At 59.3% G+C, this 57133-nt stretch carries 55 protein-coding genes and 2 pseudogenes (2 of these 57 cut by a window edge); 36 read left to right on the top strand and 21 right to left on the bottom strand.

Going from position 1 to position 57133, the window contains the following annotated elements; translation table 11 throughout:
• Both trbH and trbI read left to right on the top strand, forming a co-directional pair.
• A protein-coding gene (trbH, locus tag Amn_RS31280; protein WP_286299340.1) for a conjugal transfer protein TrbH crosses the window boundary here: on the top strand, positions 1–431 show its 3' portion. Its footprint begins 4 nt before the window's first position; only the last 431 of its 435 coding nucleotides appear in the window; its start codon lies beyond the left edge, outside the window; its stop codon occupies positions 429–431.
• Between the two features lie 12 nt (positions 432–443).
• Entirely contained in the window at positions 444–1739 is a 1296-nt protein-coding gene (trbI, locus tag Amn_RS31275; RefSeq protein WP_286299338.1) for an IncP-type conjugal transfer protein TrbI, read from the top strand.
• Positions 1740–1918: 179 nt separating this feature from the next.
• On the opposite strand, the gene Amn_RS31270 is transcribed toward trbI, so the two are convergent.
• Complete coding sequence (locus tag Amn_RS31270) at positions 1919–3265, bottom strand: MmgE/PrpD family protein (RefSeq protein WP_286299336.1); 1347 nt, start codon at positions 3263–3265, stop codon at positions 1919–1921.
• Positions 3266–3404: 139 nt separating this feature from the next.
• Between Amn_RS31270 and Amn_RS31265 the strand changes: the two genes are divergently transcribed.
• From Amn_RS31265 to Amn_RS31240, 6 genes are all read left to right on the top strand, one after another.
• Positions 3405–4316: an NAD(P)-dependent oxidoreductase gene (locus Amn_RS31265; protein WP_286299334.1), complete on the top strand. Its 912-nt coding sequence runs from the start codon at positions 3405–3407 to the stop codon at positions 4314–4316.
• A 301-nt stretch (positions 4317–4617) separates the two neighbouring features.
• The gene (locus tag Amn_RS31260; RefSeq protein ID WP_286299333.1) at positions 4618–6276 is read left to right on the top strand and encodes an ABC transporter substrate-binding protein; all 1659 of its coding nucleotides are present in this window, start codon (positions 4618–4620) and stop codon (positions 6274–6276) included.
• Between the two features lie 59 nt (positions 6277–6335).
• Entirely contained in the window at positions 6336–7289 is a 954-nt protein-coding gene (locus tag Amn_RS31255) for an ABC transporter permease (protein ID WP_067969548.1), read from the top strand.
• Positions 7290–7296: 7 nt separating this feature from the next.
• Positions 7297–8196 (top strand): ABC transporter permease, encoded by a 900-nt coding sequence (locus tag Amn_RS31250; protein WP_067969545.1) that lies wholly within the window; start codon positions 7297–7299, stop codon positions 8194–8196.
• 9 nt (positions 8197–8205) lie between these two features.
• Positions 8206–9255: an ABC transporter ATP-binding protein gene (locus Amn_RS31245; RefSeq protein WP_286299329.1), complete on the top strand. Its 1050-nt coding sequence runs from the start codon at positions 8206–8208 to the stop codon at positions 9253–9255.
• A gap of 10 nt (positions 9256–9265) precedes the next feature.
• Complete coding sequence (locus Amn_RS31240; protein WP_246790290.1) at positions 9266–10297, top strand: ABC transporter ATP-binding protein; 1032 nt, start codon at positions 9266–9268, stop codon at positions 10295–10297.
• 118 nt (positions 10298–10415) lie between these two features.
• Here Amn_RS31240 and Amn_RS31235 read toward each other — a convergent pair whose 3' ends face one another.
• From Amn_RS31235 to Amn_RS31175, 13 genes and pseudogenes are all read right to left on the bottom strand, one after another.
• Positions 10416–11162, bottom strand: a complete 747-nt coding sequence (locus Amn_RS31235) for an isochorismatase family protein (protein ID WP_067969538.1) — start codon at positions 11160–11162, stop codon at positions 10416–10418.
• Between the two features lie 26 nt (positions 11163–11188).
• On the bottom strand, positions 11189–12388 hold the full coding sequence (locus Amn_RS31230) for an acetyl-CoA C-acetyltransferase (protein ID WP_286299325.1): 1200 nt from the start codon (positions 12386–12388) through the stop codon (positions 11189–11191).
• Complete coding sequence (locus Amn_RS31225; protein ID WP_286299322.1) at positions 12385–13881, bottom strand: 3-hydroxyacyl-CoA dehydrogenase NAD-binding domain-containing protein; 1497 nt, start codon at positions 13879–13881, stop codon at positions 12385–12387. Before Amn_RS31225 ends, Amn_RS31230 begins: the two co-directional genes overlap by 4 nt.
• The gene (locus tag Amn_RS31220; RefSeq protein WP_286299320.1) at positions 13868–14875 is read right to left on the bottom strand and encodes an NADPH:quinone oxidoreductase family protein; all 1008 of its coding nucleotides are present in this window, start codon (positions 14873–14875) and stop codon (positions 13868–13870) included. Before Amn_RS31220 ends, Amn_RS31225 begins: the two co-directional genes overlap by 14 nt.
• Positions 14853–15989 (bottom strand): CaiB/BaiF CoA transferase family protein, encoded by a 1137-nt coding sequence (locus Amn_RS31215; protein ID WP_286299317.1) that lies wholly within the window; start codon positions 15987–15989, stop codon positions 14853–14855. Before Amn_RS31215 ends, Amn_RS31220 begins: the two co-directional genes overlap by 23 nt.
• A complete protein-coding gene (locus Amn_RS31210; protein ID WP_067969529.1) occupies positions 15986–16627 on the bottom strand; it encodes a 3-hydroxyacyl-CoA dehydrogenase family protein in 642 nt (213 codons plus the stop codon). The genes Amn_RS31215 and Amn_RS31210 overlap by 4 nt, the downstream gene beginning before the upstream one ends.
• A gap of 2 nt (positions 16628–16629) precedes the next feature.
• A complete protein-coding gene (locus Amn_RS31205; protein WP_286299312.1) occupies positions 16630–17511 on the bottom strand; it encodes a 3-hydroxyacyl-CoA dehydrogenase family protein in 882 nt (293 codons plus the stop codon).
• Positions 17508–18674, bottom strand: coding sequence for an acyl-CoA dehydrogenase family protein (locus Amn_RS31200; protein WP_067969525.1), 1167 nt, complete (start codon positions 18672–18674; stop codon positions 17508–17510). The genes Amn_RS31205 and Amn_RS31200 overlap by 4 nt, the downstream gene beginning before the upstream one ends.
• Positions 18671–19381, bottom strand: coding sequence for an SDR family NAD(P)-dependent oxidoreductase (locus Amn_RS31195; protein WP_286299308.1), 711 nt, complete (start codon positions 19379–19381; stop codon positions 18671–18673). Before Amn_RS31195 ends, Amn_RS31200 begins: the two co-directional genes overlap by 4 nt.
• Entirely contained in the window at positions 19374–20141 is a 768-nt protein-coding gene (locus tag Amn_RS31190; protein ID WP_286299303.1) for an enoyl-CoA hydratase/isomerase family protein, read from the bottom strand. The genes Amn_RS31195 and Amn_RS31190 overlap by 8 nt, the downstream gene beginning before the upstream one ends.
• Positions 20138–21763: a class I adenylate-forming enzyme family protein gene (locus Amn_RS31185; RefSeq protein WP_286299301.1), complete on the bottom strand. Its 1626-nt coding sequence runs from the start codon at positions 21761–21763 to the stop codon at positions 20138–20140. Before Amn_RS31185 ends, Amn_RS31190 begins: the two co-directional genes overlap by 4 nt.
• Position 21764: 1 nt before the next feature.
• On the bottom strand, positions 21765–22544 hold the full coding sequence (locus Amn_RS31180) for an enoyl-CoA hydratase-related protein (protein WP_067969514.1): 780 nt from the start codon (positions 22542–22544) through the stop codon (positions 21765–21767).
• Between the two features lie 12 nt (positions 22545–22556).
• A pseudogene (locus Amn_RS31175) lies at positions 22557–23671 on the bottom strand (CaiB/BaiF CoA transferase family protein).
• A gap of 354 nt (positions 23672–24025) precedes the next feature.
• On the opposite strand from Amn_RS31175, the gene Amn_RS31170 reads away from it, so the two are divergent.
• The 3 genes from Amn_RS31170 (at position 24026) to Amn_RS31160 (ending at position 27663) form a co-directional block, all read left to right on the top strand.
• On the top strand, positions 24026–25651 hold the full coding sequence (locus Amn_RS31170; RefSeq protein WP_286299296.1) for a sigma-54 interaction domain-containing protein: 1626 nt from the start codon (positions 24026–24028) through the stop codon (positions 25649–25651).
• A gap of 88 nt (positions 25652–25739) precedes the next feature.
• Positions 25740–26528 carry an SDR family oxidoreductase gene (locus Amn_RS31165; RefSeq protein ID WP_286299294.1) on the top strand — a complete coding sequence of 263 codons (789 nt, stop codon included), beginning with the start codon at positions 25740–25742 and terminating at the stop codon, positions 26526–26528.
• 179 nt (positions 26529–26707) lie between these two features.
• Positions 26708–27663, top strand: a protein-coding gene (locus Amn_RS31160) for an IS630 family transposase (RefSeq protein WP_502874780.1) whose coding sequence is annotated in 2 segments (ribosomal slippage) — positions 26708–27044 and positions 27044–27663 — 957 coding nt in all. Because the reading frame shifts where the segments join, the coding sequence is not laid out codon by codon here.
• Positions 27664–28184: 521 nt separating this feature from the next.
• Here the strand turns inward: Amn_RS31160 and Amn_RS31155 are convergent.
• The gene (locus Amn_RS31155; protein ID WP_286299643.1) at positions 28185–29132 is read right to left on the bottom strand and encodes a LysR family transcriptional regulator; all 948 of its coding nucleotides are present in this window, start codon (positions 29130–29132) and stop codon (positions 28185–28187) included.
• Positions 29133–29286: 154 nt separating this feature from the next.
• Here Amn_RS31155 and Amn_RS31150 point away from each other — a divergent pair, with 154 nt between their 5' ends.
• The 15 genes and pseudogenes from Amn_RS31150 (at position 29287) to Amn_RS31080 (ending at position 44093) form a co-directional block, all read left to right on the top strand.
• Positions 29287–30153, top strand: coding sequence for a polysaccharide deacetylase family protein (locus Amn_RS31150; protein WP_067969503.1), 867 nt, complete (start codon positions 29287–29289; stop codon positions 30151–30153).
• Between the two features lie 249 nt (positions 30154–30402).
• Positions 30403–32028 carry an amidase gene (locus Amn_RS31145; RefSeq protein ID WP_286299290.1) on the top strand — a complete coding sequence of 542 codons (1626 nt, stop codon included), beginning with the start codon at positions 30403–30405 and terminating at the stop codon, positions 32026–32028.
• Positions 32025–32219: a hypothetical protein gene (locus Amn_RS31140; protein WP_067969497.1), complete on the top strand. Its 195-nt coding sequence runs from the start codon at positions 32025–32027 to the stop codon at positions 32217–32219. Before Amn_RS31145 ends, Amn_RS31140 begins: the two co-directional genes overlap by 4 nt.
• Positions 32220–32360: 141 nt before the next feature.
• Positions 32361–32837 (top strand): annotated as a pseudogene (locus tag Amn_RS31135) (integrase core domain-containing protein); the annotation flags it as partial.
• Between the two features lie 299 nt (positions 32838–33136).
• Positions 33137–33538: an IS66-like element accessory protein TnpA gene (tnpA, locus tag Amn_RS31130; RefSeq protein ID WP_286288512.1), complete on the top strand. Its 402-nt coding sequence runs from the start codon at positions 33137–33139 to the stop codon at positions 33536–33538.
• Entirely contained in the window at positions 33535–33882 is a 348-nt protein-coding gene (tnpB, locus tag Amn_RS31125; RefSeq protein ID WP_286288509.1) for an IS66 family insertion sequence element accessory protein TnpB, read from the top strand. The genes tnpA and tnpB overlap by 4 nt, the downstream gene beginning before the upstream one ends.
• Positions 33883–33975: 93 nt before the next feature.
• On the top strand, positions 33976–35559 hold the full coding sequence (gene tnpC, locus Amn_RS31120; RefSeq protein ID WP_286297879.1) for an IS66 family transposase: 1584 nt from the start codon (positions 33976–33978) through the stop codon (positions 35557–35559).
• On the top strand, positions 35556–36173 hold the full coding sequence (locus tag Amn_RS31115) for a plasmid pRiA4b ORF-3 family protein (protein WP_286288506.1): 618 nt from the start codon (positions 35556–35558) through the stop codon (positions 36171–36173). Before tnpC ends, Amn_RS31115 begins: the two co-directional genes overlap by 4 nt.
• Positions 36174–36380: 207 nt before the next feature.
• Positions 36381–37082 carry an autoinducer binding domain-containing protein gene (locus tag Amn_RS31110; RefSeq protein ID WP_286299287.1) on the top strand — a complete coding sequence of 234 codons (702 nt, stop codon included), beginning with the start codon at positions 36381–36383 and terminating at the stop codon, positions 37080–37082.
• A gap of 223 nt (positions 37083–37305) precedes the next feature.
• Positions 37306–37785, top strand: coding sequence for a transposase (locus tag Amn_RS31105; protein ID WP_286299285.1), 480 nt, complete (start codon positions 37306–37308; stop codon positions 37783–37785).
• Positions 37786–37945: 160 nt separating this feature from the next.
• Positions 37946–38575, top strand: a complete 630-nt coding sequence (locus Amn_RS31100) for a hypothetical protein (RefSeq protein ID WP_286299284.1) — start codon at positions 37946–37948, stop codon at positions 38573–38575.
• 577 nt (positions 38576–39152) lie between these two features.
• A complete protein-coding gene (locus Amn_RS31095; protein ID WP_286299282.1) occupies positions 39153–40169 on the top strand; it encodes a YihY/virulence factor BrkB family protein in 1017 nt (338 codons plus the stop codon).
• Between the two features lie 179 nt (positions 40170–40348).
• The gene (locus Amn_RS31090; protein ID WP_286299280.1) at positions 40349–41170 is read left to right on the top strand and encodes an N-formylglutamate amidohydrolase; all 822 of its coding nucleotides are present in this window, start codon (positions 40349–40351) and stop codon (positions 41168–41170) included.
• Positions 41167–43035, top strand: coding sequence for a flavohemoglobin expression-modulating QEGLA motif protein (locus tag Amn_RS31085; protein WP_286299278.1), 1869 nt, complete (start codon positions 41167–41169; stop codon positions 43033–43035). Before Amn_RS31090 ends, Amn_RS31085 begins: the two co-directional genes overlap by 4 nt.
• An 11-nt stretch (positions 43036–43046) precedes the next feature.
• Positions 43047–44093 (top strand): glutathione synthetase, encoded by a 1047-nt coding sequence (locus Amn_RS31080; protein WP_286299274.1) that lies wholly within the window; start codon positions 43047–43049, stop codon positions 44091–44093.
• 120 nt (positions 44094–44213) lie between these two features.
• Here Amn_RS31080 and Amn_RS31075 read toward each other — a convergent pair whose 3' ends face one another.
• Positions 44214–44447, bottom strand: coding sequence for a hypothetical protein (locus Amn_RS31075; RefSeq protein WP_083948925.1), 234 nt, complete (start codon positions 44445–44447; stop codon positions 44214–44216).
• 253 nt (positions 44448–44700) lie between these two features.
• Between Amn_RS31075 and Amn_RS31070 the strand changes: the two genes are divergently transcribed.
• The 4 genes from Amn_RS31070 to Amn_RS31055 all read left to right on the top strand — a co-directional run bounded on the left by Amn_RS31070 (position 44701) and on the right by Amn_RS31055 (position 47983).
• Positions 44701–44955 (top strand): hypothetical protein, encoded by a 255-nt coding sequence (locus Amn_RS31070; protein ID WP_067969479.1) that lies wholly within the window; start codon positions 44701–44703, stop codon positions 44953–44955.
• Between the two features lie 276 nt (positions 44956–45231).
• Complete coding sequence (locus Amn_RS31065) at positions 45232–45864, top strand: BA14K family protein (RefSeq protein WP_286299266.1); 633 nt, start codon at positions 45232–45234, stop codon at positions 45862–45864.
• Positions 45865–46215: 351 nt separating this feature from the next.
• Entirely contained in the window at positions 46216–46956 is a 741-nt protein-coding gene (locus Amn_RS31060; protein WP_286299265.1) for a GHMP family kinase ATP-binding protein, read from the top strand.
• Positions 46946–47983: a PLP-dependent cysteine synthase family protein gene (locus Amn_RS31055; protein ID WP_286299263.1), complete on the top strand. Its 1038-nt coding sequence runs from the start codon at positions 46946–46948 to the stop codon at positions 47981–47983. Before Amn_RS31060 ends, Amn_RS31055 begins: the two co-directional genes overlap by 11 nt.
• A 38-nt stretch (positions 47984–48021) precedes the next feature.
• On the opposite strand, the gene Amn_RS31050 is transcribed toward Amn_RS31055, so the two are convergent.
• On the bottom strand, positions 48022–49269 hold the full coding sequence (locus Amn_RS31050) for a threonine synthase (RefSeq protein WP_286299261.1): 1248 nt from the start codon (positions 49267–49269) through the stop codon (positions 48022–48024).
• A 334-nt stretch (positions 49270–49603) separates the two neighbouring features.
• On the opposite strand from Amn_RS31050, the gene Amn_RS31045 reads away from it, so the two are divergent.
• The 4 genes from Amn_RS31045 to Amn_RS31030 all read left to right on the top strand — a co-directional run bounded on the left by Amn_RS31045 (position 49604) and on the right by Amn_RS31030 (position 51978).
• On the top strand, positions 49604–49819 hold the full coding sequence (locus Amn_RS31045) for a helix-turn-helix domain-containing protein (protein ID WP_286299259.1): 216 nt from the start codon (positions 49604–49606) through the stop codon (positions 49817–49819).
• A gap of 238 nt (positions 49820–50057) precedes the next feature.
• Complete coding sequence (locus Amn_RS31040) at positions 50058–50780, top strand: helix-turn-helix transcriptional regulator (RefSeq protein WP_286299257.1); 723 nt, start codon at positions 50058–50060, stop codon at positions 50778–50780.
• Positions 50781–50804: 24 nt separating this feature from the next.
• Positions 50805–51458, top strand: coding sequence for an acyl-homoserine-lactone synthase (locus tag Amn_RS31035; RefSeq protein WP_286299256.1), 654 nt, complete (start codon positions 50805–50807; stop codon positions 51456–51458).
• Between the two features lie 43 nt (positions 51459–51501).
• Positions 51502–51978: a GNAT family N-acetyltransferase gene (locus Amn_RS31030; RefSeq protein WP_286299254.1), complete on the top strand. Its 477-nt coding sequence runs from the start codon at positions 51502–51504 to the stop codon at positions 51976–51978.
• A 242-nt stretch (positions 51979–52220) separates the two neighbouring features.
• Here the strand turns inward: Amn_RS31030 and Amn_RS31025 are convergent, their stop codons facing one another.
• The 4 genes from Amn_RS31025 to Amn_RS31010 form a co-directional block, all read right to left on the bottom strand.
• Positions 52221–52502: a hypothetical protein gene (locus tag Amn_RS31025; RefSeq protein ID WP_192321389.1), complete on the bottom strand. Its 282-nt coding sequence runs from the start codon at positions 52500–52502 to the stop codon at positions 52221–52223.
• A gap of 84 nt (positions 52503–52586) precedes the next feature.
• A complete protein-coding gene (locus Amn_RS31020; RefSeq protein WP_286299250.1) occupies positions 52587–53291 on the bottom strand; it encodes a DUF2270 domain-containing protein in 705 nt (234 codons plus the stop codon).
• A gap of 239 nt (positions 53292–53530) precedes the next feature.
• Positions 53531–54880, bottom strand: a complete 1350-nt coding sequence (locus Amn_RS31015; RefSeq protein ID WP_286299247.1) for a PQQ-dependent sugar dehydrogenase — start codon at positions 54878–54880, stop codon at positions 53531–53533.
• Positions 54881–54955: 75 nt separating this feature from the next.
• Positions 54956–55531, bottom strand: a complete 576-nt coding sequence (locus tag Amn_RS31010) for a cytochrome b (protein WP_286299244.1) — start codon at positions 55529–55531, stop codon at positions 54956–54958.
• 17 nt (positions 55532–55548) lie between these two features.
• Between Amn_RS31010 and coxB the strand changes: the two genes are divergently transcribed.
• Entirely contained in the window at positions 55549–56586 is a 1038-nt protein-coding gene (coxB, locus tag Amn_RS31005; protein WP_286299242.1) for a cytochrome c oxidase subunit II, read from the top strand.
• A protein-coding gene (gene ctaD / locus Amn_RS31000; RefSeq protein ID WP_286299239.1) for a cytochrome c oxidase subunit I crosses the window boundary here: on the top strand, positions 56583–57133 show its beginning. The gene runs 1957 nt beyond the window's last position; 551 of the gene's 2508 nt are visible here — the first part of the coding sequence; it begins with the start codon at positions 56583–56585; its stop codon lies off the right edge, out of view. Before coxB ends, ctaD begins: the two co-directional genes overlap by 4 nt.

The raw sequence follows: 57133 nt of genomic DNA, 5'->3' as shown, positions 1-57133 counted from the left end.
GCCGCACCTTTACCGTTCTGCTTCTCACGTGCGCAGTTGCCGGTTGTCAGACGTCCACCGGCAACGGCTTGGTGGCCAGTTCAGCGCCGCCTGAGATTTCAGGATCCGCTGCCAGCGCCATTGCGGGCGACATGGTGACCAAGCTTGCCGAGCAGATCGGCCCGGCCAACGGCACCATCATCATGAAACCTGACAGCTCGCCCTTCGGCCAGGCGCTTCAAGCATCACTGAAAAGTTGGGGGTATGCTGTCGCCACGGACCAGAAAACGGGCGGCCAGAAAGAGATCGCGCTTGCCTATGTCGTCGACAGCCACGAGGGGCAGGTACTGGTGCGCATGTCGACCAGCACGGTTGAACTCGGACGTGCATACCGAACGACAATGTCGGGTGCATCTCCTGCAAGTCCGCTCTCGGTCATGCGCCGCGGATAGGGGAGGGGAAGCATGGTTCAATCCTTGAAGCTTGGCGGTGCGCCAAACGAGGAGAGCAGTATCCGCCGCATCAACCGCTTGCCGGTCGTCATCGCAGCCGTGCTCGTGATGCTGGTCCTCGCCCTGATCATCTTTGGCCTGACATCGCGCGGGCTGTTCTTTCGTGGCAACGAGGGCATTGACCCAGCCTCGAGCAATTCGGCGTCGACATATGCCGACCAGCTGAAACGCGGAGTGTCGAACGGCATCATCGGTGAGCCGGCCGAGACGGCTCCGGTTCAACCCGCGCAGGGCGCTTCGGCACAAGCGCAGCCAGCGGCCGGCAATCCCTTTGCTCCCCAGCCCCAGAACGAAAAGCAATCTGTCGAGCAGGGTGAGCCCGATGAGGTCTGGAAGGCTCGCCTCGAGCGCGAACAGCGCGAGCAATACATTCGCGAGCGCCATCGCCAGAAAATGGCGCGACTGCAGGCAAGCGATGCTGCCTACGACTCGCCCCTCACGATCAATCTTAACAGTCTGGAAGCGCCCGCCCCAGGCGAGCTACCCAGCAGCGGGAGTGCCCTGGCTGCCGGATCAGCCTCAGCTGGCGATCTCTATACCGCTGCCCTCCGCTCAGGCATCGGCAGCCAGAGCCTCGACCCGAATGGCCAGCGCACCAAGAGTGACTTCTTCAACACTGACATGAGGGAACTCGGCTATCTGCCGAACAAGATCGTGCCCCAGCAGTCGCCCTATGAGCTGAAACGCGGCGCGGTGATTCCGGCCACGCTGATCACCGGAGTGAATTCTGACCTGCCCGGCCGCATCAGCGCCCAAGTCAGCCAGAACGTTTATGACAGTGCAACCGGTCACCATCTGCTCGTTCCACAGGGCACCAAGCTCTTCGGCCGCTATGACAGCGCGGTATCGTTCGGACAATCGCGTGTGCTCGTCATCTGGACCGATATCATCTTTCCCAACGGGTCGACTTTGCAGATCGGCGGCATGGCCGGCACTGACGCGCAGGGCAATGGCGGCTTCAAGGACAAGGTCGACAACTACTATTTCAAGACATTCGGCTCGGCAGTTCTGCTCGCGATCGTCGGTGCCGGCATTGACATGGCCATTCCGAAATCGTCGACACGTGCCAACCAGGACAGTTCATCCGATGCGGCGCGGCGGAATTTCGCTGAGACCTTTGGGCGGCTTGCTGAGCGTACCATCAGCAAGAACCTCGACGTCCAACCGACCCTCGAAATCCGACCCGGCTACAAGTTTAACGTTCTCGTCGACCAGGACATTGTCTTTCCAAGTGATTATCGCGGCTGAGACGACGGGATGCGCGGCGGTTTGGTGCCTCACCCTCTGTTCTCACATCGAGCATCCGGATCAGACATCTCCGGCGCACACTCCCAAGGGCCGGCAGCCCGCTGGCGCCATGCGCATGCTGAACGCCATTGCCCCTTTCGATGTCTTGAGACAAGGGAGCCGAAGCGGTGTCTGCGCGGCTAGGTTGGTGTCGCTAACGCCAACAAACCAGCGATGTCGTCGAGCTCCTCCATCTCCCAGATGTGTTTGACCATCGTTCTCTTTGCCTCTTTCGAAAGTCTGCCTTGGGTCAGGTGTTGAAACTTCTCCTCCAGTTCGCCGTCGGAAAGAGGATTGGCCGTCCCCCCACGCGCGGCCGTCGTAACCTGCTCGTATTCCGTGCCCGACACGGTTTTGATGACGACCCGCGCCGCCTCCACATCCAAGTTCGGATCCGCGTGAAGACGCACCTTCCGGCGTAACGCCGCGATGTCTTCATCTCTCAGACCGGCTTCGGAAAACAGCCATAGCGGCATTTCCCCGAATGACAGGCCTATTGCGGCAGCGTGCTGGGCACTCAACTGAGCATCACTGGCAGAACTGGGCTCAGGCCGATCGGCGCGCAAGAGAAGAAGCGGGTTTCCATGTACCGTGACCAGGCCGATGTCTCGTGGTTTTGTTCCATGACGCCGATAGAGCTCCAGGCACGCGTCGATGACAGGGTTGACCACCACCCCGGTCGGATAGGGTTTGTAGGCGTTTTGCGCCAGCTGCCAGCTGTTGCCCCAGCCACTGACGATAGACTGGCCTTGGGCGCCGTTCCCAAGGACGGCGAGGTAGCCATTGTCGCCTTCAAGGGCACGATATGGCCCATCCAGCCCGGCTTGCGCCAGCATTGCGCTCCACAGGCCGCCGCGGCTGGCATTTCCGATGCACACGCTCTTCGCCCCTGTGCCGAGGCACTCCACAAGGCCGGACGCCTGGGTAGCGGCGATTGCAAGAGCGTGGCGTGTCTGGATATGGTCCAGTCTCATTGCCACGCTTGCTGCAGCGGCCGCCCCAATCACCCCGCATGTTGCGGTAATATGCCAGCCCTTCCGATAATGATGTGGTGAAATGGCGTTGCCGATGCGGCAGGCGACCTCCACGCCCAATACAAAGGCGAGAATAAATTCCGCTCCGCTCATCTGCCTTTGTTCTGCCAGCGCAAAGAGCGGCGGGGCGATTGGGGCGGTCGGATGGATGACGGTCGGAACGTGGGTGTCGTCGAAGTCGGCAACATTGGCGCTGGCGGCATTCAAGAAGCTCGCGGCAAGGACATCGCTGCGCAAACTCCGGCCGATGATGGTGGCCGGGCCTACCGTCGGCGAGTGTGGCAATGTCGACAGGAACACTGCGAGCGCCGGTGCGTCTGAACCACTTATTGCCGTCCCGAAAAAGTTCAGGATGGAGCGTTTCACGTCATGGCGAATTTCCGGCGGCAAGTCATCGAATGTTGAAGCCGCCACCTGTCGTGCCAGGATGTCGGTGATTGCGGTATCGTCCATCTTGCGTTCCGTTCCATGCTGGCTCTTGATCAGGGCAACTCGCTACTGGGCAAGGCCAGCAAGTTTCAGGCCAACACCCTTTCAAGTCGAGTGGCCTGGAACTTGCTGGGGATGTTCCGGGACCATTATGAGAGGCGACATGACAAAAGCATCCATTGCATTCATCGGAACGGGCGCCATGGGCGCGCCCATGGCCGCACGACTATTAGCATCCGGGTTCGACGTGACGGTTAACTCAAGGAGCAGGGCACGCGCCGAAGGGCTCATTGCTGCCGGAGCAAACTGGGCCGACACTGCCGCCGAAGCTGCTGCGCGATCAAAAATCGTCCTGACCTGTCTGACCGACAATCAGGCGACCGAGGCAGTCTATCTTGGCGAAAAAGGCATACTCTCGGGCGGGCGGCCAGACTGCGTGGTTGACCTGGCAACGTCGGGGCCTGATCTATCGCGCAAATTGGCGCAGGCGCTGGGCCACGCTGGCGTAGGATTTGTCGATGCGCCCGTAACCGGGGGAGTGCCCAAGGCGCGCGATGGGACATTGACCATCATAGCTTCAGGAAAGGTCTCATCCATAGAGCTCGCCCGGCCGGCGCTTTCGGCCGTCGGATCGCGCATCTACGTTGTAGGAGAAAGCCCCGGTCAGGCCCAGCAGGCGAAATTGATCAACAACATGTTGAACTACACGGCTCTTGCCGCAACTTGCGAGGCCATGGTTGTGGGGGCAAAGGCCGGGCTCGACGTGGAAACGCTTGTGCAGGTGGTCAATGCTGGATCTGGCAAGAACTCGGCGACAGAGCTCAAGTTCCCAATGGCGATCCTGCCACGCACATTCAACTATGGCTCTACGCACCATACGACGCATAAGGACCTGTCGCTGTTCCTCGAAATGGCAGACGAACTGGATGTTCCTTCCCCGATCGCCAGCCATATTTTCCAGCTTTGGCGGACCTGGCAGCGGGATCATGCCGATGAAGATTTCACGACGATCGCCAGAATGTTCGAAGGCTGGTCGGGCGTCCAGATGAGCCCTGGTGACAGGAAGCCGAGGTGACCGCAACACGGACAATCTGTCCTTCGCAGCGACACCGGCCCCAGGCGGGTGGCGGCTTGACGGACGCCACCCGCATAGTTGCTCCATGCGACCGCCATCGCTCGACCCGGATAAATCCGGCAATGATGCCCTTGTGGCCGCCCGTCCTGCGATTTTTCGGAGCGTAAGCTCCGAATCCAATCGGTTTCTGCGCCATCTTGAACATGAAGCGTGCTTGGGGAGGGCGCGTTGCAACGGCGTTCTCCAATTTGGCACGCCGCTTGCTACGACTGTCTCATAGACGAAAAGGAGGAGGAACCAAATGTCGTCTCAAGAACCAAAAGCGCAAAACTCTGCGCTCTCGCCAAGCCGCCGCGACATCCTTGCAGGAGCTCTCGCAGCAGTTGCCGGGTTGACGATGACGTGGAAGGGGCACGCCCTGGCGGGCGAAGGCGAGAAGGTGCTTCGTGTCGCCATGACCGTAAGCGACATTCCCCTGACAACTGGCCAGCCCAGCCAAGGCACCGAAGGTATTCGCTTCATCGGGACCACCATCTACGATTCCCTGATCGCCTGGGATCTTTCGAGCGGTGAGAAAGCTGCGACCCTGCGAGCCGGATTGGCTGAAAGCTGGTCGGTTGACGCAAATGACAAGACACTATGGACGCTCAAGCTGCGCAAGGGCGTGACGTTCCATGATGGTTCGGAATTTAATGCCGATGCCGTTGTCTGGAACTTCGACAAGCTGATGAAGAAGGATGCCCCGCAGTTCGACCAGGCACAGTCGGTGCAGGCATCGCAGTATTACGGCAGCATCAGCTCCTGGAGCAAGGTTGACGACAACACCGTACAGATCAGGTCGAAGAAACCCGACGCTGCCTTTCCCTACAGTCTTGTGAACCTCTTTTTTTCGAGCCCGAAACGTTGGGAGGAGGTGGGCGGGGATTGGAACAAGTTTGCATCGCAACCATCTGGCACCGGGCCGTGGGTGGTCGACAAGCTGGTGCCCCGGGAGCGCATCGAGCTAAAGGGCAATCAGAACTATTGGGATGAGGCGCGCCGTCCGAAGTCTGACCGGCTTGTTCTTTTGCCCATGCCTGACGCGAATACGCGTGTTGCCGCACTCTTGGCCGGTCAGGTCGACTTCGTGGAGGCGCCGCCACCTGATGCCATTCCGCGTCTGCAGGGGGCGGGAATGCAGATCGTGACAAACGCCTATCCGCATGTCTGGTGTTATGAAATCAGCACCATGGAGGACTCGGCTTTCCACGATGTCAGGGTCAGGCAGGCTGCGAACCTTGCAATTGACCGCGATGGCATGGTTGCGCTCCTTGGCGGCCTGGCCATTCCGGCAAAAGGCATGGTCAATGAGGGCCATCCATGGTTCGGCAACCCAACGTTCAAGCTCCGATACGATCCGGACGAGGCCAAAAAGCTTCTGGCAGAGGCCGGATATGGCCCCGACAAACCTGCAAAGCTGAAAATCATCATCGCGCCTTCAGGGTCCGGTCAAATGCAGCCGATTGCGATGAATGAACTGATCAAGGAGAACTATCGGGCGGTAGGCATCGACCTGGAGTTTGAAGTTCTTGACTGGGAGACGCTGCGCGGCCGGCGGCGCGCCGGTGCCTTTGCTCCCGAAAACAAGGGGCGCGACGGCGTCAACAACAGCTGGGCATTCTGGGATCCGGACATTGCCCTGCTCAAGACCGCCGCTTCTTCCGAAACGCCGCCAACCGGCTACAATTGGGGTAAGTTCACCGACGCCAAGGCGGACGAGTTGGTCAGTGCGGCGAGAAACGCCTTTGACGCAGCAGAACAGGACAAGATCCTCGCCGAACTGCACGCACATGTCGTGGACCAGGCCATGTGGGTATGGGCCGTTCATGATCTCAATCCGCGTGCGCTTGCGCCGAACGTCAAAGGCTTCGTTCAGGCGCAGAGCTGGCTTCAGGATCTGACGCCTGTCGTTGTCGAATAATTCGAAAGAAGAGGGCCGGTCCCAGACTGGGGCCGGTCTCAATTTCGAGGAGAACACCGGTGCTTACTTACATCTTGCGACGCATTCTCTACGCAATTCCAATTGCCGTCGGAGTGTCGATCGTCTGCTTTTCTCTGATCCATCTTGCTCCTGGCGACCCGCTGAGTGCCGTAATTCCAGAGGGCGCGAGCGAAGAGGTGGTGCGCGACCTGAAGGCAGCCTACGGCTTCGATCAGCCTTTGCCTGTGCAGTATTTCACCTGGCTCGGCAGGGTGGCCACAGGCGATTTTGGACATTCGATCATGACGCGGCGGCCGGTGCTCGCCGAAATCATGCCAGCGGTCGCCAACACGCTCATACTGTCGGTCGCAGCCGTCCTGATCGGTGTTGTGGTCGGCCTGCTGCTCGGCATCGTTGCCGGCTATGCCGACGGCATTTTCGTTGATCGCAGCGTTACGGCCCTGGCCGTGGCCGGCATCAGCATTCCCAATTATTGGTTGGGCATGGTGCTGGTCGTGATTTTTGCCGTCAATTTCGGCGCACTGCCCGCCATGGGAATGGGACCGCGCGGCTCGGAAGGTTTTGCCCTCAACTGGGAAAGCATCAAATATCTGATCCTGCCGGCGATTTCCTTGTCGGTCATTCCTGCCGGCATCATCTCACGTTCGGTGCGCGCAACTGTTGCCGACGTTCGAAAACAGGATTTTGTGCAGACCCTTTATGCCAAGGGGCTGCCGCCAAGCCGCGTCTTCATGCACATCGCCAAGAACTCGGCCCCTGCAGTGCTTGCCGTCGTCGGGTTGCAGATCGCATATCTGATGGGTGGATCCATCTTGGTTGAAACGGTGTTTTCGTGGCCAGGAACCGGCTTTTTGCTCAACTCTGCAATCTTCACGCGTGACCTGCCCGTACTCCAGGGCACCATCTTGGTGCTCGCCATGTTCTTCGTCTTCGTCAATCTCGTCGTCGATCTGATGCAGACCCTTCTTGATCCTCGAATTAGACGCAAGTGAGCGCCCCATGTCACCCAGCATAATTAGCGAGGCAGCCTCGCCATCGACCGCGGTGTCACAACAGGTGTCGCGCAGCTTCTGGTATGCAGTCCGCCGCCGTCTCATGCGCGATCCGACGACGATCGGGTGCAGCGCGATCCTCCTGATGATCGCCGTCGCTGCGATCCTTGCGCCCCTCATCACCTCCCATGATCCATTCGCAACCAGCATCGCAAAGAGGCTCTTGCCACCCGGCAGCCAAGGCCACCTGCTCGGCACGGACGAACTGGGTCGCGACCTGCTGACGCGCATTGTCTATGGCGGGCGGATGTCGCTGTTCATGGGCTTCACGCCGGTCGTCCTGGCAACTGGCATCGGCGGGTTTCTCGGCATAGTCGCCGGTTACGCTGGCGGCGGGCTGAACATGACCATCATGCGCCTTATCGACGTCTTCTACGCTTTCCCTTCAGTGCTTCTGGCCGTAGCGATTTCCGGTGTGCTGGGGGCCGGTCTCGCCAACAGTCTGGTTGCGTTGACACTTGTCTTCATTCCCCCGATCGCGCGCGTGGCCGAAAGTGTGACAACCCAGGTCAGGGCCCAGGATTTCGTTGAGGCAGCCCGCGCAACAGGAGCATCGACCTTTCGGATCGTCGTAACTCACGTGTTGAGCAACGTGGTCGGCCCCATCCTCATCTTTGCGTCCAGTCTGATTAGTGTTTCGATCGTGCTGGGCTCGGGTTTGAGCTTTCTGGGCCTGGGCGTGGTCCCGCCCGAGGCTGAGTGGGGGCTTATGCTCAACACGTTGCGGCAATCGATCTACGTCGCGCCGGTGAACGCCGTGCTTCCCGGGGTGATGATTTTCGTCACCTCGATGTGTGCCAACCTGATCAGTGACGGTCTGCGTTCGGCTATGGACGTCAAGGTTTGAGGTAAAGTGATGCGAACCGGTCTGATTTCAGATGACGTCGATGGCGCCAATCCCACCGCAGCCAATCCTTTGCTTCGCGTTCAGGGTTTACGGAAGTACTTTCCCATCCAGTTCGGCCTGCTTGGGCGGCCATCGGCCTATGTCAGGAGTGTGGATGGAGTGTCCTTTGATGTCGCCGCGGGAGAAACGCTCGGCATCGTAGGTGAGTCCGGCTGCGGGAAGTCCACAACCGCACGTGTACTCATTCGCCTGTTGAAGCCCGACGAAGGCGCAATGGCGCTCGATGGCCAGCCCGTTGGCGCCGGCGGGCTGAGCGAGCGCGAAATGCGTCAGCAGATCCAGATGGTGTTTCAGGACAGCTATGCGTCCTTGAACCCCAGGTTGACCATCGAGGATAGTATTGCCTTTGGGCTCAGGGCAAACGGGGTCAAACGTGCCTTGGCGCAGGAGCGGGCTCACGAGGTGCTGGACATGGTGGGCTTGCGCCCGGCAGTCTTTGCGCAGCGCTATCCGCATGAGCTCTCTGGTGGTCAACGTCAAAGGGTCAACATTGCTCGGGCGCTCGCGCTCAATCCTCGGATAGTCATCCTGGATGAGGCGGTTTCGGCCCTGGACAAGTCAGTCGAAGCGCAGGTTCTGAACCTCCTTGTCGAGCTGAAAGAGCGGCTGAACCTCACCTACATCTTTATCTCCCATGACCTGAACGTGGTGCAGTACATCAGCGACCGGGTGATGGTGATGTATCTCGGTCAGGCGATCGAAATGGGCCCGGTTTCGCAAATCTATGGCGATCCAAAACACCCTTACACACGTGGCTTGCTCGCCTCTCGCTTGCCCATGGATCCGCGCCATCGGGTGAGCGAACCGCCGCTGGCCGGTGATCCACCCAATCCGATCAATCCACCCTCGGGCTGCCGGTTCCGCACACGCTGTCCAATTGCGGAAACGGTATGTGCTGCTACGCAGCCGATGCTGCTGTCTGGTGGTCGAGACCATCAAGTTGCCTGCCATGCACACCAGCCCGGCTCGGGCCACAGCCTGGCAACGGCGGCAGCGTAAGGAGATGTCGATGCTAGAGCGTATGGCTGCCAACAACTTTCAGCTCGTTGAGCAGAAGCCACTTGTCGAGGTTGATGATTTGAGGGTGCGATTTGTTTCGCGCGATCTCGATGTCCAGGTCGTCAATGGTGTGAGTTTCAAGCTGAATGAGGGAAAGGTCCTCTGCCTCCTTGGGGAGTCGGGCTCCGGCAAGAGTGTTACGATGCGCGCGCTGATGCGGCTGATGCCTTCGCATGCCGAGCTTCGAGGCAATATCAGCATCGATGGGAACGACATGCTGTCGGTGCCGGCCAGAAAATTGCGGAAGCTGCGCGGTCGGCTGGTGTCGATGGTTTTCCAGGAGCCCATGACGGCACTGGATCCAGTGTTCACAGTCGGCAACCAGATCGCCGAGTCTGTGGCCTACCATGATGGTGTCTCCGCAAAGGCGGCGCGTGCAAGAGCCCTGGAGCTGCTGGAGCTTGTACAGGTCCCATCCGCGGCGAGGCGGCTGGATGCCTACCCGCACGAGCTCTCCGGCGGACTGCGCCAGCGCGTGATGATCGCACTTGCTCTTGCGTGTCGGCCAAAACTTCTTTTGGCCGACGAACCGACCACGGCCCTCGATGCCACTGTGCAGATCCAGATTCTTCTGCTTCTGCGCAAGCTGCAGGAGGAGCTTGGCATGGCCACTATTTTTGTGACCCATGATCTTGGCGTCGCCTGCGAGGTGGCAGACGACGTGGCGGTCATGTACGCTGGCCGGTTCGTCGAGCATGGCCCGATCACTGAAGTGATGGACAGACCGAGCCATCCATACACGGAGGGCCTATTGCGCTCCACCGTACATGGGTCAACGCGTGGCAAACGGCTTGATCCGATCCCTGGCACTCCTCCGGATCTGCGGGATCTGCCATCTGGTTGCGCCTTTGCGCCTCGCTGTTCTTATGTCCGGGAGAGCTGCGGCACGTCAGTACCGTGGCCGTTTCAGGCGGGGAGCGATCAGCACACTGCACGCTGCTTCAGGCTCGACCCGAACGAAGGTTGGGCTGCCACCACTTGACGGTCCTGCAGCCTGAACAACCAGGCAGCAGATCCTGGCGGAAATGACAATGAAATAAGGCCACTGTCGCAACGGTGGCCGTATTTCATTCAGCAGAGCCGGAGAGCGCTCGGCCGAGCTAGCGGTGAGGCGTGCCCGTCGGTAGGTCGAACAGATCCTCCGCCAGCTCATCGAGGAACGCCAGGACTTGGTCTGTCTTGACCACGTCGGCATATTTGGCGTGCATGTCGCAAAGATTGATGGCGTGGCTTGCCTGGGATCGGTCGAAGCATGCCTCTTCGGCGACTGCAACGCGATAGTTCAGGCTGAAGGCATCCAGGACCGTTGCCCGGACACAGCCTGATGTCGTGGTTCCGGTGACGATGACTGAATCGCACCCAAGGAGTGTGAGATAACTTGCAAGACCCGTACCGAAGAAGCCGGAAGGTTTCTGCTTGAGCACGACGATGTCTTGAGGCTGCGGAGCGATTTCGGCCATGATCTGATTGCCGTCGACGTTGGTGACCGCCTTTGTGCCGGTGTCTTCCTTGAAACGCGCATCCTTCCAGTTCCAGCTGCCTCCGTCCCAGTTGTCCTCGCGGCGAACGCCTGTTGTGTAGATGACCGGCACACCCTTGTCGTGGCATTTGTCGATCAATGATTTCAGGTATGGGAGCGCAATCCATGCGTCTTCGCCGCATGACGTGTGCCACCGCTTGATCGAGTCAAGGATGGGCAGAGGCTGGTCGTCACAGAACGCATAGCTGACGTCGATGACCAACAGGGCAGGGCGTTTGCCAAAGCCGGCGTTGGAGCCGAAACCAGACGCGGCAAAGACGGCCTTGTCTCTTTCGGTCAGGAATTTGTCCCAGATTCTTTCAGACATGTAATTTTCCTTCCTGCATGTCGTTTTCAGATGGCGCGCTCGAAGATCGCGGCCATGCCTTGGCCGCCTGCGACACACATTGTTTCCAGCCCGTATCGCCCCTCTCGCCGCTTCAGCTCGTGCAACAGCGTGGTCATGATGCGGGCTCCCGTGGCCCCTATCGGGTGGCCAAGCGAAATCCCTGATCCGTTGACGTTGAGACGCGCCGGATCATTCCAGGCCCAGCTTTTCAAGCAAGCTAGAGCCTGGGCGGCAAAAGCCTCGTTCAGTTCGACCAGATCCATGTCGTCGAAACCGAGCTTTGTCTTTTCGAACAGCTTCTCCACCGCCCTGACTGGCCCAATGCCCATTCGAGACGGGTCACAGCCGACAGCTGTCCACCCACGCAAGTAGGCCATTGGCTCAAGACAAAGTTGGTCGAGCTTGTCCTCCGCAACAACCAGGCATGCTGCAGCGGCATCGTTCTGCTGGCTTGAGTTTGCAGCCGTGACAGTGCCGCCATGGATGATTGGGTTCAGCCTGCCAAGAGCTGCGACCGACGTATCGGCCCTGATCCCCTCATCGCAACGAAAGGAGACTGGGTCGGCCCTGCGCTGTGGTACGCTCAACGCAATTGTTTCATCTTCGAATTTGCCTTGAGCCCAGGCTGCAGCTGCCTTCTTGTGGCTGTTGACGGCAAATTCGTCCGCCTCCTCGCGCGAAATCGCAAAATCCCGGGCGAGATTCTCGGCTGTTTCGATCAAACCCGAGATGCGTCCGAAACGGGCCTCGGGCTGAGCGCGTTCGCGGCCACGATCAAGGCGATCGTGAAGCTTAACTGTTCCAGCACGAGCACCCCACCGCATGTCGGTCGAGTAGTATTCGATGCGGCTCATGCTTTCGACGCCGCCGGCAAGCACAACGTCCGCAGCGCCGGTCTCAACCATCATCGCTGCCGTTACGATTGCCTGCAGGCCACCGCCGCAGCGCCGATCAATCTGAAGCCCCGGGATATCGATCGGCAGTCCGGCGTTGAGCGCGAGCCATCGGCCAATACATGGCGTCTCACTGTTGGCATAAGATTGTGCAAACAAGACATCATCGATCGCGTGAGGAGCAATCCCGGTGCGCTCGAGTACCGCCTGGACGACGGCGGTGCCGAGATCCTCGACGGAAACATCCTTCAAGCTCCCACCGAAGGTGCCGATCCCTGTTCGCACAGGACTTACGATAGCAGCTCGCGTCATGCTTGACTGGCCTCTCGCATGATTTCCTCACTACGTGGTGGTGTTGCTGTGGCGTTTTGCAGCTGTTGGGCCCGTTCGGCCTCGCGCAGCTTCTCCGATGCCCGATATCGGCTGTCGCCCGTTGCCTTCAGAAGGTTGTCCAGTGTGCCCAGGACGGTACTCAGCCCAACTCGACGTCCCAGTTCAAATGGGCCGGCTGGATAGTTGACGCCATTTTTCATGGCGACGTCGATAGCCTCCGGAGAGGCAATCTGGTGGAACCAGGCCTCATAACCTTCATTGACGATCATGGCGGCCGTGCGTTGCACGACCAGTCCCGGCCTGTCCCCCACAAGCGACACCCTCAGACCTCTTGCGGAGAAGGCGGCGACCAGGTGAGATAGGGCAGGGGCTGATACGTTGGGCGAGATGGCGAGCGCGATGCGCGAACCCTCGCGCCAGTTCATGCACAGGTCATACAGCGCTACCGGGTGGCCGACCTCAAGAGCATGATCGGCTGCAGTGCGTCCATCGGTCTGCCGGACAACAAATTTGTCGGTCCAGACTTCGGCGCCGGGTTTCAACTGATCGAGCGCACTGGTGCTGGTGGGTACCGGTTCTTCGGAAACGGGAGGTTGGGTACTTCCGTCGACGTGGTCGTAGAAACCTCTTCCCGCCTTAACGCCCAGCCAGCCCGCGTCAACCAGCTCCTTCTGGACGTTTGACGGCCGGTATCGGGGGTCGAAATAATAGGCCTCGAAAATGGACCGGGTAACGGCATAGTTGACGTCATGCCCGATCAGATCCATCAGGCGGAACGGCCCCATTCTGAACCCCCCGCCGTCAGTCATCAGTGCATCGATCGTAGCGATGTCGGCACAACCCTCCTCGAGCAGGCGTAACGCTTCAGCGTAGTAGGGGCGCGCGATGCGGTTGACGATGAAGCCTGGCGTGGAGCGGCAATGAACTGCCGTCTTGCCCCAGGCAGTGGCGGTGTCGAAAACTGTCGCTGCATACCTGGCCGACGTCGCGGCCCCCGAGACAACCTCCACCAGCTTCATCACCGGCGCAGGGTTGAAAAAATGCATGCCCACCGCCCGGTCCGGGCGTTTCAGGACAGATGCAATCGCCGAGATCGAGATTGACGAGGTGTTGGTTGCCAGGATAGTTGTGTCGGGAACGATTGCCTCGAGTTCGGCAAACAGTCGCTGCTTTACATGCAGGTCTTCCACGATCGCCTCAATGACGATCGCGCAATCCGCCAGAGCGGACAGGGACGACACAGCTTCGATCCGTGCGCCCGTTGCATCTCGCTTTTGCTTTTCCAGCCGTCCCTTTGCGAACTCCTTGTCAAGATTGCCGGCAATCCTGGCCAGGGCCTTTTCTCCGGCGCCGGCGAAAGTGTCGTGGATCTTGACCCTGTGTCCGGCCAAGGCTGCGACCTGTGCAATGCCGGCGCCCATGGCCCCGGCGCCGACCACACCGACGGTTGCCTCTGTATTAAGAACGGTCATTTTTTGATGCCTCGAGTATGATCCGGCCGCGGATTTCGCCATTGGCGACCATGGACAGCGCATGGGCGAAATTCGCGAGCGGTAGCGTTGCCCCGATAGGCGGGTCGATGATGCCTTGCTGGTAGAAATCGAAGATCGCGCATTGGGCCGCACGGGCCATTTCAGGGCGACGGTTGCGATAGTCCGACGATTGAAGCCCCAATACCGAAATGTTCTTCACCAGAAGATAGCCGCCATGGAAGCTGGGCAGATCACCGCTGGCGAAGCCGACGACGATGAGGCGGCCACACCAGGCAAGCGCCCTCAATGCTGCCGCCGTCGCATCGCCGCCCAAGGGGTCGACGACAATGTCGACACCCTTTCCCTCGGTAAGGCCGGCTATCTGTTCGCGCAGGTGATCCTTCAGATTGGCAGCTGCGAGATCGACAATTTCGTCAGCGCCTGCGGCCTTGACGATATCGGCACCCCTGTCGCCGCGGATGGCCGCGATGACCTTTCCCGCACCCAGTGCCTTTGCCAGCTCGATGGTTGCCAGGCCGACACCGCCGCTTGCTCCAAGCACAAGAACGGACTCATCTCTAGCAAGCTGCGCCCGTTCCTTCAGGGCAAGCCAGGCCGTATGATAGACAAGTCCCATCGCCACAGCTTTATCGAAGGGGATGCCGTCTGGAACCTTGACACAATGGGCCGCAGGTGCCGCCAGCTTTTCTGCGAACGCCCCATATTCAACATTGGCAATGACGATGTCGCCCATGGCAAATTCCACGACGTCGGAGCCGATGCCGCAGACCCTGCCGACGGCTCCCTTCCCCGGAGAAAAGGGCAGCGGGGGTTTGAACTGATATTTGCCTTCGATCACAAGCAGGTCGGGAAAGTTGACCTCCGCGGTGATCACTTCGACGACGATTTCATCGCGCCTAGCGACAGGGTCTTTGCTCTGCTCCCAAGAGAGCGTGTCAAGCTGACCAAATTCATGCAACAGGGCTGCTTGCACCGAGTAGCTCCTTATTGTGTGCACCGAGGCCGGGAGCCGCAACCAGCTCTTCCGGTTGCCCGCGGAACGCATTGTCCACAGGCACTGGCAATGCGGGCAATTTGTCGCCGCTTTCGTTGACGACGGTGCGTGTGAATAGACCGCGTTCGGCAAAATGCGGATCGTTGAGGGCCTCTTTGAGATCGGCCACGACAGTGCAGCAGCAGTCTTTCCCAGCAAACAGGTCCCGCCAATGGGCCGCCGGCTGAGATGCGATGATCTGGCCGATGCGTGCCGCCGTTGCAGCGGGATCGCGAGTGTCGTCGCGAAGCTCGGAAGGAAGGTCGATCAGGTCGCAGAAGACATCCCAGAACTTCTGCTCAATCGGTGCGGCGGCGACCACGCGGCTGTCTTTTGTCGCCCAGAGGCGATAGCGGGGTGTTCCTCCCGTCACCAGATCCGTCCCGTTGCCCGGCCATTGACCTGCAGCCAGGCCGTTGCCGATTGCCCAATACATGAAGGTGAAGAGATTGTCGGTCATGGCGATGTCGAGCCATCGGCCCTGGCCGCTGCGCTGTCGTGCAAACAGCGCAAACATGATGTTCATGACGGCGGGATAAGTGCCGCCGGCAATGTCTGCGATCAGGGCGGGAGGAAGCACAAGGCCTTGCGCCGATCCCATCGACAGATTGAGCAGGCCTGTATCGCCAACATAGTTGAGGTCGTGTCCGGCAGCATCCCGTTTCGGGCCGGAATTGCCATAACCCGTAATCGAACAGTAGATGATGCCCGGGTTGATCGCGCTGACCGTGTCATAGTCGAGGCCCAGCCGTTTCATTACGCCGGGGCGAAACTGCTCTATGAGGATGTCGGCCTTGCTCAGCAGCGGCTCCAGGAGACGCCGGTCGTCTTCCTTCTTGAGATCGAGGGCGAGGCTCTTCTTGCCCCGGTTGAGCAAGGCGAAGTTGACGCTCTCGTCGCCCCATCGGGGTTCGTAACCACGCATCTCCTCCCCGGAACCCGGCCGCTCGATCTTGATGACGTTCGCGCCCGCTTCCGACAGTATGAGCGAGGCGAGCGGCCCTGGGAGAAGCGTCGAGAAATCGAGTACGGTAATTCCCTCAAGCGGCCTCAAGACTTCATCTCCTGCCGCCGCGCTGCCACAACGGCGCGCCGTGCAGGCGCAAAACCCGAGGTGCCATAGGTTTCAAAGAGCTCTTTGCAGACCGCATAGTGATGCTCGAGCCCGCCACGGACGACACGTTCGATCGGTCCGTCCTGGTAGCCAAGGCCAAGCCGGCAGGTCAGATCGATGTCCTTTTGTGAAGCCAGGCTCTCGTCGAGCAGCCGCAGGGCTGCGTTGTATTTCGGGCGGACGAGGCGGTCTATGATCCGGCCTGACTGGTCGCCGCACACAGCCACAGTGAAACCTGCGGCCTGCATCAGCGTCCTGGCAGCATCGATCGCGGCGGCGTGCGTGTTCTTCTGCACGACGAGTTCGACCAGCCGGGTCGGGGCATCGGAACCATTGCGGTAACGTGCGAAGCCGACAACATTCGAACCTTCTTCGCCGAGATCCTCACCCGTGTGCTGTCCAAGGCATTCGTGGCCCAGTTCGACAAGGACGACCTCCTTGTCAGGATGAGGTTCAAGCCTTGTGCCTGTGAGATAAACAACCGCCGTCGCCTCGGAGGGTTGCGAAATCGCCGCAAGGAAAGGATCGCCGGCTGGGAAGGAACGGCTTTCGCTCTTTTTGATCACCATGTAGGCCATTTCTAAGCTCCAAACATCGCGTTGCCGTCATAGCTGTAGAAGCCACGTCCGGATTTGCGCCCGAGAAGGCCGGCCGCCACCATGCGGCGCAGGAGCGGGGGAGCCGATGCGCGGGCATCAAGGGTGACTGGATAAAACGCCTCGCAAAGCCGGACCTGAGTATCGAGGCCGATCAGGTCAATGAGTTCGAGCGGTCCCATCTTGTATCCAAGGCCCGCCTTGATCGCACGGTCAATGTCGACTACTTCTGCAACACCTGCTTCCACGGCGCGAATTGCGTCGTTATTGAATGGAACCAGGAGCGCATTGAGAATGAAGCCGGGCTTGTCTTGTGTCTTGACTGGTGTTTGGCCGCTGGCAACAACCCACTCCCAGGCGCTCTTCAGGGTCGCGTCCGAAGTCAGCAGCCCCGGTGACATCTCGACCAGCTTCATCAGCTGTGCTGGCAGGCAAAAGTGCATGCCGACGATCTGTTCCGGTCGCTTGCTGCCCGAAGCAATCTCGGTAATGGACAAGGTAGAGGTGTTGGAGGCGATGATCGCGTCTTCCTTGCAGGCCTCCTCCAGATCCCGTATCAGCTGACGCTTTACCGTAAGGTCTTCAAAGACGGCTTCGATGACGAGATCACATTCGGAAAGCTCGCCTATCTCGGTCGTGGAGCTCATCAGCCCAAGCATCGCATCGCGCGCTTCAGGGCTCATCTTGCCGCGTTCGACCGATTTGGCAACAAAACCCTCAGTCTGATTGCGCGACCTTGATAGGGCATCGTCCGTGCGATCAAATGAAATGGTGCGATAGCCCGCGCGAGCCGCGACGATGGCAATTCCTGCGCCCATGGTGCCACCAGCACCACAGACTGCGACAGTCTTGATAGCGGTCATCATTTCGTTACAAAGCTCCTGCCAATCAGCTGGCGGTGCACCTGATTGGTCCCTTCCCAGATCTGCGTGATCTTGGCGTCGCGCATCAGGCGTTCGACGCGGTAATCCTTGGTGTAGCCATAGCCGCCATACATCTGAACGGCCTCGGTGGTCAGGCGCATGGCAAGGTCCGATGCCCGCATCTTGGCCATGGAGGCCTCGATGCCGAAATCAGCGACTGCCCCATCAACCAGTTCTGCGACGTAATCGAGCCAGAGTTCCGCGAAGGCGAGGTCCGTTGCCAGGTCGGCAATGGTGAACTGGCTCGACTGGAACTCGATGATCCGCTTGCCCGACTGCCGCCGCTCGTTGGCGTACCCGACCATGTCAGCAAAGGCTGCCCGGGCGATGCCAAGCGCATGTGCTGCAATGCTTGGGCGCGACTTGTTGAGAGATGCAAGCAGAATGGAAAGACCCTCGCCAGGCTGGCCGATCAGGTTTTGGCGGGGCACACGACAATCCGTGAACGAGATGGCCGCGGTCGAAGACCCCCGATGTCCCATTTTGTCTTCGAGGCGGACAACCTCAAAACCGGGCGTGCCTTTTTCCAGGATGAGCACCGAGATCGCCTTTCTGGGATCATCGATGCCCGCCCATTTGCCAAACAGCAGAACCAGATCCGCCACATCACCGTTGGTGATGAAGAGCTTTCCGCCGTTGATGACAATGTCATCGCCATCTGGCTTGAAAGAGGTCTTCATGCCCGTTGCATCGGAACCGGCTGAAGCTTCCGTGATGGCGAGTGCCGCAAGCCCCCCCTCGGCAATGCGCGGAAGCAAGCGGGCCTTTTGTTCTTCATTGCCGAAATCCACCAGCGGTTTCATGGCGTGGTAGTTCGTGGCGTAGATGATGCCCGTGGAGGCGCAGGCCTCGGAGATGGTTTTCACGATCTCCAGATAAAGCCTGTAAGACATCGGCGTCCCGCCATAGGCTTCGGGGACAAAGATGCCATTCAGTCCAAGATCGTTCAGCGCCTTGAGCGTGTCATGCGGAAACTCGCCGGTCCTGTCGATATGTTCAGCCTTTGGGGCAATAATGTCTTCGGCCAGGCGCGTGACCTGTTCAAGGATCATTCGCTCGTCGTCCGACCATTGGCGGCGGCGGTTTTGCTGCTCGAAGATCTTCACCGGATGTTCACTCCATGTCCGCCGTCTATGTAGATGGTCTCGCCTGTGAGGAACCCGATCCGTTCGGCAAATAGAGCGCCCACCAGCCGGGCGACCTCGTCGGGTTTGCCAGGACGCCCAACAAGTGTGCGACGGCGGAGCCACTGCTGGATCTTTTCTTTCGCCAGGAATTCGCGATTGAGGTCGGTTTCGATATAGCCAGGAGCAATGTTGACGACCGCGATGCCGTCATCTGCCCATTCGGCTGCAAGGCACCTTGTGATGGCGCCGACCGCTGCCTTAGACGAGGCATAGGCGACGTTTTGGACGACGGCGAGTTTGTCCACGAACGAGCCTATGTTGACAATCAGGCCGTCGCCGCTGGCCGCAAGGTGCGGATGCGCCATCTGGCAGGCAACCAGTACACCTGTGGTATTGAGGCGGATGGTCTGTTCAAACTCCTCGACCGCAAGGTCGACGGTCGGTTTTTCTGTGTGGGCCCCAGCGGCATTAACGAGCCCGATGATCGGACCTTTCCCTGCAGCCGCCTTGAAGGCACTTGATATGGATGCGGGATCCGAAACGTCGCATTTGATCCCGTATCCTGCGGGGGCATCGCCCGACCGTGACAGGGACGCAACCTCGTACCCACGCCTTGCCAGGTCGACTGCAATGGCTGCGCCTATTCCCCGGCTGGCGCCCGTGACGATGATTTGACCTTCAGGCATCCTTGAACTCCGGCTTCCGCTTTTCCAGGAAGGCGCTCATGCCTTCGACAGCGTCTTGTGTCTGATAGGCGAGGGTCGACAGATCGGCTTCGATCTTGAGCCCTTCGTGGACAGGGGTGTCGATGGCCCGCGCGACCGCGGCCCGTGCGAGATCTATGGTGACAAGGCTATGCGCTGCCACTTCCTGAGCGAACGCGATGCCTGCCTCCAGGCAGTCGCCATCGGCCAAGCGATCGACGAGGCCCATGCGCTCGGCCTCGTCTGCACCGACAGTTCTGCCCGTCAGGATCATGTCGAGGGCACGGGCCTCGCCGATCAGGCGAGGCAGTCTCTGCGTCCCCCCGTAGCCAGGAATGAGGCCGAGCTTGATCTCGGGCAGGCCCATTTTGGACTTGCGGGCCGCAACGCGGAACGTGCATGCTAGCGCAAGCTCCAGCCCGCCTCCAAAGGCATAGCCGTTGATGCAGGCGATGGACACGAGCGGCAGCCCCGATAGCTTCTCAAATACGGCCTGGCCGAATTCCGCTCCGCGCCTCTGCTCGACCAGACTTCGCCCCTGCAGGGCCTCAATGTCTGCGCCGGCGCAGAATGCCTTGTCGCCGGAACCGGTAAAGAGAACGGCTCTTGCGCCAATGGTGGCGACACGGCCAAGGACACCTTCCAGCTCGGCTAGTCCATCGAATGACAGGGCGTTCAGCCGCTCGGGCCGATTGAGGGTGACGATGGCGAAGTCGCCGTTCAGGCTAAGATCGATACTCATGCGGTGGCCTCCACGGTTTTGGAGGCGTACCGGACGGGTATCGGCAAAATGATGCCGTTGCGGGCACTTTCCACGAGCTCGCGCTTGATGACCTTGCCGCTGGGCGTGAGCGGCAACTCGTCAACGCGGATGAAATACTCGGGCATGTCGAACTTGGACAGGCCCTGTTCTGCCAGATGTTCCAGCAGGGCCTCGGGTTCAACCGACCCGATGACGGCAATGCACACGCGTTCCCCCAGGCGCGGGTCGGCAACGGGAAAGCAAGCCGCCCGTTCGACGCGTTTGTGCCGGAGCGCAAGGGCCTCGATATGTGCAGGATAAATGTTGTGGCCCCCGCGGATGATAAGATCCTTGATGCGCCCTTCGATGCTCAGATTGCCGCGATCATCGAGTTTTCCGAGGTCTCCCGACATGAACCATCCGTGCCTGTTGAAGCTGCGCTCGGTAGCACTCTGATTGTCGAAATAGCCAAGCATCAGTGCTGCACCCCGGCCGCCGATCTGTCCGACCTCTCCGGGGCTTGCAAACTCGTCCTCATTGACAGCATCGAAGATGGCGACTTCGTATGCCTTGCCGCCACGGCCGCATGTGGCCAGGATCGTCTCGTCGTCGTCGCCTGGATGCGTGTATTGGTGGGAGGAATTTTCAGTCATCCCGTAGACATTCTGCGGCTTGATGCCTTGCAAGGCGAATGCCGAGGCAACAGAAGGGGGAATAGGTGAGCCGGCCATGTAAAAGACCTTGACCTCGCCCAGCCGCTCCTGACCTCGCGCCTTCTGCTCGGCCAGGATGTCCATGGCATGGGTAGGCACGCCCATGACATATGTCGCTTTGGTGTGAAGGATCCAATCCAGCCTGCCCATGCCCGCAGGCGCGTCATCGGTGACATATCTGCACCCAGCAACAAGCCACTGGCCAAGAGCAACCCAGGCGATGTGATGGGAAAGAGGGGCGAGGGTCAAAATCACCGAGTTTGGTCCGTGTTGCCAGTCACGAGCCAACTCACGTGCATTTGCCAAGAGCGTGTTGTCAGAGTGCATCACACATTTGGGCGCGCCTGTCGTACCCGATGTGAAGGCCAGATAGACGACCTTGTCGGGGTCGGTGTTCGGCTCGCTGAGATTGGCAATGGGCGCGGGGAAAGACGACGGCGTGTAGACTATCTTGAGTGACGGCACCCCAGCCAGGATTGTGTCGAACCGTGCAGTTGCGCGATCCGCCCCCCAACCATCTTCCGTGAGCAGCACGCGCGACGACAGGCCTTCGAGCAAAGTGCCGATTTCGGCGCAGGTGTATGTGCGATGAAGGGAGGGATTGCAGGCGTACCCGTCACGTGAGCATGCCAGAAACATGATGACGGCTTCCACCTTGTTCGACATCCAGATCGAAATGCGGTCGCCCTGGTCGAGCCCGTAGATCTTCAGATCGGCAGAGACACCGTCGACACGCTGCAGGACCTGTTCCCATGTCAGCGAGGAACGGCCATCCTGCAGCGCCACGGCATCCGGACGCTCCAAAGCGTTCTTCCTGAGCAGCGAATAAAACGTATCCGATTGCCACAGTCCTTGCTCATAAAAGCTCTTTGCGCTGGCTGGCTGATGAAGCGTCAAGAATGGCCGCATCTCAGGCTCCAAACTTGGACGGATCGGGCTTGCGTCGCTCAGCGAAGGCGTCCGCCAGTTCATGCGCCTCGTCGCTTTCGAGATACGAACGCAAGAGCAGGTCGTGCGCCATCCGGGACAGACCCGACACGCCGCCGTGTCTTGCGTTGAAAGCGGCCTTGACTGAGGCCAGGGCAAAGGCGCCGCGATCTGCGATTTCAAGCGCAAAGGCCTTTGTTTCCGCCTCCAGCGCATCGTCGGGCACAACCTTGTTGATCAGTCCCAGTTCAAGTGCTTCTCGGGCGCTAATCTTGGGGTTCCGATACCAGATCTCCTTAGCCTTCTTCTTGCCAACGAGATCCTCAAGGTACCAGGTGCCATAACCCGCATCGAAGGAACCCACCATCGGGCCGACCTGTCGGAATACCGCGCTCTCCTTGGCGATTGTGCAGTCGCAGACCATCTGCAACACGTTGCCTCCGCCCACGGCAAATCCGTTGACGGATGCGATGACCGGCTTCTGCAACTTGTCGATCGCCTCGTACATTTCGAGCGTCGGAAGAGTGCCCGCATAGAGCATTGTATCTTCCATGCCGTCCTTGCGGCCGCCGATGCAGAAAAAATGATCTCCGGCACCGGTGAGGATGACAACCCTGGTTCTCGTTTCTCGCCTAATCTCGTTGAGGCAGTCACGAAGTTCGTGACACATCTGGAGATTGAACATGTTGCCATCATCAGGCCGATTAAGCGTTACCTTGGCGATGGGGCCGTCTTCTTCAAAAAGTATCGTACTGTAAGTCACAGAGAGGCTCCTTTAAATGGCTCCGTTGTCACGAAGTGCAATCAACTGGGCATCATCGTATCCCAGGCACTCGCGCAGGATTTCATGAGTATGCTGTGCATATTCCGGTGGCGCGGATCGCGCAAAATTGGTCTGCCCGTCCACGCGGATGGCCGTGCCAACTTGCGGGATGAGTTTTTCTCCAGACTGCAACTGATAAAATAGGCCACGCTTGCGAAGTTCAGCGTCAAGCACCACTTCATCAACCCGGTTGATCGGGCCAGCCGGTATTCTGGCGTCACTGAATAGGCTCAGCCAGTGCGCGCGTGGGGCCGTGACCAGAATGTCTTGGATGGCTGCGACAATCTCTTCTCGACGTTGCCTGCGCAGAGCGTTGGTGGCGTAACGCGGATCCGTCTTCCAGACAGATTGGCCGATAGCGTCCCAGAAGCGCCCCCAAATGTTGTCGTTGCCCAATCCGAGAGTAATCGGTTCGTCGGCGGTGTTGAAAGCCTGGTAGATGGCAATCACGCTGTCCTTGCCGCCCGATCTGCGCGGTGTGTCCCCTGAACCCATATGGGGAACGATCCTGCACGCAAGAAAACGGACCATCGAGTCAACCAATGAAACATCGACCGTGGCGCCACTACCCCCGGTCTGGCGCCGCAAGAGAGCTGCGACCGTTGCAAATGCAGCATCTTGACCGGCTAACATGTCGGCTGCGGGGGCACCCACCTTTTGAGGCTCACCGTATGCATCGCCAGTCAGATCCATCACACCCGAATAGCCTTCCGCGATGAGATCGTAGCACGGCCAGTCCGCCCTATCGCTATCGATGCCGAAGCCAGTGATCGAGGTATAGACCAGCTTGGGGTTCTGCTGGCGGATTGCGTCGGCATCTATGCCAAGCTTGCGCGCCGCGCGGGGAGGTGTGTTGACAATAAGGGCGTCGCTGCTGCGGACCAAGTCATACAGGGCTTGCAGGCCGGTCGGTGTCGAGTAGTCGAGACCTATACTGCGCTTGTTGCGATTGACGCTGATGAACCACAAGGATTCACCTGCGAGAAACGGGGGCCCCAACCACGCGCATCATCCCCGCCAGGCCGTTCGACCTTGATGACATCTGCGCCCATGTCTGCGAGCAGCATCGACGCGTAAGGGCCCGCCACGGACGATGACAGGTCGACGACTCTCATGCCCCGAAGAAAGTCAAAACCGCCGGCGGGTTCGACAACTTGAAGACCTTCTATCCGCGATGCGATGGGCTGCCTGCTCATTTCCGTCATGGCACTGAATGCTCCTGCGTGATGAGCGGTGCCCTGCAAGGGCCATGCCAAAGTCGTTGAGCCGCGAATTTCGTATTGCGTTCCCACGTGGTTCTTGAGGTATGACCGCAATAGAGAGACTGTCGACAAGCAGCCGTGTATTCGTCTGCTACAAACCCGGGGAGGGGTGTCGTTGATGTGGACACAATTGGAGGTGCAGCAAGCGGGGTGTCGGCAATGTCAAGCCTGAAAGGCATCCTTATCGTCGGCCATGACAGGAAGGTGCTGCACGCCGACGGCTTGGGCAGTGATGGCCGAGTGCAAGCGTTGGCAACGGATACCTCGTGGATGGAGGAGGCAAGGACGCGCCGGCTTCAGCCGCTCACCCTCGACCACAAGAGCTACTCGGTGCTGGTCCTGCCATTTGCCAAGGGGGACATTCTGCTCCTTACAGACATACGCGAACCAGTACTCGAATTCCTCAGTTCGGTCGATTTCGCCTATGACATCGTCGAGAAACTGCTGACGGACCCTTTCGACGCCATGACGGTCGTCGATGCAAATGCGCGCCTAGTCTACATCTCTCCAGTCCACGAAGCTTTTTTCGGGCTCAAGCATGGCGAAGGCAATGGCCGACCTGTCAGGCAGGTCATCGAAAATACACGGCTTGACACCGTCGTCAGTACAGGCAGGTCCGAAGTAGGCCATATACAGCGGATGAAAGGGGTGGAGCGCGTCGTCTCCCGGGTGCCCATTGTTCGAGACGACAAGATACTTGGCGCTGTTGGCCGGGTGATGTTTAAGGGGCCGGAGCAACTCATGGCCCTCAGCAAACGCATCGCCGCCCTGGAGAGCGAGGTTGAGTTCCGGCGCAGGGAAGTGGCCGCTCTCCGGCGGCGGACTTACGGCCTTGACGATCTGATCGGCGAAAGTGAGCCGATGAAGCGGCTGAAAAACGAGATCGTCAAGATCGCTCCCCTCGAAATTCCAGTGCTCATTCGCGGCGAAAGCGGCACAGGCAAGGAGCTTGTCGCGCACGCGCTTCATTTGCTCAGTCCAAGGCGCGACAATGCGATGGTCATGGTCAACGCAGCCGCCTTGCCTGCCACGTTGGTCGAGTCGGAACTGTTCGGCTACGAGGCCGGGGCGTTTACGGGGGCCGACCGAAAAGGTCGCAAAGGCCGATTTGAACAGGCTGCAAACGGGACGATTTTTCTCGACGAAATCGGCGATATGCCACTCGATGTCCAGGTCAAGCTCCTCCGGGTCCTGCAGGATCGCGTGGTTGAGCGCATCGGGGGTGACAGGCCGCGGCATGTGGACTTTCGGCTGGTCACTGCGACCAATCGCGACCTGCAGGTTCTTATCTCGGAAGAGAAATTCAGGCTGGATCTCTATTATCGCATCTCACCTCTCGTTATCGAGGTGCCGCCGCTGCGCAACCGTATCGAAGACATCAGACATCTGGTGGGCCATTTCCTGGACGATGTCTCGCAGTTGCATGGCAGGCCCACACCCCGCATTTCTGCCGGGGCGCTTGCCTATCTGATGGAGCTTCCTTGGCCAGGCAACGTACGGCAGCTGCGTCATGAAGTGGAACGAGCCTTTGTTTTTGCCGACGATGGCATCATCACTCCCGAAACCTTCATCCGACATGGCGACTTGCGGTTCGCTGGGCCTTCCGTCGCGCTAAAAAAACCGCTGTCTTTGGAGGGCGGTCGTCTCAAGGATATTGTCGAGCGGACCGAGATTGAGGTCGTGCGCGAGGCGATGCAAAGATATGGGGGAAACAAGAAGCGGGTTGCCGAAGAGCTCGGGATTTCACGCTCCTACCTTTACAAGCTTTTGGGCGAGCCTGAGTGACAGTGTCCAGTCAAAGGGGCGCGCACTGGCCTCATGTGGCATGCGACTTGCACAGAGTTCTTGGGTCCCAACCTGAGAAAGAGATGACATGGACAAAATGAAGCTTGATGGTCGCGTTGCACTGGTAACTGGCGGCAGCCGCGGTCTTGGGCGTTCGATCGCGATCGAACTTAGCCGGGCAGGCGCGGCAGTGCTCGTTGTCGGCAGAGATTCAGATGCGCTCGACGAGACGGTTCGACTGGCGCGCCACGACGAAAACGCGCGCGTGGCCAAGCTCGAAGCTGACCTCACCGATGTCGAGGCGGCTGCCAGTAGTGTGGCAGCGGCGATCAGCCAGTTCGGGCATCTGGACATTCTGGTCAATTGCGCCGGTGCAACAAAGCGTGGCGATTTCCTGGAGCTGAGCAATCATGACTGGGAGGACGGTTTCGCGCTCAAGTTTCACGGTTCGGTCCGGCTTGCACGTGCGGCGTGGCCACATCTTTGCGCCCGCGCCGGTAGCGTCATCAATATCGTCGGTGTAAGTTCGCGTACCCCGACTGCGGATTTCACGATCGGCAGCTCTGTGAACTCGGCCCTTCTTGCATTCACCAAGGCGCTCGCTGACCGCGGCATAGAGGATGGTGTAAGAGTGAATGCCATCAATCCCGGCTATATCCGGACTGACAGGCTGACCCATCGCCTCGATACGCTGGCGAAAGAGCGAGGCTCTGATCGTGAGCTGGCGGAAAAAGAGCTTTTGCAGGGATATGGCATCAAGCGGTTTGGAGATCCGGAAGGTGTTGCTCACCTGGCCGTGTTCTTGGCGTCGAGCCAGGCAGCCTACATCCATGGCGCAACGCTCGATATTGATGGTGGTGCGACCAGAGGAATTTAAACCGCCGGAATGCCTGCTGTGAGGCAGGCATTCCTCAATCAGATGCGCGTCGGTCAACAACGCCGGTGTCGGTCTCATGGGCCTGCTGGCCTAGAGCACGTCCCGCAATCGATGAATCGATTGTGAAGTGACGGGCGCGTTCGATGCTGATTCAACATCCATCTTGATGGAGGTGGAGTATGGGGAAGGCACTGAGCGGAGATCTTCGGTGGCGGGTCTTGAAGGCTTCAGACGAAGGCATGTCGGCGCGCAAGGCGGCGGCGCGGTTCGGGGTGGGCGTATCGAGTGCGATCCGCTGGATTGCGCGGGCGAAGATCGGCGAACTGGCGCCGCGGCCGCAGGGCCGCCGCCGCGCTTCCAGTCTCGACGCGCATGAAGGCTTCATCGTCGGGATGATCGAGGAGCACAAGGACATCACGCTCAACGAGATGGTGGCTCGCCTGGAGGGGGAACAGTCGGTGCGGATCAGCCGCAGCGCGCTGAGCGCCTGGCTTGGCCGGCGCGGCTGGACGTATAAAAAAAGTCCGCGCACGCATTGGAGCAGGACCGCCCCGACATCCTGATGCGCCGCCGTGCCTGGTTCGACGGCCAACTCGACCTCGAGCCGGCGCAGCTGGTGTTCATTGATAAAACCGGACTATCGACCAAGATGGCCCGCCTGCGCGGAAGAGCGCCACGCGGCGAGCGTTGCCGTGCCGGTGTGCCGCATGGCCACTGGAAGACCACCACCTTCACCGGAGCGCTGCGGCTGACAGGCATGACCGCGCCCTTCGTCTACGACGGCGCCATGAACGGCAACGTGTTCCTCGCCTATGTCGAGCAAGTACTGGTCCCGACGCTCAAGCCCGGCGATGTCGTCATCATGGACAATCTGCCCGCTCACAAGGCTGCCGGCATTGGCGATGCGATCGAGGCTGCCGGCGCGAGACTGCTCTACCTGCCGCCCTACAGTCCTGACTTCAACCCCATCGAGAACGCATTCTCGAAGCTCAAGGCTCTGCTGCGCGCAAAGGCCGAGAGAACGATTGCGGCACTGTGGGACGCGGTCGGATCGGTCATCGAACTCTTCACCCCCGCAGAATGCGCCAACTACTTCAAGGCGGCTATGACCCAGATTAAACAGGATGCGCTCTAGGATGCCAAACGCCATCTCTTTGAGCTGAACGCATTAGGCACCATGGCAGTAACGCAAGCTGCGCTCCCCGACTTCCGTGCCGGAGCGGCAGGAGGGATCGTCAGCTGTCATCGGCTGTGACCCCCCAAACCATTGCCATTGTTTCGACCTGCGCGGCCAGCAAAAGCAGCCGTTGAAGCATTCAGCGAAGACCTCGCCCTGGAGATTGAGCCATTCGGAGTATGTGTGCGATTGGTAATCCCTGGGCCTGCCCCACAAACGTCTTTCAGCGCGGCTGCCCGAGCCGCTCGCAAAACGGCATAGCCGAAGCTTACGCCGTCTGGGCCAAACAACTGTTCTTGGCAGCACCCTAGCCTGCCGCAGTCACCACTGCAGGCGATCTGGCCCAAGGGCCCAAGCGGTCTGGCAGGCTGTGACCGATGCGGACTCAAAAAGTTCCGCATTCCGGCCGACACTAACGTGGTCAGCGATGCACACGGGCTAGTTGGGGTCCGGGTGCGTCCCTAGGGCACCTGGGTAGATCATGAGGGATCCGTAGCTGCATCTGCTGGAAGTTGAGCTCTCGGGCGCGTCGCTGGGGCATTTTCTGCAAACAGATGCGTGGCCATAAAATCGGCGAAGGCGCGCAGTTTCGGCGACAGATATGGACTAGAGGGCCACAGGAGCCTGAAGGGGCCCGAATGACGCGTAAACTCCGCCAGGACAGTTATCAGCGCTCCGGTTGCAAGCTGCCTTCTGATTGCAAAATCTGGCAAGCAAGCTATGCCCAGCCCTGCCTCGGCGAGATGGATCAGAGGCTCGATCGTGTTTACGGTTGCCGTCAGCGGCAAGTCGTTACCATAAGGAGTATTGTTCACCACAAGCGGCCAGGGCTCAAGCTTTCCACTTGTTGCATAACGGTGTTGTAGGCAGCTGTGATGTTGAAGATCCTTCGGTACAAAAGGGGTGCCACACAAGGCGAAATAAGAAGGCGAACCGACCAGGATAAGACGAAAATCGCCCAATGCCTTCGACATCAGGCGGGAATCCTTCAACTCGCCCGCTCTCACCACGGCATCGAAGCCCTCGTCGATGATGTCGACGAGCCTGTCACTGAAATCGAGGTCGAGCTCTATCGCTGGATAGCTTTGCATGAAGGCCGTTAGGGCAGGCATCATGAGCATCCCCACAAGCGGCATGCTGACACGAAGTCGGCCGCGCGGCTGTTCTTGGGATTGAGCGAGTTCAAGCTCGGCGGTCTCGATTTCCGAGAAGATGCGGCGGCACCTTTCGAGAAAAAGCGCGCCTTCGGGCGTGAGAGTGATCGTCCTTGTCGAGCGGTGCAGAAGACGCACGCCCAATCGTTGCTCAAGGCGGCTTATTGCCTTGCCAATGGCTGATGAAGATACGCCGAGCTGCTGTCCTGCCACAGTGAAGCTGCGGGCGTCCGAGGCATGGACGAATGCACTGAGGGCACCCAGACTATCCATAATGGCTTGCTCATTTCGGACAAAAAGGTCCGCAGTGTTCGGAACAATGACGTAATTCTCTAAAATCGTGACGGGCGTTAAGTCAACTCCCACAGCCGCGCCTCGTGCCACGCACCAGGGGCAGCGGACCGCCAAAACGCCTGCAGGAGATGAAATGGACAACCCTGTTTACAACTACTCCCCGATCTTGGACCGCCCGCCGTTCAAACTTCCCAACAATGCAAGAGTAGCCTTTTATGTCGGCGTGAACATTGAACATTACGAGATCGACAAACCTTCTATGAGCATCACTCCGGCAACAGCACATCTGGTGCCCGACGCATTGAACTATGGTTGGCGCGACTATGGCCCGCGCGTGGGCGTCTGGCGCATGATCGAGGCGCTCGACAAGGTGAAGATGCGTGCCTCGGTTCTGCTCAACTCTGACGCATGCGAGCGCTACCCACAGATCATCAAGGCAGGTCTTGAGCGCGATTGGACCTGGATCGCCCACGGCAAGAACAATTCCATCCTACAGACCGGAATGACAGCTGACGAGGAGCGAAGCTACCTGGAAGACGTTGTCTCGACAATCACAAAGGCAACCGGCAAAGCAGTCAAGGGCTGGATGGGGCCAGCGCTGTCCGAGACGTTCGAGACGGCATCCATCATTCGTGACCTCGGGCTTTCATACGTTCTTGACTGGTGCGCTGACGACCAGCCCTTCCTCCTCAATGTCGATGGCGTCGTATCAGTGCCCTATTCGGTCGAGATCAACGACGGCATCATGTTCGTGGGCAAAGCGCTGCCGGGTGAACAATTCTATCAGATGGTCGTGGATCAGTTTGACCAGCTCTATAAGGAAGGTAAGGACTCTGCCCGCGTCATGGCACTGTGCCTGCATCCGTTCATCATCAATCAGCCCTTCCGCCAGAAGTACCTGGAGAAGGCATTGGAATATATTGCTGGCCACGACGGGGTGTGGCTGACGACAAGTGATGACATCGCAGAACACTACATCAATACGGTCAAGCACCGGTAGCTGTTGGGCGATGGCGCTGAAGTCGATATGCAAGGGGTGACCCCATCCGGATCCTCCACCTGCGGTCGAAGCGGCGATGCCCGAGGTAACTATTGAACGCCCGGTTATCCGGATAATACCTGGCGCACGCCTTCGGGCGTGCGCCTTTTTTGTCTCACGTGCACAGTCGGGCCGGGCCGGGCGGTGGCTCTGACATCTGACCCGTATCCCCATTTTGTTAGGTAGCCCTAAGCAGATGGATGGAAAGTGTTGCCCAGCGCCAACTATTGTGCCGGAGCCTTGGCCAATGGATCTGTGCCGAACGCATTTGCCTCCATGGATGCCGCGCAAGCGATTGGCACATCCTTTGCGTCGCATGATGCAGGGCGGCTGTTGTCGCTGCCGCAGCAAGAACTAGGAGCAAACCAGATGGCTGAAGCGGGATCGCAATGCTTGGCAGACGCAAGCGATGATTTGACAGATCTCACTGTTGCCGAAAGCGGCAGGCTGCTGGCGCTGGGAGAGATTTCCCCGGTCGAACTGGTTCGCGCCCATCTGCAGGCTATCGACGCTCGCGATCCACACTTGCATGCTTTCATTACGGTCGCGAGCGAGCTGGCGCTCAAACATGCCCATGCGGCGGAAAGGCGAATTGCCAATGGTGGGTACCTTGGCGGGATGGATGGCATTCCTTTTGCCGTGAAGGACAATATCGATACCGCAGGCATTCGCACGACCGCTCACTCCAAGCTTCTGGCTGACAACGTGCCAACAGAGGATGCGCAGCTTGTGGCGTCGCTGGCCCGCAAGGGTGGCATCCTGATAGGTAAGACTGCAACGTTCGAGTTCGCCTTTGGGGGACCTTCATGGGATCTTCCCTGGCCACCCGCGCTCAACCCATGGAGTAGCAGGCATCTGCCGGGTGGGTCTTCATCGGGGAACGGCGCAGCAGTCGCTGGCCGCCTCGTTCCCGCAGCGATCGGCACTGACACCGGTGGTTCGGTTCGCTGGCCGGCAGCTGTTTGTGGAATCGTCGGATTGAAGCCGACCTACGGGCGTGTCAGCCGACGTGGCGTTCTGCCCAACAGCTTTTCACTGGATCATTGCGGGCCGATGGCTCGCACGGTTGAAGATTGCGCCATCTTGCTTGGTGCGATCGCTGGTTATGACGCGCTCGACCCCGGCAGCATCAATGAAGCGGTAGCTGACTGCGAAGCCGCCCTGACCGGATCTGTGCGAGGCCTTCGGATCGGATTGATACGACACTGGTATGCTGAAGCGGCGATGCCCGAGGTAACTGCGGCAGTGGATGCAGCAGTCGGGCAGTTGTCTGCACTCGGTGCTGTTGTGGAAGAGATGGAACTCGCCCCTTTGAGTGACTACGTGGATTGCAAGACCACAATCTCCATGGCCGAACTGTTTGCCATCCACGAAAATGATCTCAAGACGCGGCCTGCGGATTATGGTGCGGCGCTTCGCAGCCGGGTGCTGGCTGGTGGGATGGTCAGGGGCGAGGACTACGTGCAGGCATTGCGGTGGCGCGCGGAACTGACGCGATCGATGTTTGCTCACTTCAGGCGCTTCGATGCTTTCGTCACTGCCGGTTGGCTGAGCACTGCCGAACCCAACGACCCCGAGGCCGAGGACTTTTTCCAGAAACTCCGTCTTGTGCCTTTGCCGTTCAATCTGGCAGGCAACCCCGCGCTGGTGGTTCCGTGCGGGTTTTCATCGAGCGGGCTGCCCATTTCTCTCCAAATTGCAGGAAAGCCATTCGACGAAGCGACGGTTCTGCGTATCGGCGACGCCTATCAGCGGAGCACCGCCTGGCACCTGAAGAAGCCAGCATTTGACTGGCCACTACCATCGCAAACCAATCACAACGAGGCCATCTTATGAAACCTGAAGAGATTGCGGCTCTTGCAAAACATGCAGGCCTGGATCTGTCTGCTTCCCAGTTCGAAGAACTTGTCACTACATTTGGAGCTGTGATCGAGCCGATGCTGCAGCGCCTGCGGCGCAACCGATGCCGATTTGACGAGCCAGCTCACGTCTTCGACCCCCGCAAGTTCATGCCTGTCGACGTTTGATTCCGACCGACGGCGGCGCAGTCCTTCTGGGCCGGCAGGAAGCCGCACTGTTTGTCTGGAAGACAGGGTGTCTGTCCCAAAGACAGAGCCCTGTAGCCGAGCCAGGCGTTGGCTTGGCCTGCATCTTTGGAACGAGGGCCTATGGACTTCGTTCACGGCCAACTCGCGACGGCCAAGAAGATTCGCGTCCTGACGGTTGTCGATACGTTCTCGCGCTACGTGCCGGTGCTCGACCCGCGCTTCAGTTACCGAGCAGAGAACGTGGTCAGGAGGCTGGAGCAAGTCTGCCCTCGGATCGGCTATCCGAAGACGATCAAGGTCGATCAGGGCACGGAGCTCGTCTCCCGCGACCTCAATCTGTGGGCCTACACCAAGGGCGTGACGCTCGACTTCTCGCGACTGGGAAAGCCCACGGACAACGCCTACATCGAAGCCTTCAACGGCCGCTTCAGGGCGGAGCGCCTGAATGCCCACTGGTTCCTGACGCTTGCCGACGCGGCCGAAAAGTTGGAGGATTGGCGCAGATACTACAATGAGGTGCGCCCACATGGCGCAATCGGACACAAGGTACCGATCTCGTTGATCAATCCCGATGGCGCCACCAGCCCGCCATCGTGAAACAGCCGGGAAACTCCACCTTCCGGCAGTCCAAGGAATGGTATCGGATCAAAACTGCCGAGGCTCTAATCGTAGCCGGATGAAAGCTCAGTGGCAGGTCAGCCATAGGCCCGTTGGTAATAAGAAAATTGCGCAAATCGTATAACTTGCGTCGCAGGTGCGTTCAGCACTTCTCGATCACGAAAAAGCACGCCTCCAAAACGCCCTATAGCGATTTAGGCGTATCCCTCCGGTGAGGACCGCCTTGCGGGCTGAGGGCGAACGTCGGAAGTCCTAGGGATAATCCTAGGAGTAGCCCTATGACGATGCCGCGGGTGGAGGTGATCACGTCGGTCGAGAGACGCCGGCGGTGGTCGCGTGAGGAGAAGGAGAGCCTGGTCGCGGCGTCTCTTGAGCCTGACGTGTCGGTGTCGGAAGTCGCGCGATCGGCGGGCATTCACGTCAGCCAACTCTTTCGATGGCGCAAGGACCTGTGTGATCGGGTCGATGCCGGTCCCTCGCAATTGGTCGCGGTCGAGATCGTTCCTGCTGCTGCGCCGCCCGCCGTTGAGGCGCCGGCGCCATCGGCGTCTCCCGGCCGACGTCGCCGCAAGAGCGGCATCATCGAGATCGAGCTTGGCGGCGGGCGCCGCGTCCGCGTCGATCGCGACGTAGATGCCGAGGCGCTGCGGCGCGTTCTGGACGCGCTCGGGTCCCGATGATCCCGGTTCCGAGCGGCGTGCGGGTATGGCTGGCGACCGGCCACACCGACATGAGGAAGGGCTTTCCGGGCCTGGCGCTGGTGGTGCAGGAGACGCTAAAGCGTGATCCGCACAATGGTCATCTGTTCGTCTTCCGCGGCCGTCGCGGCGATCTGATCAAGGTTCTGTGGCACGACGGCCAGGGCGCCTGCCTGTTCTCGAAGAAGCTCGAGCGCGGCCGCTTCATCTGGCCATCGCCGGCCGACGGCGCAGTCACTATCACGCCGGCCCAACTCGGCTATCTGCTCGAAGGCATTGATTGGCGCATGCCGCAGAAGACCTGGCGGCCGACGGCGACCGGCTGACGATTTTGGCCTTGCACATGGCGGTGGATGTGATTCCATCGATTGGTGTCCGCCGCTGAATCGCTCCCTTCCGACCTCGCCGCCGCCCACGCGATGATCCTCGCGGAGCGCGCCGCGCGCGTTGAGGCCGAAGCCCTTGCCGCCCGCGCGGCGGCGGTCAGTTCCGGGACGGAGGCGCTGATTGCACGACTGAAGCTGGAGATCGAGAAGCTCAGGCGCGAGCTCTATGGCAGCCGTTCGGAACGCAAGGCCAGGCTGCTCGAGCAGATGGTACTACAGCTCGAGGATCTGGAGGCGGACGCATCGGAGGACGAACTCGCTGCCGAGAGGGCGGCGTCCCAGACACAGACGGTTCGCTCATTCGAGCGCCGGCGCCCGTCGCGCAAGCCGTTCCCGGAGCATCTGCCGCGCGAGCGCGTGGTAATTGCCGCACCCGAGAGCTGCCCGTGCTGCGGATCGGTCCGGCTGTCTAAGCTGGGCGAGGACGTCACCGAGACGCTGGAGGTGATCCCGCGCCAGTGGAAGGTGATCCAGACGGTGCGCGAGAAGTTCTCGTGCCGGCAGTGCGAGGCGATCACGCAGCCACCGGCGCCGTTCCACGTCACGCCGCGCGGCTTTGCCGGCCCGAACCTGCTTGCCATGGTGCTGTTCGAGAAGTTCGGCCAGCACCAGCCGCTGAACCGGCAGAGTGAGCGTTATGCCCGCGAAGGCATCGAGCTGAGCCTGTCGACGCTGGCCGATCAGGTCGGCGCATGCGCGGTGGTGCTGCGTCCGCTGCATGCGCTGATCGAGGACCATGTGCTCTCGGCAGAGCGGCTTCACGGCGACGACACTACGGTGCCGATCCTGGCGAAGGGCAAGACGACCACCGGTCGAGCCTGGATCTATGTCCGCGACGATCGGCCCTTCGGCGGTGCATCACCACCGGCAGCCCTGTTCTACGCATCCCGCGACCGGTCCGGCGATCATCCCGAGCGGCACCTGAGGCAGTTCACCGGCATTCTGCAGGCCGACGCCTATGCCGGCTACAACCGGCTCTACCTCCGCGACCGCAAGCCCGGACCGGTGACGGAGGCGCTCTGCTGGAGCCATGCGCGGCGCAAGTTCTTCGTGCTTGCCGACATCGCCGCCAATGCTCGTCGGGGAAAGGCCGCGCCGCCGATCTCGCCGATCGCCTTCGAAGCCGTCAAACGCATCGATCTCCTGTTCGACATCGAGCGCGACATCAACGGCTTGGCTGGCGAGCAGCGTCTTGTCGTCAGGACCGAAAGAAGCGCGCCGCTCGTCGCCGAGCTGGAAGCATGGATGCGTGGCGAGCGTGCCAGGCTCTCGCGCCACGCCCCGGTCGCCCAGGCGATCGACTACATGCTCAAACGCTGGGCGGGCTTCGCTCGTTTCCTCGAAGACGGGTGCATCTGCCTGACGAACAATGCTGCCGAACGGGCGCTGCGCGGCTTGGCTCTCGGCAGAAAGTCGTGGCTCTTCGCTGGGTCGGACCGTGGCGCCGATCGCGCGGCCGTCATGTATACCCTGATCGGCACGGCAAAGCTCAATGATGCTGACCCGCAGGCTTGGCTCGCCGATGTGCTCGCCCGCATCGCCGACACGCCGCAAAGCCGGCTGTCCGAACTCCTGCCGTGGAACTGGAAGGCGCAATCTGCAAGATTGGCGGCATGAGCCACGCCGATCGCATCGCCCGCATCAGGATCCAGCTCGATGACTGGCAGCCAGCCATCTGGCGGCGCGCCGAGGTGCCGCTGACGGCAACGCTCAAGGCCTTGCACGACGTAATCCAGGCGGCCATGCCGTTTGACGACTATCACCTGTTCGAGTTCCGCGCCGACGGAAGGCGCTACGCCATCCCTAATCCCGAATGGGATAGCCTGCGCGATAAAACCTACTCGGCGAAGACCTTGCGGCTCGGCTCGCTGGTCGATCGCGGCATCATGCAACTGACCTACACCTACGACTTCGGTGACGACTGGAGGCACACGATCACGATCGAGGCGGTCGCCGATGCCGATCCCGCCGCCGAGTATCCCCGCTACATCGACGGCGCCGGCCGCGCCCCACCCGAAGATGTCGGCGGCATCCCCGGCTTCGAACTGTTCCTCGACGCCATCGCCGATCCCAAGCACGAGCAGCATCGCGAACTCAAGCGCTGGCACGGCCGTCCGTTCGATCCCGCACATGCCGATGAAGACGAAATCCAAACCCGGATGAAAAAGCTCGCCAGACGCCGCGCTCTCGGCAAGGTCGGCTTCGAGAAAAGCCGTAGTCAGGCACGCTGACAATCCAAGGCGGCCGCGGCCCCCACCGGAGGCTTACATTTAGGCCGGCGACTGGGCAGGCTCATGCACATCTCCTGCGGCGTCAGGCACCTTCATGCATGATTGGAGCCGTCAATCGCCAAATTATGCGATTGCGTGTCATTACCCGTTCGATACCTCAGACATTGTGAATGTCTTTACAACAATTTCTAAGACCGGAGGCAGACCTTGGACGGACAGATCACGTCACTCATTGATGCTCTGGACACATCGAACGACCAACGATCGATCCGCAATGCGTTGAAATCATTCTCGCTTGCCTGCGGCTTCGAACGCTTCGCCTATTTCGAGATGACGTCGAAAGAGATTTCAACGATCAACAGTTTTCCACTCGAGTGGCAGCATGACTATCTGCGAAGCCAGTTTGCGCGTATCGACCCGGTCATTACGATGGCAAAGCGTCTCATGCAGATGTTCACCTGGACTGCCAAGGATTGGCCCAGCCGCCATCTCTCGAGTGAAGAAAAGCGGTTTCGCTCCATGGCCAAGCAATACGGCCTCTGCTCCGGGGTCTCTATTCCGGTGCATGGCAGCTATGGCAGCTTACTGATGCTATCACTGACATCTGCCCAGGCGACAAATCCGACGCTTGGCAGTGTGGCACGCGCAGAACAGGCCGTCCTCTATATACATCATCGACTGCGGGCTGTCGCAGATTCCGAACTCATGAATTGCTCGCTTACACTGTCGTCTCGAGAGGCCGTATGTTTGAAATGGGCGGCGAAGGGAAAGTACATGCGAGAGATCTCGCTGATTACAAATCTTCAGTACCGAACCGTCCAGTTCTATCTGGACAACGCCCGCAAGAAACTTGACGCGACCAATTTGGTGGAGGCCGTTTCGATAGCAAAAGACAAAGGAATTATCTGAAGAAATGTAGCATGCGTCTGAATGTATTCTGCTATCTACGCTGCATACCAACGCGCTGAACCGCATGGGTTAAAAAGCAGATACGGGATTGATGGTGCTGGCCACTGCACCAAGGGCGCAGCGTTACATTAGCGGCCACCGCTTCAATGGGCGATTTCCTGACGTGTTGACTCTGTTTGCTACTCGTTCGAGTAATGGCGCTTATCAAACGAGGGCGACACATATGGATGACGAAAACAACGCATCGGTTGTAACCGGCGAATCGGGTGAAGGAATTACCGCCAAGAAGCAGAAATCGCCGAAGCGCAAGAAGGCAGCAGCGATAACCGCTAGCAATGCGTCAGAACCTGCGCCTGTAGAAATGCCTAGTGCCAAACGCAAGACATACAGCGACAGTGAGAAAGCCGAAAAGCTCAAGCTGATCGCCAAGAAAGTTGCCGAGGGCAAGACCCCACTGCAGGAGGTGGTCAAGAGCACTGGGATATCGGTGCAGACCTACTATCAGTGGAAGCGTAACGAAAAGCCGGCCGCCAAGAAGAATGATGCGCCGGCCGCTCGGAAGGTCGAGAGGGTCGCCATTGGCGGCAATGAGTTGGCCGAGCTGGTTCAGCTCGAAGCGGAAAACAATCGACTTCGCAGCCTGCTGGCGGAAAAATTGCGGGCAGAAAACCTCGAGCTGCGCAAGAGACTGGGGCTGAGTTAGCCCAATTTTATGCATCGCTCCTGACTGCCCGGAGTAGTAATGCTGACCACAATGCCTTTGCGCTGTCCGTTGTCGCGGACAGCTGCGTGCTGTATGCGCATCTCAGGCGAAGTGACGCTGACACGCGCTTGCTACGTTCAAGAATTGCCTGGAATTGACCATGAAGACGCCACAGCGGACATTCGTCGTTGAGTTCAAATCGCCGCGCCGCCAACAAAAGGCGCGGACGAACTCGATCTGGGGGGACACCGACCTCAAGGCGTTGGCTCGGGAAGTTGAAGGGCAGGCCTCCGATTTGGCCTATTCCCCCAAGACAGAAATTGTGCTCGGTACAAATACGGTCGATCTGCCGCCGGTCGACATGGGCTCTGTGGCCGAAACAGCCGGCATTGTCGACGCCGCTCAAATTGAGCAGCTTTCAGGCGACGATCTGAAAACTGATGAGCTGCCTCGCAGGAGCTCTGAACATACCGACGTAGACCCTGAAGTAGTCGCAGCCGAGGCTCTCAACATACAAGCGCCTCTCGACACACCAGAGCCTCTCGGCATACCAGAGCCACAAACGATATCGAAGCTCGCTGCTATCAAACGCAGCGGACGCAGGCAGCGCTCGACGTCGCCCGGGACCCTTGCGCAAACGGCTCCTGCGGCGGTTTACACTGAACCAGGTCTCGACGAGATCGCCGCGCTCGACGCAGAAAACAAGCGGCTCAAGCTACTATTGGTCGAACACCTCCGTGATCAGAACATGCGGCTCGAGCAAATGCTTGAGCGATTTGCTCTCAGCTAGGCGTCAGGGACGGAGCATCATCGTTTCGACCTGCACGGTTGCGATGGGGGCTGACGGCAAACCACGCTTTTCCGAGTGGACATCCGATCGACATTGACCGGCCTGTGCGATGCCTTCAACGTGCACGATCTTGATCGCATCATGGAGTTCTTTTGCGATGACTGCGTCTTGGAAATGCAAGGGTAAAAGAGCAATGGGGCTCGCGGTGCGAGGGCAAACCGAATGTGCGAAAAGCGCTGAGCACACGTTTCGAGGGGCTGCCTGACGTCCCCTATGGCAATGCGGAGCATTTTTGAGGACTGGGCTGCCGACACCGGGATCTCAAAATGGACACTGACGGGCACCACGCGCGAGGGAAAAGCGTGGAGGTGTAAGGGTGCGACTTTTACACATCCCGCGCCGGCAAGGTGATCCGTAAAGATTCCTACTGGAAGATCATCGACTAGGGGTACGTTGAAGCAGGCCTCTTGCGTCACCAACCTTACACGGCGATCACTTCACAATTCCATCCACGCTGCCCTTCTTTTTCTCGACCCTTGTAGACACGGACCTATGTCATGAGCAAGGGAGGTGCCTGATGCGAATTGTGGATGCGTGGGCTTTGATCAAGGAAAGCGCGTTTGCTTTCATCAATGACAATGCCTTCAGCCACGGCGCGGCGATGGCATTTTATGCAGCGACCTCGCTGGCGCCAATCCTTCTCATCGTTGTGGCCATTGCCGGAATTGCGTTTGGCCACGAGGCCGCACAACTGGCGCTGTCGGCCCAGATATCCGGATTGATGGGGCCGCAAAGTGCCGATCTGCTGCAGGTGGCGCTCGAAAGTGCCTCGGCAAGAACAGCTGGGGCATGGGCCGCGTCGATCGGACTGGTAACCCTGGTCGTAGGTGCCTCGGGCGTGTTTGGCGAAATGCAAACGGCGCTGAACACGATCTGGAAAGTCGAACCCGCCGGCAGCTCGGTCTCCCGACTGGTGCGGGCACGTGCCGCGAGCCTGGGGCTTGTCGCAGCACTGGGGTTCCTGCTTCTCGTTTCCCTTGTCGCCAGCACGGCGATCACAGCCATGAGCGACATCATCAACGCAAATCTTCCCTTTGGAACCTTGATCCTTGGAGTGATCAATACCCTTGTCTCGCTCGCGCTTATCACCGCCATGTTCGCCGCTATCTACAAGGTGCTGCCGGATCGCAGGCTCGGTTGGCGCGACGTGATGACGGGCGCTCTCGTGACGGCAGCGCTCTTCACCGCGGGAAAATCGCTCATAGGCTGGTACATTGGTACCAGCGCTACAGCATCCTCATATGGAGCGGCAGGCGGTCTTCTGGTCATCCTGCTATGGGTTTTCTACTCCTCGCAGATATTTCTCTTCGGAGCGGAGCTGACCCGGGCTTACTCGGTAAGGCATGGCACACGGTTCGACCTTGAGCCGGTGATCGATGCAGACTTGACTTCATCGTCGTCCATACGCGGACACGGCATTCCTGCCCGCGCCCAATCGATAGATCTACTAACCATGTCACTGATGGCGATAGCAGTTGGCGCAGGAATGCTGGCAGCTCGACTGCTGGTGCCGAGAAGTTCTCGCAAACGGTGACCAGGCAGTACCGGTCGCATGCGAACACGAGGAGAGGGCCCAACCTCACCGCGATGCCGAGGACCGATTTTGGCAGCCGGTTTCCGAAATCGCCTCTTTGGAGCCAGGCCCAGCCGCTACAACACCCTTTGCTTCGCGACGACGGGGAACCGTCTAACCCCTCCGCGCATTTCGATGACGTGAACAAGCCAGTTTCAACGAAAGATCCGGATGGATCACCGGCAGGCTGGACCATCAAGCTGGGAGATTCACCAGTTGTTGGCACTGCGATCCACAATGGTACGGACGTGAGCGCTGCCTGCCGATCGCTGATGTGTCTCCCCGACCCGGAACGCCTGCGCGAAGAAGACCCTTTTACCGAGCACTTCATTGCGGATTTCCCGACCCAGATCATCGTTCATCGCTCGCGTTTTCAAGTTGACCTGAACCGCGCGCGTGAAGCCGCTATCTATCTGTCGCCAGAACAGTCCTGGGGCCTCAAGGTCTGGGGCCAGCCCCCCTCCGAAGACGTTGTGACTGAGGCTCTCGCTTTCCATGATGCCTACTACGCCGAGCTGAAGCGTGTGCTTTCGGCAATCGAGAACCGATATGGCAGGTTCGTACTGATTGATGTCCACAGCTACAATCACCGGCGCGCCGGGCCGGAAGCAGTACCAGCAGCGCAGGAGGAAGCGCCTGACATTAACATCGGGACATTCTCGATGGACCGGAAGCGCTGGGCACCCATCGTCGACAGCTTCATTGAGACGCTGCGCGGCCACACTCTCGACGGCGAGCCGATCGACATACGCGAGAATGTGTCTTTCCAGGGAAAGGGTGAACAAACACGCTTCGTCCATGCCAACTTTCCCGGCAGTGGGTGTGCTATTGCTGTCGAATTCAAGAAGGTTTTCATGGACGAATGGAGCGGTGAACCCGATCGAGCCACGATCGACAGGTTGCGTAGCATGCTGGCGTCCACAGTGCCCGTACTGGAGGCTGCGCTGCGAGGCATGGGATGAAGCCTAAGCTCGTTGAAGCGTTGTCTCTGCTAGCCCCAATCGAAGCAGGACTGGATGCGCTGCTGAAAGAGGGCAAGCCCATACGCTACGATTTCGCCGATGGCAGCCGATTGCACATAGACCGGCCGCTGCCCTTTCTCTGCATCTACGTGGGTCCCGCCCAGGGCGCGGCATTCGATGCCGTCTCCGCCAATGCCTCTTACCTGATCGCAACCGGTTCCGAACTCGCCGGCGAAATAGCCCGGCTCGTGGCAACAACGATGCATGATCGTTGCGGCGCGTTTTTGGTCATCGACATCGGCGAACTGGCCGAAGACCGCTTCCTGACCGACGATGCGCCTTTCCTGCCACCTTTCGAGATCGCACTGGCGAGCGGCGACACGACGGAAGAAAAGGCTGCCCTCAAGCGATTTGCGACGGCTGCCTCCAGGCGAGATGCAAAGTATCGCACTCCACGCGTCGGCGACCTCAATCCTGCTGCATGCGAAGAGCCACAGCTTTCGGATATTCTCGGCGACATCCGATGCCTGACCGTACGTTTTGCGCCGATCTATCGGATACCTGGCGGCAAGGGCACATACCCCGCGTTACGCGACCTTGTCGTGGCTAACATGGTCGACTCTGCATTGCAGGCAGTCAGCGCTTTCCTCAAGGCATCGCAACTCGAACCGCCGGCAACCCATCGTTCACTGGGGCGCCGTGTCTTCATTGACGCAGTCGCACGCGCCGATCGGGACATGGACAAGATTGCATCGACTTTCGACTTCCTGCTGGCGGTTACGCCTATCAACGCAGAGCAAGCCTGGCTGGAGTTCGAGGCAGGTGGCTTCGAGCGGGCGCCGCTACTGCTCTATCGGCCGCACGAATTCGAGGTCACTGATCAGAAGCGGAAGCTCTATTCCGTCGCGCTCGATCATCTTGAAGATCCGCTCCTTGCGGGCTTGCTCTCCGAAAAACAGCAGGAACTTGACCTCCAGCTGTCGATGCTGGCGGCGCGCGAAACGCCTCGCTTCGCCGAACTCGGGCGTGCCCTTTATGGAGGCGTCGAGCCGGAGCTCGTCTCACGGGCACGCGGCATTCTCGACAAGGCAACAGACCTTGAACCCAAGGCCAGGCAGAAGTGCCTCGGCGCGGATGTCGTTGCTGCCGCGGCGCGAGAAATGATCGCTCGATATCGCGCTGCATATCCCGACTTCGAGGCCTCTGTGGAAATCCGCTCGGATTTGCCGGCAGGCCTGCTGGTATCGAGAAACCGGCTGCTCATCTCGCGTGACACCAAACTCGCACCGGAGCGTCTTCTGGCGCTGCTCAGTCACGAGATCGGTGTTCACCTGCTGACCTACTTCAACGGTGACATGCAGGGGCTCACAATCCTGCGCAGTGGCCTTGCCGGCTATGAGGGAATGCAAGAAGGTCTGGCGGTATTGGCGGAGTATCTCGTCGGCGGCATGACTGAGGCACGGTTGCGGCTGATTGCGGCAAGGGTCCTTGCATGCCAGGCAATGCTTGATGGCGCGACGTTCGAGGACACTTTCCGCGTCGTGCACATCGATTTCGGTCTCGATCGCCGTAGCGCCTTCAACGTGGTCTTGCGTGTCTTCCGAGGCGGCGGATTTGCCAAGGACGCCATCTATTTGCGCGGCGTGGTGCAAGTGCTGGACCATCTGAAGAATGGCGGCAGCCTGACACCGTTCTGGATCGGCAAGATCTCCGCGCATCATTTCGGCATCATCCAGGAACTGAGCGCGCGCGGTCTGCTACGCGCCCCGAAGCTCGAACCTGCGTTCCTGTCGTCCGAAGTGGCGCGACCGCGTCTCAAGAAGGCGATGGCCGGCATGGATCCGGTCGACATGATTGAAACATAAACGGAGCCCCGATGCGCATTGCCCTCTTTGTCAATTCCGTTGAGAAAGAAACTGCAGGCTACACCACGACCACGCTTGCCCTGACAGCGGCCCAGCGCGGCCATTCGGTTGTCTATGTCGAACCAGGCGACTTTATCCTCCGGCCGGATGACAGCCTTGCCGTCAGCGGTGTGGTTCTGCCGGCTGGCCCCTACAAGACCACTGAAAAGCTGTACAACGCCTTACAGGAGGCCAATTCCCAGAAGAAAACCTTCGCCGCAAGCGATATCGACCTACTGTTTCTGCGCAACGACCCCTCGCTGGACGCTACCGACCGACCATGGGCCGCCAATGCCGGCATCATGTTTGGGCGGCTTGCCGCGGAGCGCGGAATGATGGTGGTCAATGATCCGGACGGACTGGCCCAAGCGCAGAACAAGCTCTACCTCCAGGCATTCCCCGAAATAGTCAGGCCCGCGACGCTGATTTCGCGCAGCATCACCGAAATACGCGCTTTCATCGACAACCAGCCGAAGGGCTGTATCGTCAAGCCACTACAGGGATCGGGTGGCAAGAATGTCTTCCATATCGCTACCGCCGATGATTTCAATCTGAACCAGATATTCGAGGCGGCGAGCGGTGATGGCTATCTGATCGCCCAGGCCTATATTCCCGAGGCTAAAGCAGGTGACGTGCGTCTGTTCCTCCTTAACGGCCGCCCGCTGATGCGGGATGGCAACTATGCGGCCTTTCGCCGGGTGCCAGCCAAGGGCGACGTTCGGTCCAATATCCATGCCGCAGGGACTGCGCGGAAGGTCAAGGTAACGGACAAGATGTTGGCTCTGGCCGAAATTGTGCGCCCGAAGTTGGTGAACGACGGCTTGTTTCTCGTCGGGCTCGACATTGTCGGCGACAAACTCCTTGAGATCAACGTCTTCACGCCAGGCGGACTGACAAGGCTCGCCACCATGTACAAAGCGGATTTTGCCGCAACTGTGATTGATGCGCTGGAAGAAAAGTTCGCGCTCAGACAAGCCTATGGAATGGCAATGTCCAATGCCCGCCTGGCGACGCTTTGAAACTGCAGACACGAGTCAGCTGACCACGAGTTCCCCGGAAAACGGTCTCGATACCGACCTTTAGCGCCTGACCGTGGCTGCGCGCGAAGATTTCGCAACTCTGCCACGCGACGCGACGTTTCACGCGCTGTCGGGGTCGGCGTTTCCATTTTGATCAATAACGCCAAAATCTTGCGACTTCGCTCCAACAGCCGCCTCCACGAAGCCTTCTGCGGCAAGTCCTCGACGTAGCAGCTCGCGAACTGCGGAAGCCCGGCTCGGCATTCTTCGTTGGAAACGGAAGTCTTCGACAGCCGCCAGCTCTTCTGCATTGAGCATAATCTGCAGGCGTTCGCCTCTCTCAAGCTCAGGCATCGCGACACCCATCTTTCGGCATAAAGGCGCTGAATGAGTAAGTAGCTAAAATATGGAGTTTGCCTCAAATCCAGTCAATACCGCTGTCGTCTAATTCTGTGCAGCAATTTCATTTGCCAGCCAAGCCTAATTCTGGTTTCTCCACCAACTTGCATGATATTGCTAACTATATGATTTCATTTTATAATTTGTACTTTTTGCTTGCCAAAAGCTTGCTCTGGGGCGATAATCCAGCTTTAGAGGAGACACCCAAATGCGCCCGCTATCCCCAGAGCTGAAGGCAAGGATATCGGCGGCCGTCGCTGCCGCCAGAACTGCAAGCCCGATCAACGTCGTGGAGATCGCGCAGCTCGTTCAGAGGCAGAACCCACAGGAGAATGTGGCCTTCGAGGATATCTTGAGCTTGGTCCTGGATGTCGCGCAATGCACGGGAGAGCCAATATTGTTTGAGAGGCAGCCCAGCACCGCGGACGTGGCCCACATGAACGGTGCAAGTTCGATAAGCTAGCCCTGCGCGGCTTGACGTGACCGGAGATTTGGCGCGCCATTGATGCTGAGCACCTAGCCCAAGGCGGAGCACCACTGCCTGTTGTTCATCTCGATTGACGTTCTCGCTGCACAATTCGCTGCAGAGGGCCCGGCTGCACACATAAGCGGCGAGCAGGCTCAAGCCTGAGCTTGAGCCTGACGTTGCAAATTCGTCCGCCGTCTCAACCCCGTCTTTGCGAGGGAACCACCATCGGCGTCGCGCATTTTGTGCCAAGATATGCCGCAGGAGCGCGATATGAAACCTCTGCTGATGGTCGTGTACGGCCTTGGTTTAGCGCTGGTCATGTTCTTGAGTGGCCTGATTGCGGCAACTGCATTCTTCAACGCCGAGCCCGAACAGCAACTCTCTCTGGCCACTGAATCGACCGAAGTCTGGACGCACCATCCGGTAAAGGTAAACAAGTCAGCACAAGCGTTCGATCGTCTTGCAGCCCGACCAGTCCCAAGGCAATCCCAAATTCAGTCCGCCTCACCAGGCGTTATGCCTGCGGTGGAAAGCACATCCGTCGAAGTTGAATCCAACAGCCAGCCACCCTTGCAAGCCGAAACGATTGCAGCCCATTTGGCGTGGTGTTCCGACCGGTATCGTTCTTATCGCGCTTATGACAACAGCTACACTCCCTACAGGGGTGGACGACGTGAATGCGTCTCGCCATATTTCGGTCCGACCGACCCTGGGGACTCGTTTAATCGCGACCAAGTCACGTATCGACCGTCTGGGGGACCATTGGAATTGGTTTATGCAGACCACCAGAGTTACGTCGGCACCGACCACGTGGAATACTGCTTCAGCAGATATCGCTCATATCGATCAGAGGACAACACCTACCAGCCTCACGACGGCGGCCCTCGCAGGCAATGCCGGTGAGGAACCTTGAAATCTCGCTAGAATAATCAGCGGCCCGGAAACCGGGTCAATCGCCAATTGTGGCGAGTGACAGATCCGCTTCGGTCGACCAGCTTCTCATCGAGCCATGGTTGGAGATGAGACGTGACAAGAAGGCCAGAGAGTTCTCCTCACATACCACTGCCGCCGACCAAAGCCCTCCTGGTAGACCGATCAGGAGCGGGCCGGGCCGGCGCACATCATGGCGAGCTGATCCAGGGCGTCTTCCAGGATGAGAGGGGACGGCTTCATCGCGGATTGGTCACGCTCCCGCTCAGTCACATGAGTTCCCTTGCGGTTTTCCGGATCACCGGCGGCCAAGGGGTTAGCGTGATGCCACCGGAGAAGACGAAGGCTGCAAAAGCAGCATCGCTGACGCTGAGACACCTCAATAAAGATAGTCGAGGCGGCCTGCTCACTGTTGAAAGCACAATTCCTGTCGGACATGGATATGGCTCCTCCACCGCCGATGTCGTTGCCACGATTCGAGCTGTTGCCGATGCATTTGAGATGGGTCTCCGTCCCTCGGTCATCTCTTGCCTGGCGGTCGAGGCAGAGCAAGCCAGTGACGCGATAGCTTTTGAGGACCAGGCTGTCTTGTTTGCCCAGCGAGAAGGCTTAGTGATCGAGCATTTTGGCGACGCACTGCCGCCGATCCGCGTCATAGGTTTCAAAGCGAATGACGGTCAGTTGGTCGATACGCTTGCCTTGCCGCCGGCTCGCTACTCCAGTGAGGAGATCCAGACATTTTCTATGTTGAGAGGGCTGGCTGCCCGCTCGATACGGTTTCAGGACCCTCGGCTATTGGGGCAGGCCGCGACACTCAGCGCAAAGATCAGTCAACGTCATCTCGCAAAGGCGCAATTCGCGACTGCCCTAGGGATCGCCGAAAAGTTTGACGCCTGCGGGGTTCAGGTCGCCCATAGCGGATCTCTCATTGGGATCATTCTGGATGCATCGGCGGTCGGCATCGCCGATGCATCGCGCAGAACTGCACATGCGGCGACCGCAGCCGGCTTCAAAGACGTGGTTGTGCAGCCGATCTATTCGGGGGGAGGCGCAGTTGAGATTTGATCCAGACTATTTCGAGGCACTCGAGACGCCTCGCATGGCTCGGCTGGCAGAAAACGTCGTCGCCGCAGCTTTCCCGCTGATGAAGTTGATGCCCGCCCGCTTCATCCTCGATCGGGCTGAAGCATCAGGCGAGATCAAAAGCAATGCGCATATTGTCGAGACCACCTCAGGCACATTCGGGATGGCGGTGGCACTCCTTGCAGCTGCGCGTGGCTATCGTTTGACGCTCGTCACCGCCTCAAGCCTGATGGATCCCAAGTATCAGGCACGACTTCAGCGCCTGGGCGCCGAGGTCATTGCACTCGACGATCCCCGAGGCGACGGCAACCAGACTGGCCGGCTCGATAATCTGGGCAGCATATTGCACCGCGAGCCGGAAACCTTTTGGACACGGCAGTATGACAGTGATGGAAACTGGCTGGCCTACGCCCGATTGGCCGATCTTTTTGTGCGCGCAATGGGCCAGATAGACTGCCTGGTCGGATGCATAGGAACTGGCGGTTCGCTTTGCGGTACCGGCACGTTTTTGCGATCGGTCTTCCCTCATCTCCGGATTGTCGCGGTCGACACACATCGCAGCATCCTGTTTGGACAACCGCTTGGAAAACGAACGCTTCGGGGTCTTGGAAACAGCGTTCTGCCTGCAAATGTCCGCCACGAGCTGATAGACGAAATTCACTGGGTAGGCGCATTCCCGGCATTCCACGCCGCGCATCGTCTGTTCCGGCAGCACGGCATTTTCATGGGCCCGACCAGTGGTGCTGCCGCACTTGTCGGGCAGTGGGTTGCCAAAACCAAGCCCGATGCACGGGTGGCTGTTATCATGCCCGACGAAGGGCATCGACACGCCGATACGCTCTACAGTGACACCTGGCTTGCCAGCCTGCCCGGCTGGAGGACCCCGGCATCAAACGCTCCCACGCGGCTCTCCAGGATCGAACCCCGATCAGAGGCCGCCTGGACACGCTTTGACTGGAGACGACGCAGTCTTGATGAGGTGATGCGCCTGCAGCCGACGGAACGCTGAAGGGGCAGCATCTCCCGCACGCTTGCGAGGGTTATCAGTCACCGCCGGCTCAACAGCCACTGCCAGGCATCCTCGGTCGTCCCATAAGTCTCATAACGTGTTTCGGGGTCGGTCGATCGATCCAGATCCTTCAGGCCACCAGCAGTGACGACTGCAACCACTGAATCGCTGGCGGATACCAGACCCCGCTCAGAAAGGATCTTGATCGCCATGAGCGGCGTGACCGAAGCAAGTTCGGCAAATATCCCTTCGGTCCTGGCGAGGCTGGACTGCATCTCGACCAGCCCGTCATTGGTTACCGTGATTGCATGACCCGACGATTCCCGAAGAACCCTGAGGGCCTGATAGGTGCTGCGTGCCGTGCCTATCGACACGGCAAGGGAAGCAAACGAGAGCTCCTGTTCAGCAATGCAGTCGGTTCCTTCGCCGAGCGCGGCCGACAGCGAACCATGGACCTCCGCCGCGGCCATTTTGGGGAGACGGTCAATGCTGCCGGCGTCAAACAGCTCCTTGAAACCCGCCCATACGCCAGACAGGGCGTCGCCATAGCACACGGGCATCACGCACCAGTCCGGAACGTTGCCCGATCTCTGCTCGACGATTTCATATGCGATCGTCTTGTAGCCCTCAATGGCGAGGGGGTGCCCTCCGACCACAGGCGCGCTGAAAGGCGATGTAACAAACCAGCCGAACCGCTGCTGCGCCTCGGCGAGCAATGTCCACCGATCCACCTTATTGGCCAGAGATACGACGGTGGCGCCATGCTTTCTGATTTGCGACAACATGGGGCTGGCTGTGCCCGCAAATGTTGCCACAACACATTCCATTCCTGCGCGTGCCGCATATGCCGCAAGCGAAGCACCCGCATTGCCGGAGGAGGCCGTCGCAACAACCCTGGCGCCCTGCGAGCGCGCGATTGAGACTGCAAGCGTCGAGAACCTGTCCTTGTATGACCAAGTCGGATTGCGGCTCTCGTCCTTGACAAAAAGGTCAGCCACGCCGAGCGATGAACCGATCCGCGAACATTGTATCAGCGGTGTCTGGCCCTCATCCAAAGTGACGATATGCTCCTCCGAGCAAGGCAGCATCCGGCTGTATTTCCACAGTGATTGATGCCCAGACCCTACTGCGGGGGCCGCGCTGTCTGCATGCGATTTTTCACCGTAGACCGGCGCCAGATTGGCGGGCGCGACCGCCGCGCAGATTGGACAGCCCCTGGAATCGATCTTCAAATCCTTGGGGTAATGCGCGCCACACCGGATGCAGCTATAGCCGATGAAGCTCATGGGTGAAACTCCATGAAAGGTCCGGCTGTACCAGAACGCGCGAAAAACAGATGGTGCCAAACAAATCGGCCAAGCTTACCATGCGTTTGTCCGCACTGGTCTTGCGACAAGAGGGAGTGAACCTTCCACAATCGAAAAGCCTGCTTCATCGTTCCTCTCAGGGATGGACGTCAATCACTCCACATGATTGGTTCAAACAGGCATGGCGGTTGATGTCAATCAAAATGACTCCTAAAGTGTGCCATCCTATAGTGATCAGAGCAGGTGCTGCGCCATCATGAACATCCGCCTTCGACTTGGTCTGAACGTCCGTCGGCTTCGCAAGGAAAGGGAGTTGTCCCAGGAACGACTCTCTGTCTTGTCGGGCTTTTCGCGCGCCTATGTGAGCAGCGTTGAAACCGGCCGCCGCAATGCGACGCTCGACACGCTGGAAGTGCTGGCGCGGACGCTCGGTGTCCAGGATTGGGAATTGATCGCAGAGCCTTCCGCACTCGATCGCGCCAGCATCGAAGGCAGCGAAGTCGCCCCCGTTCCCGAGGAGAGCCCGTAGTTCATCTCAAGACCCCAGAATTATGGTTTAACTCGCCAATAATAACTATTGACTTTCACGGTTTGAACAATTTCATGCTTGTTAGACTAAGAGAAAGTGCGAATTAAAGTAAATTGAGGCTTTTCGGTCTTCGAAGTATTTTCTTTCCTTCAGAAGTCTTTAATGACCATGGAGGCGAACAATACATATCGAAGAAGAACGGCAGCTCCTCAGGCTCGCACACGCCAGTTGGGAACTCTTGCGCGTCAAGACGACCGCCGAAGTGCTGACCACGCTTCAACGCCACCTCGAACGTTATGGCTTCAGTGACCTCTTGATCACTGGCCTGCCGGTTTTCGAGGATCAGGACTGGCGCCGCCAAATCCTGTGTGATGGCTGGCGGCAGGAATGGTATTGCCGCTACGTCGAGCAGGGACATTTTGAGCATGACCCATGTGTCGCTCAATGCCGGCGCAGCGCCTTCCCTTTCCTGTGGGGCGATCTGCAACCAGAGCTCATGTCGGCGCGTGCCAAGCTGGTGATGGATGAGGCACGTGACTTCTCAATGAAAGAAGGGCTTTGCGTGCCGGTCCATATCCCGCTTCATGGTCCTGCCGTGGTGACAGCCGCGGGAGACAGGGTAGAAGTGCCTCCGTCTGACCGGCCACTGGTTGAAGCCTTATGCCTGAATGCATTTCAGGCAATTTGTCGGCTTGAAGGCCGCCTTGACCGCCAACGCCAGCGAATCCTGGGACCACGCGAGGCCGAGGTGCTGCAGTGGTGCGCCGAGGGAAAGGCAGCGGAAGACATTGCGATAATCCTGAGCGTATCAAAATTCACGGTTCAAGCGCATCAGCGCCACATTCGCGAAAAGCTGGGCGCAAACAATATCTCGCAGGCAATCGTGAGAGCTTTGGTCCTTGGAGAAATCCAGGTGATCGCCCTTACCAAATTTGGCTATAGCGACGAGCCTGGCGACTGATTACCCTAAGGATTGGAGGTCACCATGGCTCATATCCTGGTTGTCGATTGGTCGAACGAGGCACTCTATCAGGAACAACTCAAGAGATATTTTCAACTGCGCCATGAAATCTACGTGGTTGAACGAAAATGGCGGGCGCTTGCGCGCCCGATCGCAATTGAGATGGACGCTTTCGACAACGAACATGCAGTCTACCTGATCGCGATCGATGGCCGCGGCGACGTTGTAGGGGGGACCAGACTCGTCCCCACCACCAAGCCGCATCTGCTTTGCGATGTCTTTCCCGAACTTGCCAATGGCCGTCCGCCTCGCGCCTCCGATATCTTTGAGTGGACACGATTCTTCATCGCATTGCCCTACCGCAGCACTGGTAAACCAGCGCATCTGGCGGGCGAGATGCTTTGCGGCTTGCTCGAGGCCAGCCAACAGCTTGGAATTCGAAAGATCAGCGTCGTATGCGAAGCATTCTGGCCAGACCGGCTACGCGCTATGGGCTGGACGGTGGAGCTACTGGGCGACCCGCTGCACCAGGACGACTGCGAGATTGTCGGCGTTCTCATCGAAGTGACAGAGGCAGCTCTTGCAGGCACCAGGCACTTTTATGGCCTGGAGAGATCGGTGCTCAATCGATCTGGCGTGCCACCGCGATATGATACGAGCCCGGGTCTGGGCCCATAACAATCGAGCCATGCATATGGACCTTCAGGTCCGGGAGCTTCTCTTGTCCGACGAACACCTTGTGTCAGCACTCGGTCTTGACCAAGGGCAAAAGGAGTTTTCAGGCGGGCCCACAACGGAGCTGTTCGACCGCCTGCGAAGCAGCCCCCATCCGTCTGCCGTTCATCCGTTCATCGTGATCAACCATGCAAGCACGATCGGATTTTTCGTCCTGAGGGAAGCGCCCGCACTTCCCGTCTGGGCAATGCCCGATGTCATGACGCTTCACAATTTTCGCATCGGCGCTCACTTCCAACGCCAGGGGCTTGGTTCGGCGGCAGTCCGAAAGGCTGCGCAATGGGTGGGCGACAACCGGCCTGGAATTTCGCGTCTCATGTTGTCGGTTAATACACAAAACAAACAGGCCGATGCGCTCTACCAGAGCTGCGGCTTTTCGTTCATAGGCGCCTCTTTCGAGGGACGCATCGGCCGCGAGAGGATCATGGCAGGCGAGATTGCCGCCATACTCGCCCAGTGCTGATCAAACCGACGACTCCGCTGGCGGCGTTCTGGAACCACGCGCCATTTCGTGTTGCCAACGTTAGCCGCGACCGGCAGGCCGCCGCTTCTGTCCAACGCCACACCGACTGGCCATGGCTTCGCCTGTTTCGCTCAGGAAGCCAATCAGTATGTCGCGCGGCTTTTCGATTTGCCATTGCGGCATGCGATAAACACCCCATTGCAGCAGGGACAAACGCCACTGCTGAAACCAAACGCCTAATGCTATCCGCCAACAGTCACTTCAGGACCGAACCTGAGCACCGGACCATCGTTCATCGCTGTTCCAGTCAGGTCGTAGACCTGGGCAAGCGTGGCTTTGGCATAGAGGGGGTGTTTGGTGACGTCGTTGTCTGTTTCGAAGATGAAAGTGTTTTGGCGGCTGTTATTGCCCTGTTCGAAAATGTGGGACATTCGGCCGATGGTGTCCGGGTCATAGCCAGTCTTGGTGGACGCCTGCTCCCGGGCAACCTCCTCGGTAGGCGCCATGACCGAAATGAAGTTCATCGAACGTCTCTCCGCAATCGCTGACAAGCCGCGGTTCTGGCGCAACCGATCGCACATGACCATGTTTGGCTGATATCACCGATGTCAGACATGGACGGTGCCCTCGATTGCTTCGTCATAACGTGGATCTTGCCAGCCAATCCACAGCAGCAGAAGGTGGAAGCATCCAACTGCCGCCATCACCACCGCACCAGGCACGGGCCCCAACTGAGCGCTCGCAATCAGGTCAAGATAAGGGGCCTGCACATCGACCACGGCGCCGGCGGGTTGCAGCATGGCCGAAGATATTTTCAGGAGCCATGCGAACAAAAGGATCAGGAACATCCAACCATAGTTACGCCTGAGGCGGCGGGCTGCGGCTTGTAACTGCGTGATCTTGAATGTGGGTTTTCTCAGACTGTCTGCCAAGGCAAGCTGCCATTTCTGATGAAGCTCGGCCTGATGACGCCCGGCCACCTGATGATCGGCCTGACTGGCATCAGAAAAAAGCGGCGCAAAATAATGCCGTTCCAGAAGCCTGACGCGCGCCCTGTAGACATCAAAAAACCTGTAGCGGCGTGCCTCGATCAAAAGCAGAAGTGCAATCAGCAGCATAGCAAACAAAAGCACGCCGTGATGGGCGGTCGGGGTCGACAGCGACACCGAAAGCATAGCCGCGGTAACGGTGATTGCCCAATTGCTGGTCTGATCCAGCCGTGACCGCCAACTCGACATCCTCGCCATCTCGCCGCGGTAATAATGGATGAGGACGGTTGTATTTTCAGCCGAGGAGCCTGGAGGGTCCAACATAGGTGACTCGCAATTAGCTGCCCAACGAGGGGGCAGCCGCAATAGGTCTGAAACAACGCACGAGCTCGCCAAATCGATCCCGTTGGCAATGAATTCGCTTGATCAGCCCCGGCTCAATCTTGCAGTTTAGATGGTACGTTGCCAAGGCGAATGGTGCACGTGGTCCCCGTATCTGGCGAAGGTACCTAGACCAAGATGGGCCATATGGCCAACCCTATAGGCGACAGACAGTGGATGCCCTATTTGAGCGCCGCACTGTCTTCGCCGGGGCGTACACGCCATATCCTGTTGCCGACGTCATCGGCGACCAGCAACGAACCATCGCGCGCGATCGCTACGCCGACCGGGCGTCCGGCCGCAGTATCGTCGGGGCGCAGAAAGCCCGTCAGAATATCCTTTGGCGGGCCCGCCGGCTTGCCATCGCTAAATGGAACGAAGATCACCTTGTAGCCGCTTCGAGGGATGCGATTCCAGGACCCATGCTGACCGACGAATGCACCGTTTTTCATTTCCGGTCCGAACAGATCGCCGGTGTTGAATGTCAGGCCTAGCGAGGCCGTATGCGAGCCTAGCGCATAGTCCGGCTTGAGCGCCTTTGCGACCAGGTCCGGCATTTGCGGCGCGATACGGTCGTCGACGATCTGACCGTAATAACTATAGGGCCAGCCATAGAAGGCGCCGTCCTTGACGGATGTCATATAATCGGGAACCAGGTCGCTGCCGATCTCATCACGCTCGTTGACCACAACCCAGAGCTCGCCGCTGTCAGGTTGCCATGACAGGCCATTGGGATTGCGCAGGCCGCTGGCGAACAGACGGCTTTGCTTTGTCGCCAGATCAATCTCATGCACCGCGGCGCGGCCTTCCTCGATGTCCATGCCGTTCTCGCCGACATTGCTGTTCGAACCGACAGTTGCATAGAGCTTCGTGCCGTCTCGCGAAGCAATGACGTCCTTGGTCCAGTGATGGTTCAGGCCAGCCGGCAGGTCGGCAATCTTTTCGGGCTGGGCGGTGATTTCGGTCGCGCCCTCTTGATAGGGAAATGCAACGACGCCGTCGGCATTCGCCACATAAAGTTTGCCGTCGAGCAAGGTCATGCCAAAGGGCGAGAACAACCCGGTGATGAATGGCTGTTTCAGCTCCGCCTCACCGTCGCCGTCAGCATCGCGCAGAATGGAGATGCGGTTTGCGCTCGGCGCGTTGGCGCCGGCGCTGCCCATGATCTTCTGAGCCACCCAGCGACGGATCGAGACACTGGTCTCTTCCTGCGGCGGCTTGTTGCTTTCGGCGACCAGCACGTCTCCATTGGGCAGGACAAGCAGCCAGCGAGGATGATCGAGACCGTCGGCGAACTGGTTGACTGCATAGCCTTCTGCAGGCTTCGGCATCTCGCCTTGTCTCCACGGCTCTGCCTCGGCCTGATGCACGGTCGGCAGTATCCTGGGATCGGGTTCGGGCAGCTTTGGATCGGGCCCGTATTGGTCTTCGATCGCCACCTTCGCCTCTTCTCGCGAGGAGAGGAAAACAGCCCCGATGGCAACTATGCCTATGACCAGGACGGCGAGGAGAGCAAGGATCAGTTTTTTCATGGCAGGAGCTCCCTTTTGCGTTCAACGCGTCGGGCTGGCTCCAGTTGCAATTTAATCGAAGCACCGTACACAGCCTCAGGAGCGCTGCGGCCTGAACATCCGCATCATGACGTCGGAACGGCGAACAAAATGCTGGAACAGGGCGCCGGCGATGTGCAGCACGATGGCGCCGAGTAGTGCGGTTTTGAGCACATTGTGTGCGGCAGCGGCTGCTTCCACACCGGCAAACCAGGCAACGCCTCCCGACAGAGGCAGCAGAAACAGCGACAGATAGATCAGACCGTGCACCGCTTCGGAAAGGATTTGCAGCAAACGCGGCTCATCGGGTGGAGGGGGCGGCGCACCGCGAGTGAGGCGCAAATGAACGCGGGCGAGAGCAAGCAGCAATATGGTCACGCCGGCCACCACATGCATATAGGCCAGCAGGCTGGTATCGGGTGCACTTGGTTCGTTCCGCAGGAATGCACGCCAGGCGGCTTCCATGCCGTCATGCGCCAGATACTGGAACGCCACCAGGACGACAACGCTCCAATGCAACGCCACTTGCGCAGTTGAATATCCTGATACCTGCCGTGTCATTCGCATTTCTCCCTGCGTTGCGCTTTGCGCCTCCGATGACGCTGGCCCAGCGCTTCGGAACTTTCTCATCATCGCGATGTTTCGTCACAATGGAAACGGAGAGGGCGTTCCGAATATCTGCAAAAACGGGATCGGCTCGGCAAAGATCCGCTGGACTGCTGCTGATTGCGGCGCTGACGCCCGTTCTTTCAGCCTGCAGCGGTGTGCAGTCGGCACTTGATCCGGCGGGCGAAGAATCAAGACAGGTCGCGCGCCTTTTCTGGGTCATGATCGCGGGCGGCCTGCAGATCTGGACCTTCGTGGTCGCGCTTTCTCTCTACGCGTCTCGATGGAAGCGCGAACCATTGCCGGAAGACAGGGCGGCACGGGTGATCTTCTGGGGCGGCGCGATGCTACCGGTAACCGTGTTGGCAGCCCTTTTGGCATACGCACTCTGGCTCATGCCGTCGCTGCGTCCTATTGCGGGAAGCGACGACGCCACCTTGCGTATCGAGGTAACCGGCAGGCAGTTCTGGTGGCACGTCGTCTACCAGCGCCCAAATGGCGTCAGTGTGGTCTCGGCAAACGAGATACGGTTGCCTGTAGGCGAGCGGGTCGAATTCGCCCTGACCAGCACCGACATGATCCATTCTTTCTGGATCCCGGCCCTTGGTGGCAAGATGGACCTGATCCCGGGCCGACAAAACCGCCTGTCCCTGAAGCCTACCAAAGTCGGGACCTATCGTGGCCAATGCGCCGAATTCTGCGGCACCTCACACGCTTTGATGGCCTTTCCGGCGATCGTGATGGAAGGCGCAGCGTTCGACGCTTGGCTGAATGCGCGCAGCCGGCCATCGAGCGGCGTGGAGGCGCCAGGCATGGGACGCGCACTGTTCGAACGCGAACGTTGTGGCTCCTGCCATCGTATCGCAGGAACGCCGTGGCAGGCGACAGCAGGGCCGGACCTCTCCCATGTCGGTTCCCGCCTGACCGTCGGCGCAGGCCAGCTCGCCAGCGGTTCAGAAGCCCTTGCGAGCTTTATTGCCGATGCGAATGCAGTCAAAGCGGGCGCTCATATGCCCGCCAACTCGCATCTCTCCGCCGCTGAACTGACCGAGATCGCAACCTGGCTCAAGGGGCTGCAATGAGCGCGCAGCCGGAACCCAGACGCGACAAAGCCACCGAGGAAGCGCAACTGCGTGCCGTTTGGGCAAAGCCGAAGGGGTGGCGCTACTGGACCTCGGTCAACAATGCGCAGGTCGGCCTCTGGTATGGTGCCACGGCCTTCGCATTCATGCTGTTTGCGGGCCTGCTCGGCCTGCTCATCCGCGCCCAACTCGCCGTGCCGCAAAACGACCTGTTGTCCGCAGAGACCTACAACCAGGTCTACACGCTCCACGGCACGGTGATGATGTTTCTGTTCGCCGTGCCGATCTTCGAAGCTGTGGCGATATTCCTGCTGCCGCCCATGCTGGGTGCCCGCGAACTGCCGTTTCCTCGTCTTGGCGCCTTCGGCTTCTGGAGCTTCCTGATCGGCGGCGTCTTCGTATGTGGGTCGATCTTCTTCGGTGCGGCGCCCAATTCTGGCTGGTTCATGTATCCGCCGCTGGCGACCAGCGAACAGGCCGGCATCGGCGCCGACATCTGGCTGCTCGGTCTGTCCTTCATCGAGGTGGCGTCGCTTGCCGCGGCGGT

It is taken from the genome of Aminobacter sp. Y103A (genome assembly GCF_030294925.1).
Classification (GTDB): domain Bacteria; phylum Pseudomonadota; class Alphaproteobacteria; order Rhizobiales; family Rhizobiaceae; genus Aminobacter; species Aminobacter ciceronei.
Note: the sequence above shows the minus strand (reverse complement) of the source record. Positions and strands in the feature narration are given on the sequence as shown.

Coding starts and splice junctions, on each gene's coding strand:
- trbI (WP_286299338.1), top strand. CDS start 444: ATGGTTCAATCCTTGAAGCTTGGCGGTGCGCCAAACGAGGAGAGCAGT.
- Amn_RS31270 (WP_286299336.1), bottom strand. CDS start 3,265: ATGGACGATACCGCAATCACCGACATCCTGGCACGACAGGTGGCGGCT.
- Amn_RS31265 (WP_286299334.1), top strand. CDS start 3,405: ATGACAAAAGCATCCATTGCATTCATCGGAACGGGCGCCATGGGCGCG.
- Amn_RS31260 (WP_286299333.1), top strand. CDS start 4,618: ATGTCGTCTCAAGAACCAAAAGCGCAAAACTCTGCGCTCTCGCCAAGC.
- Amn_RS31250 (WP_067969545.1), top strand. CDS start 7,297: ATGTCACCCAGCATAATTAGCGAGGCAGCCTCGCCATCGACCGCGGTG.
- Amn_RS31245 (WP_286299329.1), top strand. CDS start 8,206: ATGCGAACCGGTCTGATTTCAGATGACGTCGATGGCGCCAATCCCACC.
- Amn_RS31240 (WP_246790290.1), top strand. CDS start 9,266: ATGCTAGAGCGTATGGCTGCCAACAACTTTCAGCTCGTTGAGCAGAAG.
- Amn_RS31235 (WP_067969538.1), bottom strand. CDS start 11,162: ATGTCTGAAAGAATCTGGGACAAATTCCTGACCGAAAGAGACAAGGCC.
- Amn_RS31230 (WP_286299325.1), bottom strand. CDS start 12,388: ATGACGCGAGCTGCTATCGTAAGTCCTGTGCGAACAGGGATCGGCACC.
- Amn_RS31225 (WP_286299322.1), bottom strand. CDS start 13,881: ATGACCGTTCTTAATACAGAGGCAACCGTCGGTGTGGTCGGCGCCGGG.
- Amn_RS31210 (WP_067969529.1), bottom strand. CDS start 16,627: ATGGCCTACATGGTGATCAAAAAGAGCGAAAGCCGTTCCTTCCCAGCC.
- Amn_RS31205 (WP_286299312.1), bottom strand. CDS start 17,511: ATGATGACCGCTATCAAGACTGTCGCAGTCTGTGGTGCTGGTGGCACC.
- Amn_RS31195 (WP_286299308.1), bottom strand. CDS start 19,381: ATGCCTGAAGGTCAAATCATCGTCACGGGCGCCAGCCGGGGAATAGGC.
- Amn_RS31190 (WP_286299303.1), bottom strand. CDS start 20,141: ATGAGTATCGATCTTAGCCTGAACGGCGACTTCGCCATCGTCACCCTC.
- Amn_RS31185 (WP_286299301.1), bottom strand. CDS start 21,763: ATGCGGCCATTCTTGACGCTTCATCAGCCAGCCAGCGCAAAGAGCTTT.
- Amn_RS31170 (WP_286299296.1), top strand. CDS start 24,026: ATGTCAAGCCTGAAAGGCATCCTTATCGTCGGCCATGACAGGAAGGTG.
- Amn_RS31165 (WP_286299294.1), top strand. CDS start 25,740: ATGGACAAAATGAAGCTTGATGGTCGCGTTGCACTGGTAACTGGCGGC.
- Amn_RS31155 (WP_286299643.1), bottom strand. CDS start 29,132: ATGGATAGTCTGGGTGCCCTCAGTGCATTCGTCCATGCCTCGGACGCC.
- Amn_RS31150 (WP_067969503.1), top strand. CDS start 29,287: ATGGACAACCCTGTTTACAACTACTCCCCGATCTTGGACCGCCCGCCG.
- Amn_RS31140 (WP_067969497.1), top strand. CDS start 32,025: ATGAAACCTGAAGAGATTGCGGCTCTTGCAAAACATGCAGGCCTGGAT.
- tnpA (WP_286288512.1), top strand. CDS start 33,137: ATGACGATGCCGCGGGTGGAGGTGATCACGTCGGTCGAGAGACGCCGG.
- tnpB (WP_286288509.1), top strand. CDS start 33,535: ATGATCCCGGTTCCGAGCGGCGTGCGGGTATGGCTGGCGACCGGCCAC.
- tnpC (WP_286297879.1), top strand. CDS start 33,976: ATGATCCTCGCGGAGCGCGCCGCGCGCGTTGAGGCCGAAGCCCTTGCC.
- Amn_RS31115 (WP_286288506.1), top strand. CDS start 35,556: ATGAGCCACGCCGATCGCATCGCCCGCATCAGGATCCAGCTCGATGAC.
- Amn_RS31105 (WP_286299285.1), top strand. CDS start 37,306: ATGGATGACGAAAACAACGCATCGGTTGTAACCGGCGAATCGGGTGAA.
- Amn_RS31100 (WP_286299284.1), top strand. CDS start 37,946: ATGAAGACGCCACAGCGGACATTCGTCGTTGAGTTCAAATCGCCGCGC.
- Amn_RS31095 (WP_286299282.1), top strand. CDS start 39,153: ATGCGAATTGTGGATGCGTGGGCTTTGATCAAGGAAAGCGCGTTTGCT.
- Amn_RS31085 (WP_286299278.1), top strand. CDS start 41,167: ATGAAGCCTAAGCTCGTTGAAGCGTTGTCTCTGCTAGCCCCAATCGAA.
- Amn_RS31080 (WP_286299274.1), top strand. CDS start 43,047: ATGCGCATTGCCCTCTTTGTCAATTCCGTTGAGAAAGAAACTGCAGGC.
- Amn_RS31075 (WP_083948925.1), bottom strand. CDS start 44,447: ATGCCTGAGCTTGAGAGAGGCGAACGCCTGCAGATTATGCTCAATGCA.
- Amn_RS31070 (WP_067969479.1), top strand. CDS start 44,701: ATGCGCCCGCTATCCCCAGAGCTGAAGGCAAGGATATCGGCGGCCGTC.
- Amn_RS31065 (WP_286299266.1), top strand. CDS start 45,232: ATGAAACCTCTGCTGATGGTCGTGTACGGCCTTGGTTTAGCGCTGGTC.
- Amn_RS31060 (WP_286299265.1), top strand. CDS start 46,216: ATGCCACCGGAGAAGACGAAGGCTGCAAAAGCAGCATCGCTGACGCTG.
- Amn_RS31050 (WP_286299261.1), bottom strand. CDS start 49,269: ATGAGCTTCATCGGCTATAGCTGCATCCGGTGTGGCGCGCATTACCCC.
- Amn_RS31035 (WP_286299256.1), top strand. CDS start 50,805: ATGGCTCATATCCTGGTTGTCGATTGGTCGAACGAGGCACTCTATCAG.
- Amn_RS31025 (WP_192321389.1), bottom strand. CDS start 52,502: ATGAACTTCATTTCGGTCATGGCGCCTACCGAGGAGGTTGCCCGGGAG.
- Amn_RS31020 (WP_286299250.1), bottom strand. CDS start 53,291: ATGTTGGACCCTCCAGGCTCCTCGGCTGAAAATACAACCGTCCTCATC.
- Amn_RS31015 (WP_286299247.1), bottom strand. CDS start 54,880: ATGAAAAAACTGATCCTTGCTCTCCTCGCCGTCCTGGTCATAGGCATA.
- Amn_RS31010 (WP_286299244.1), bottom strand. CDS start 55,531: ATGATGAGAAAGTTCCGAAGCGCTGGGCCAGCGTCATCGGAGGCGCAA.
- coxB (WP_286299242.1), top strand. CDS start 55,549: ATGGAAACGGAGAGGGCGTTCCGAATATCTGCAAAAACGGGATCGGCT.